We start from the raw sequence: 54,493 nt of genomic DNA, 5'->3' as shown, positions 1-54,493 counted from the left end.
CCATGATGACGGCATCCGCCAGTCGGCGAAGCGCCTGCTGGTGGATCTACTCGAACAGGAACAGGAATGGCAGGCAGCCCTGGATGTCGCCCAGCCAGCGCTGGTCAATCAGTATCAGGATATCCGCCGTGCTGCGGCGCATTGGCTGTGCGAACTCGCTGAACGAGACATGCGGTCGGCGAGCCCCGCTCTGGCACGCAAGCGACTGCGCCAGGCGCTGTCCGTCGATGCCCAGTGCGTACGCGCCAACTGGTTACTGGCGAAGATGGAGCACGACACCGGCCACTACAAGGCCGAGATCCGGCTGCTCAAGCGCATTCCTCAACAGGACCGCGACTTCACCCCGATCATTCTCGAGCCTCTCCGTGACGCCTATCGAATGCTCGCCGATGAGGACGGCCTCGAGAGGTCACTGCACGAATTGATCCAACCGACACCGTTCACCAGTGCGGTGATCATGCTCGCCGAAACCCTGCAACGCCGTGAAGGCAATGCCGCGGCTACCGCCTTCATCAGCGAGCAGCTCGCTATCGAACCGAGTTTGCGCGGGGTCGACTATCTCATGGACCTGTACCGCCACGATGCCGACCTCAAGGAGCGCGAACGCATCGAGCTTCTCAAGCGTCACACCCATACCTTGCTGGAAGCCAGTCCACGACATCGATGCCAACGCTGCGGCTTCGCCGGAGCCCGCCTGCACTGGCGGTGCCCCAGGTGTCGCAGTTGGGGCACGACCAAACCGATCACTGGCATCGAAGGGGAATAACTACCACGGCACCTGCTTACAGCGCAGCCAGTTCCTGCTCGATGGCATTCAGGGCCCTCATCGGGTCCTCTGCCTGCGTCACCGGCCGTCCGATCACCAGATACGTGCTGCCTGCGGCCATCGCCTGGCCGGGCGTGCGAATGCGGCGCTGGTCCCTGGCCTCAGCGAACGCGGGACGAATTCCCGGTGTGACCTTGAGGAAGTCGTCTCCACACAACTGGGTCAGACGTGCCGACTCCTGCGCCGAACACACCACGCCATGCATACCGCACTGCTGCGCGAGAAGCGCCAGACGCTCGACCTGAGCCGCCGTTGACGTCCCTAGCCCCACCTCGGCCAAGTCCTCGTTCGCCATGCTGGTCAACACTGTCACGGCGATCAGGCGGGTGTCGTAACCATGTCGCTCAAGACGCTCACGCGCCGCTTCCATCATCCGGCGGCCGCCACTGGCATGGACATTGACCATCCATACTCCCTGCTCCGCGGCCGCTTGCACGGCCCCGGCCACGGTCTGCGGAATGTCGTGGAACTTGAGATCGAGAAAGACCTCGAAACCGCGCCCATGCAAGGCTTCCAGCACATCGGGGCCGCTGCGGGTGAACAGTTCCTTGCCGACCTTCACCCGACAGCGTGCCGGGTCGAGACGGTCGGCCATGCATAAGGCGGCATCCAGAGAAGGATAGTCGAGAGCAATGATCAACGGTGAGGCGGTCGACATAGTCGCATGCATTCCTGACGGTGAAATAGGTAGCACCCAGTATATCAGCCTGGAGCCGGCTCCGGACTTACACTGAGCGAGCCGATGTCCTCGCCTGAATGTCGGTGATCTCGCACACGAATGTTCCGAGATCTCTCAACAACTAACAACGAATTTAACGTTAGGTTGGAGGTGGGGCCAAGAGAGGCGCCAACCACAATGGAAAAACGATAACTGGAGGGACCCATGAAGACACTTCTCAAGACGCTGGCTCTGAGCCTGCTACTAGGCACCGCCTCGATGGCAGTGGCACAGGACGTCGCCCCCATCAATATCAACACTGCCAATGCCGAACTACTGGCCGAACTGCCCGGCATCGGCAGCACCAAGGCACAGGCGATCGTTGAGGATCGCGATAACAACGGGCCTTTCGCCGATGCCGACGACCTGACCCGGGTCAATGGTATTGGCGAAGGCACCGTAGCAAACCTGAGTGACCAGGTGGAATTCTGATCGGACATTCCCCCATTTACTGCCAAGCCGGGCAGCCCACGAGGGTGCTCGGCTTTCACCCGCGAGGGGCCGACGCTTCTCTCAGATACGCAACCCGCCGTCACACTCGATCACCCGACCGGTGAAATAGTCGTTATCGAGGATGAAGGCCACACTCTCGGCGATATCGTTCGGCTTTCCCAGCGTCCCCAGGGGAATGCCCCGCGTGATCTTCTCGAGTACTTCGGGACGCATGGCAGACGTCATCTCGGTTTCGATAAAGCCCGGCGCCACCGCCCCCACACGCACGCCGTGACGCGCCAGTTCCTTGGCCCAGGTAACGGTCAAGGCCGCAACACCGGCCTTGGCGGCAGCATAGTTGCTCTGCCCCATGTTCCCGGCCCGCGAGATACTGGAGATGTTGACGATTACCCCACCCCGCCCCGCTTCCACCATTTGACTGGCGGCTTCCCGACCGCACAGGAACACGCCGGTCAGGTTGACATCGATGACCTGCTGCCACTGCGACAACGACATGGTCTTCTCGACCGTACCTTCCTGGGCTTTGACCAGCAGGCCATCGCGGGTAATCCCAGCATTGTTGATCAAGCCATTGAGAGGGCCCAGTTCTCGGGCAATGTCGGCGAAGACCTGCGTGACCGAGGACTCATCGGCAACATCGGTAACGAAGGCCATCGCCTCGATTCCTTCACTCCTCAGGGAATCGACGGTGGCCTCCAGTATTTCCTGCTCCCGATCCAGCAACGCTAGACGCGCCCCCTTCTGCCCCAGCAGACGCGCCATGGATAACCCCAGCCCGCGCGCCCCCCCGGTAATGGCGATTACCGCCTTGTCCATCTGCATATTGACTCCTCGGGTATCGTTCCATAGTCAGAGGCATTGTTGCACCGCAACATGACAAATATAGCACGACGCGTGCCCTCTCCCAACACGACCTAGGCAGCACAGGTTGAAATTGTGCCACTCACCACCATCTATCCATGAGTTCTAGTCAGCGGAGTCATCATGCCCTTCCTGTTGCTGTTCACGCTCTTTGCCCTGCTCGACTTCACCGTCCTGTTCATGGTCGGCAGCCAGATCGGCTTGTTGACCACGCTGCTACTAGTCCTGGCCACCGGCTTCATCGGTTTGCATCTGGTTCGCCGCGAGGGTGTAGCTACCCTGCAACGCGCCCAGCAACGCTTCGCACAGGGCGAACTGCCTTCCGGGGAGTTGCTGACCGGGGCCGCCTTGATCTTCGGTGGTGCACTGCTGATGGCTCCGGGCTTCTTGTCCGACGCCCTGGGCTTCATGTGCCTGATCCCCAATGCCCGCCGCCTGCTGGGCAAGTTGCTGATAAGCGCCAACGTCCGCATCCAGGGCTTTCGCTACCGCCATGGTCAGCGCACGCAGGACCCGCGCAACGACCAGCAAGATCCTCGTGATCCTACTTCTCGGGCCCGTCAGGATACACGCCGGGAAGACGACAATGGCCAACCACTCGAAGGGGACTTCATCTCCAAGGACGAGCCTCGCCAGCGATGACGCCAGGTGCAATTTTTTTTATCGGTAGGCCTTGAAAGGACTTGAGCAGCCCCCACTGATGGGGCTAGTGACACACTTCGGCCAACAGGCGCGAGTCTGTGGCCATCGACAAGGAAGGCATCCGCCTTCGATCCGGAGGACACACTTCCGGATCTGGTATGGACCCGTCATGGCAACCAGTCATGACACAGCAAACCATTAGGAGAACGTGAGCAATGAACATCCGTCCCTTGCACGATCGCGTCGTCGTCCGTCGCGTTGAGGAAGAGCAGAAAACATCAGGCGGCATCGTGCTCCCGGGCAATGCCCAGGAAAAGCCGACACGCGGCGAGGTGCTTGCCGTCGGTAACGGCCGGATTCTTGAAAACGGCGAAGTGCGTCCCCTGGACGTCAAGGTTGGCGATACCGTGATCTTCAAGGAAGGCTTCGGCGTCGAAAAGCAGAAGATCGACGGCGAAGAAGTCCTGATCATGAACGAATCCGACATTCTCGCCGTGGTGGAAGGCTGAGCCCGCCTACTTCTGCATTGACTGCTCAAGTTTCACGAACTAACCGAAGGAAGATCGAAAAATGGCAGCAAAACAGGTCAAGTTCTCCGACGACGCCCGCAAGCGCATGGCCCGTGGCGTCGACCTCCTCGCCAACGCCGTGAAAGCCACCCTGGGCCCGAAAGGCCGCAACGTGGTGTTGGAAAAGTCCTTTGGCGCGCCGACCGTGACCAAGGACGGCGTTTCCGTGGCCAAGGAAATCGAACTCAAGGACAAGTTCGAGAACATGGGCGCGCAGATGGTCAAGGAAGTCGCCTCGAAGACCTCCGACGTCGCTGGCGACGGCACCACTACCGCCACCGTTCTGGCCCAGGCCATCATCACCGAGGGCATGAAAGGCGTCACCGCCGGCATGAACCCGATGGACCTCAAGCGCGGCATCGACAAGGCCGTGATCGCCGCCGTCGAGCAGATCCGCGAACTGTCGGTGCCTTGCACCGAGCAAAAGTCCATCGCCCAGGTCGGCACCATCTCCGCCAACGGTGACGAGCGTATCGGCGAGATCATTGCCGATGCCATGCAGAAAGTTGGCAAGGAAGGCGTCATCACCGTCGATGAAGGCCGTGGCCTCGAAGACGAGCTGGAAGTCGTCGAAGGCATGCAGTTCGACCGCGGCTACCTCTCTCCCTACTTCGTGACCAACCAGGACACCATGGCGGTGGAACTGGAAGATCCGTACCTGCTGCTGGTCGACAAGAAGGTTTCCAACATCCGCGAGCTGCTGCCGGTGCTGGAAGCCGTCGCCAAGGCAGGCAAGCCGCTGGCGATCATCGCCGAAGACATCGAAGGCGAAGCGCTGGCCACTCTGGTGGTCAACACCATGCGTGGCATCGTCAAGGTCGCGGCCGCCAAGGCGCCGGGCTTCGGTGACCGTCGCAAGGCCATGCTGCAGGATATCGCCATCCTGACCAACGGTACCGTGATTTCCGAGGAAGTCGGCCTGACTCTCGAGCAGGCGACCCTGGACCACCTGGGTAGCGCCAAGCGCATCACCATGTCCAAGGAAAACACCACCATCATCGATGGTGCCGGTGCCGAGGGCGACATCGAAGCACGCGTCAACCAGATCCGTGCCCAGATCGAGGAAACCTCTTCCGACTACGACCGCGAGAAGCTCCAGGAGCGCGTCGCCAAGCTGGCCGGCGGTGTTGCCGTGATCCGCGTCGGTGCCGCGACCGAAGTGGAGATGAAGGAGAAGAAGGCTCGCGTCGAAGACGCCCTGCACTCCACTCGCGCCGCTGTCGAGGAAGGCGTCGTGCCCGGTGGTGGTACCGCCCTGGTGCGCGTGCTGGCCAAGATCGCCGATCTCAAGGGTGACAACGAAGACCAGACCCACGGCATCGCCATCGCCGTGCGTGCCTTGGAAGCTCCGTTCCGCCAGATCGTGACCAATGCCGGTGAGGAAGCCTCCGTGATCATCAATCGCGTCAAGGATGGCGAAGGTAACTTCGGCTACAATGCCCAGACCGGTGAGTACGGTGACCTGTTCGAGATGGGTGTCATCGACCCGGCCAAGGTGACTCGCAGCGCGCTGCAGTCCGCTGGCTCCGTGGCTGGCCTGATGATCACCACCGAGTGCATGATCGCCGAAGATCCGGAAGAGAAAGAATCCGGCGGCGCCCCCGACATGGGCGGCATGGGTGGCATGGGCGGCATGATGTAAGCCACGCCCCGCTAGCCATCAGGTGATGCCTGAAACGAAACCTCGCCGGTGAAAGCCGGCGGGGTTTTTTTTCGTTCGGCTGCGTGCTCCGGGTCACGAGCCTCGAGCTCGTAGCTCGTAGCTCGTAGCTCGTAGCTCGTAGCTCGTAGCTCGTAGCTCGTAGCTCGTAGCTCACGTACACTACCTTCCCCTCGCCTTCTGCCCAATTGCGCAAGAATTCCGATGCTCTCGAATATCCGTATCGTTCTCGTCCAGACCTTCCACCCCGGCAATATCGGCCAAGCCGCGCGTGCCATGAAGACCATGGGCCTGACGGACCTGGTGCTGGTCAACCCCCGTTGCTTTCCCGACGACGAAGCGACACGCCTTGCCGCCGGCGCCGAGGACCTGGTCCAGCGCGCCCGGGTCGTCGACTCGCTCGCCGCGGCGGTGAACGATTGCGTGCAGGTGGTGGGCGCCAGTGCCCGACTGCGCAGCCTTTCCCTGCCCTTCCATGACGAGCCCGACGCCATGGCGCGCGAGTTGGTGGCCAACGCCGAGACGGACCCGGTCGCGTTGGTCTTCGGCCGCGAGCGCTTCGGCCTGACCAACGACGAGCTTCGTCATTGCAGCCAGCAGGTCAGCATCCCCGCCAACCCCGAGTATGGTGTCCTCAACCTGTCGCAGGCGGTGCAGGTTCTCGCCTACGAAGTCTTCCGTGCCTGGCGCCACCGCCCCGAGAGTGGGTTTGTCCCTCAACGCCCCCCACACGACAGACCCCCGACCCGCGAGCAACTCGACCACTTCCATGCACACCTGCAACGGGTCATGCAGGCAAGCGGCTTTCTCACCCAGCCCCATGCCCGCACCGAAGAGCAACTGCAGGCCTTGTTCGCCCGCGCCCAGCCCAGTCGCAAGGAGCTGTCGCTGCTGCGGGGCCTGCTCAGCGCCCTGGAGCCGAAGGATACGAGAGATGACTGAATCTCGCTCTAGTAACATGGGCCGGCCTGAAGTCGCTTCTCCGGAAAGGTGCCCAGGTTCTGGTAGGAGCGACTTCAGTCGCGATGTTCTTGCACAGCCAATGCCTCGTCTACAGCGTCATCGCCGCCAGCCAGCCAGCCGAACACGATCAATGGAATGTTGTCGTGGAGGAAAAAGGTCATCGCGTTTTCATCCAGGTGTCACCCAACTGTCATCCCTGCCCCCTATAAAGGGCCATAGCCGGACAGCAAGAGAAGCTGGCTGGCCCGTTAGAGACAAGGGACACTGTCGTTAATCGCGCTACGGAAGCGACGGCACAAGGAGTGCCTCAGGGAGTGGCCAGGAAGGCCAAGGCATCGGGAAGGATGCCCAGGGAGGCTTGAGGATACCGCCACGAGGCCAAGTCTCGTGGCGCTTTCTTTTCAAGGCGCTGGGGTCAGCCAGTCGCGATAGGCACCGAGATCGTCGCCCAGCTCTCCGCTCGTCACCCGGCGATACAGTCGCTGCAGCCGGGCGGTCAATGAGTCTTTCGCGATCTCGCGGCTGGGTGCTCCGATGCGACGTCCGTCGAGTTCGCGCAACGGCAGAATCTCGGCGGCGGTACCGGTAAGGAAGGCCTCGTCGGCGGTATACAATTCATCGCGGGTGATGCGGCGTTCCTGCACCTCGATCCCCAATGCATCGCGAGCCAGACGGATCACACTGTCGCGGGTGATGCCCTGCAGGCAGGAGGTGATCTCGGGGGTGTGCATCACTCCGTCACGCACCAGGAAGACATTAGCTGCCGAGGCTTCGGCGACATACCCCTCCGGATCGAGCATCAATGCCTCGTCGAAACCGGCCTTGATCGCGGTATTCAAAGCCAACATCGAATTGACATAGTGACCGTTGGTCTTGGCGCGGCACAGGCTGATGTTGACGTGGTGGCGCGCCCAGGAAGAGGTCAGTGCTCGCAGGCCAATCGATGCGGCCTCGGAGGAGATATAGCCCCCCAGGTCCCAGGCGGCGATCATCACGTTGGTGGTCAGGCCCTGGGCACGCAGTCCCATCCCTTCGGCACCGAAATAGACCGTCGGCTTCAGGTAGGCATTGGTCAGGCCATTGCGGGACAGGCATTCGCGCTGGGCATCGATCAACTGCTCCGCCGTCCAAGCGAGCGGCATATCCAGGGCATGGGCGCTATCACGCAGCCGTCGTGTATGTTCGGCGACGCGGAACAGGTGTGCGCCACACGGGCCATCGTAGGCCCGCACGCCCTCGAAACACCCCATACCATAGTGCAGGGTGTGAGTCAGCAGATGGGTCTTGGCCTCACGCCAGGGTAGCCAGTCACCGTTGTGCCAGATCCAGCCATCGCGTTCGCAGATCGGTGTCATCCAGAGAGGGCTCCTTGCTTGATGTCTTCAACGTCTGAAGCGGCCGGGGCGGAAGGGTTCCAGCGACATGGCCGGTGTTTCACCATCGATCACCTGCGCGATCAGTTGCGCGCTGGCGGCGGACAGCGTCCAGCCGAAGGTGCCGTGACCGGTATTGAAAAACAGGTTGTTGCGCTTGCCTTCGCCGATCACTGGCGGGCCATCCGGGGTCATGGGGCGAAAACCGGTCCACGACTCGGCGGCCTCGAAATCCGCCGCACCAGGAAAACGGGATTCAATGGCGCGCCGAATCGTCGCCAGACGGCTGCCGGGAATGCGTCGGTCCATATCCGCCAACTCGACGAAGCCGGTGGCTCGCAGGCGCGATCCCAGGCGCGTCGCCACCACCTTGTAGCGATCGTCGATGACCGTGGAGCGCGGCGCCCGTTCGGCATCGAGCAGCGGTGCCGTCAACGAATAGCCCTTGACCGGGTAGATCGGCAACCTGGCGCCGAACAGCTCGCCCAGGCGTCGCGACTGCGTTCCGGCACACAGCACGAAGGCATCGGCATCGATGCGCTCCGGCACCTCCAGGTCATCGGAACTGGGCTTGAGTCGCAGTGCGCGGATATGCCCCTTGTCGCGCATGGAATCGACGACTTGGGCACCATACTGAAAATGAATGCCGCGTTCCTCGCAGATCCTGGCCAGGGCCTGGGTAAAGCGATAGCAGTCGCCCGTGCCATCGCCGGGTAACCACAACGATCCAACGAGAGGACCATGCTCGGCAAGCGCCGGTTCACGCTCCAGGGTCGCCTCGGCATCCAGCGCCTCGTACTCGATCCCCAGTTCGTTAAGCAACCCGGCGTTGACCTGCAGCACCTTGGCACTCTTCGCATCGCTGGCCAGTTCCATCAGGCCGTGATGACCACTATCGAAGTCCAGCGACAACTCTTCCTCCAGGGCCTGGAAACACTGGCGACTGTAAGCACCCAACTGCAACATGGCGCGCTTGTTGATATCGAAGAGTCCCGGCGTCTGGGCAAAGCGCCAGGTGGCGACCAGAAAACGCAACGTCTCGGGAGTCGGCGGCAAGCGCATCTTCAGCGGTGCATCCTGCTGCAACAGCCAGGGAAGCGCCTTCTTGATCATCGCCGGAGATGCCCAAGGATAGACATAACCATAGCTACGCTGACCGGCATTGGCTCGGCTGGTTTCCATACCAGCCGCGTCCAGGCGCTCGATGACGGTGACTTCATGACCGCGTTCGCACAAGGCGTAGGCCGTGGTGACGCCCACTACACCCGCACCAATCACTGCGACATGCATGGCATGACTCCTGACCCCCTTACCCACCCATCGATCAACGCCCGCTGATGCGGTTGCAGTTCTTGGTAGCCCCAGGCGGCGATCTCGTCGTTCTGCGGATCGGGCACCTCGATGTCGCTGTCGGCCAGCACTTGAATCACCGCATGACCGCACAAGGGTACGTAGCCTTCGGAATATCCCCCTTCGTGGACCATGACCAGCCGCCCCTGGCAGCAGCGCTCCGCCAGGTCCTTGAGTTGTGCGGTCATCTCAGCGAACGCGGCACTGTTGAGCAACATCTTGCCCAAGGGATCCTTGGCGCCGGCATCGAAACCACAGGCCACCACGATCAGTTCCGGGGCGAAGGCCTCAATGACCGGTAATATTAGTTGAAGCATGGCATATCGGTAGGCCCCAATCCCACTGCCGGGCGGTAACGGCAGGTTGAGGTTGGCCCCCCGACCGGCACCCGCCCCGCGCTCGTTGAAGGTACCGGTATCCAACGGATAGTTGCCCGCCTGGTGGATCGATATCGTCAATACGTCGCGATCGTCGTAGAAAGCGGCCTGCTGACCGTTGCCGTGGTGCACGTCCCAATCGAGGATCGCCACGCGCTGGACCAGCCCCGACGTGCGGGCCTGCATTACCGCCACCGGAATATTGCCCAGCAGGCAGAACCCGCGCCCACGGTCGGCCTCGGCATGATGACCGGGCGGGCGGCATAGGGCATAGGCGTTGGTCAGCTCTCCCCTGGCCACGGCGTCGACGGCGGCGATGGCCAGCCCCGCCGACTGGCGAGCCGCTGTCAGGCTACCCGCCGTGTAGGGGGCACAGTCGCCGCCATCGCCGACGCCTTGGCGGCTGCCGGCTTCGAGGGCATCGAGATAGTCAGACGTGTGAAAGCGCTCCAGCGCCTGACGGCTGGCTGGAGCAGCCTTGCGCACCTCGAGCTCATCGATCAGCCCCGAGACCTCGAGCAGGTTCTTCAAGCGCCGCTTGCTTTCCGGGCTCTCCGACGCCGGCTGCGGCTGCAGGAATTCGTTTGGCGCCGCGAATACACCAATGGCGCCCGGATCATGCCAGAAGCAGCGTTCATGCCAGAAAAACCCGGTGGTTTTTCCCGCCCGTACGCTCATCGCCGGCCCTCGAGCTGCTCCCAGACCTCGATGGCGGCGGCCAGGTCCTCGAGCGACGCCCCTACCGACTTGAACACGGTGATTGCCTGCGGACCGCTGCGTCCCGGCTTGTCGCCGCGCATCAGCTCCGCCAGTTCGGCTTGAATCCTGTCGAACGCAAAGCGCCCCTCGTCGATGGCCTGCAGAATGTCACCCGCCTCGCCCTTGGCTCCCGCATAGGTGTCGACGAACACCTCACCGCGCTCGAAACAGGCGGCATCGCTTTCGCGCATGTTGGGGCGAAACGCGCCGACCAGGTCCAGGTGTGCTCCGGGCTTGAGCCAGGCCCCACGGACCAGCGGCTCGCTGGACAGGGTGGCGCAACTGACGATATCGGCCTCCCGGGTCGCGGCTTCCAAGTCATCGACTGACGCGCAGTCGAAACGGTCGGCATAGATGGTCGCCAGCTCCTGAGCCTTGGCCGGATTGCGCCCCCAGATCCGCACCCGTTTGATCGGGCGCACGGCGCCGTGGGCCTCGATCAACATCGGTGCCAATTTGCCGGTACCGACTATCAACAGTGTGTCGGCATCGTCCCTGGCCAGTTCCCGGGACGCCAGGGCCGAGGCTGCCGCAGTGCGTCGCCGGGTCAGCTCACTGCCTTCCAGGCAGGCCAACGGTCGCCCATGCTCACCCTCGCTGAGCAGGTAGACCCCAGCGATTGCCGGCAGCCCATGCTCGGCGTTCTGCGGGAACACGTTGACCACCTTCACACCGATATAGCCACGCGCTTCCCAGGCCGGCATCAGCAGCATGGTGGCCTCGCCGTCGTGACGCTGCATGGCATGGTGATGACGTGGCGGCGCCTCCACGCCATCGCGGAAAGTTCGCCCCAGGCGGTCTACCAATGCTGCCCACGACAAGGCTGCGGCGACTTGCTCGGCACCGATCATGTGGACGCCCTGCATGCTCATGGCTCTCTCCCGCTCTTGTTCAATGGCCTTCCATTCGATAGGTACGACGAAACCCTTCGAGAAACGCCGCCAGGTTGTGGCCAAGGCTGTTGGTAGGGTAGCCCCCTTCCTGTACCAGCACCACGGGTGTCGATAGTTGCCCCAGACGCTCGCCGACGCGGCTGAAATCCTCGGTCTCGAGTTGCAGGCCGGCCAGCGGATCGTCCTTGTGAGCATCCAGGCCCAGAGCCACCACCACGGCACTGGGATCGAAGTCGGCGAGACGCGTCAGTAGAGTTTCGAGCGCTGCCATGAACTCCGCCCCCCCGCTGCCCAGCGGCAGAGGCAGATTGGCGTTGGCACCTAGCCCCTGGCCGACGCCGCGCTCGTCCGCCCCACCCCAGAAGAAGGGGTAGAACTCCGCGGGGTCGGCGTGCAACGAACCGGTCCACACGTCACCACGGGCATAGAAGATGTCCTGGGTGCCATTGCCGTGATGCAGATCCACATCGACGATGGCGACCCGTTCGTGTTCTTCGCGAAGCACCGTGGCGGCGAGCGCCGAATTGTTCAGGAAGCAGAAGCCACCGGCGCGCTCCGGTCCGGCATGATGCCCCGGTGGGCGACACAGGGCATAGGCCACATTCTCGCCATTCAGCACCGCCTGGGCGGCCGCCTGGGCCGTCGCCGCACTGGCCAGAATGCCGGTGAAGCTGTCGGCACCGATCGGACAGGCCATGTCGTGCAGGTGCCAGCCGGCCTGCCCGACTGGATGTATCGGGTAGTGGTGGCCACCACCACAGGGATGCACATTGGGCGCCACCAGTTCGGCGGCTCCCGGTAGCTCGCGCCAGCGCGCGTGAATGGTTTCGAGGAAGGTCAGGTAGCGCGACGTATGGATCCGCGCCAGGCGCTCACGCAACAAGGGGGTGTCTAGCGTCGCCGGCGCACTCAACTCCAACCCCAGGCCTTGAATGGCGGCGCGTAAACGCTCGGCACGTTCCGGACGCTCCGGAGACGGTACCGGCGTCCCACGCAGCAGGAAGGTAGCCGGGGCATGGGCATCCTGAAATTCGCTATAGAACAACTTCATGGCAAAGAGCTCCTCACATACTAGTGAAGCAGCGACGGAATCCAAGTCGACAGTATCGGCAATGCCGCCAGCAGCACGATTACGGCAATGAACGACAGATAGAACGGCAGCGAAGCAATAATCGCGCGTTCGTAAGGTACCTGGGCGATACGCGCCGCCGTCATCAAGGTCATCCCCACCGGTGGCGTGACATTGGAAATGTTCAACACCACGATCATCAGGATGGCAAAATGCAGGGGATCGAAGCCAAGCTGGATCATCGCCGGCACGATCACCGGCGCCACCACCACCAGCGCCGGCAACACGTCCATCACGGTGCCGATGAGAATCAGCAGCACGCACACCAGCATCAGTTGCACGAACGCCGCGTCGCTGAAGGTGGTGATGATCGAGGCCGCATCACGGGCGATGCCCGAACGGGTGACGAACCAGCCCAGCACCGCCGAGGTCGCGAGCAGAAAGAACACCACGCCCGAGAAGCGCACCGTCACCACCAAGGCATGCCAGATCTTGGCAAGCGTCAAGTTACGGTAGAAGAAGGCCCCGATCAGCAACGCATAGACCGCCGCAAAACCGGACGCCTCGGTGATGGTGGTCAGCCCGGACAGGATACCCCCCAGGATGATCAGCGGCACGATCAGGGCGGGCAACGCCGCCAGGAAGGAAAAGATCGCTACCTTGAAGGGAATCGGCGCCTGCTTGGGATAGCCACGACGCCAGGCGATGACCATGCTGGTGACCAACAGCGCCGCCGCCATCAGAATCCCGGGGATGATGCCGCCGGCAAACAGGTCGATGACTGAAATGTCGCGTAGCAAGGACGCATAGACCACCATCACCACACTGGGCGGAATGATCGGGCCAATGATCGACGAGCAGGCGGTGATGGCGGCGGCATATTCGGCGTCGTAGCCCTGCTTCTTCATTTCGGGAATCATCAGCTTGCCGATGGCGACGGTGTCGGTGATCGCCGCACCGGTCAACCCGGCAAAGAAGACCGAAACCGTGACGTTGACATGCGACAGTGCGCCGCGAATCCGACCGAACAAGGCGTTGTTGAAGGTGATCAGTTTCTGGGTCAGCCCGCCTTGGTTCATCAATTCCGCAGTGAAGATGAAATACGGCACCGCAATCAGCAGAAAGCCCGACACGCCGGAGAACATGCGGTCGGCGATGATGCCCAGCATGCGTTCGCCGCCAAGGACGAAGCCACCCGCCAGCCCCGACATGGCCATCACCACGGCCACTGGCGCGCCGATCAACAGCAGCACCACGAAGACGATGATCGCTGAGGTCATGTGCGCTCCTCCACGTCGACGGTCTCGATCATCTCATCGATGAATTCATCCTCGTCGACAAAATGCTCCAGCAGAGCAAAGCCGTGTGCCAGATGAAACAGGATGATCACACCACTGACCGGAACCACGATCGCGGTGAAGCGATTGGATAGCTGGATGTTGTCCGAGATCATGTACAGCTGGGTGGCATTCAGGAAATAGCCCCAGCCATACCAGACCAGCAGGATCGCAAACAGGGCGATGACCGCCAGGCAAACAGCGGCCGCCGCCTTGACCAACACCCTGGGCAGGCTTCTGACCAACAGCGTCATGGCGACATGTTCGCCGTAACGCAAGGAAATAGTCATCGAAAGAAAACCGATCCACGGTAGAAAGATGCGCGCCAGGGAATAGGTCCAGCTAAGCGCACTACCGGTCATCAGCTTGTAGAGGAAGCCGGTAAAGGAGATGCCCAGCATGGCCAGGATGCAGGCCACGGAGAGCACGATGGCGACCCGATTGATGCCATCACTCAGGCGACGCAGAGGGGCGAGAAGCGGCATGGCGAGAATTCCGGAAAAGGTCCTGTAAATACCTCGGCGATACGTCATCCTTCCTGACGTATCGCCGAGGTGTGCCGTCGGCAAGACAGACTTACCGGCCCCAGTCATTGACCATAGTGCTGGAAGTCTTCCGTGGCGACTTTCTCTCCGACACGCTCGACTTCTGCCAGCAGGTTGTCGACACGCTGCGCGTCCATGCCGAAGTCCTCGACGATCCATTCCTGCCAGGCCGGACGCGCGATTTCCGCCATCCGCTGGCGTTCGCTCGCGGGCATGATGTAACACTCATCGAAGCGCTCGCAGGACTCTTCCCAGCTCGCCGTGGCCAGGGCGCCGGACATCCCGTGACTCATGGCGATGGCTTCCCGCGCCGAGGTGACGATGGCTCGCTGATGCTCCTCCGGCAGTTCCTGATACCAGGACTCGCTGACTACCCAAGGGGCGCTGTTGTAGACGTGCCCGGTCAAGGTGGTGTAGTCGGTGACCGCATCGAAGTTGAAGGTGGTATTGAGCACCGGCGCATTGAACTGGCCGTCGGCCAGTCCGGTTTCCAGCGCCGTGATCAACTCGCCCCAAGGCAAGGGCGTGGCCGACGCCCCCAGCGAGCGCATGATCGCCACATGCGCCGGATTTTCCTCGGTCCGGATATTGAGCCCTTCCAGATCCTCCACGGTGCGGATCAAACGCTCGTTGTTGGTGAAGGCCACGAAGCCGCCACCGTCATCGAAGGTACCCAGGTAACGCATGTTGGCTTCCTCGATGGTCCCGGCCATGAAGTTGGCGAACCATTCCCCGTCGAAGAAGGCCCAGGCCTGTCGCCAGTCGTCGAACAGAAAGGGCGCCGTGACAAGCTGGTAGTCATCGTAGAAGGACGACATCGCCCCGGCCGACATGATGGTCGACTGCAATGTGCGCCCGCCCTGTACTTCGGAGCCGTTCTCGACCTCGGAGCCAAGCTGCCCACCACCGAAGAGGGAGACCTCGACATCGCCGTCGGTGCGGGTTTCCACCAGGTTCTTGAAGTGCACCAGGGCCGGATAGATCGCGTTGTTGCTCATGCTTTCCGGCAACTGCGTGGCGATGACCATCTCAAAGGACTGTGCCTGGACCTGGGTGGTGGCAAGCGCCAACGGCAAGGCCGCCAATGCCAGCGTCCTGGTCAAAACCGATTTCATGCTCATGGACCCTTCCTTTCGTTGTTTTTGGGAGTGCAGACGACAATTTGCGCCTATTGCTTATCAGGCTATGACGCGATTCTCGGGGCTGCTTGCCCATAACTACGAAAGATTTGCCCCAGACTCAGCACTGTGCCGTGTCCAGGGAACTCAACAGGGAGGGCGTCGGTTCAGTTCACAGCACGACGATCCGCCAGGGGGGACATCTTGAAACGTCGGAGGTAGGCACGCGAGAAACTGCCCTGGTCGCGAAAGCCAACCAGCGAAGCGACCTGACCCAGTGCCAGGTCGGTATGTCGGACCAGGGAGAAGGCGTGATCGAGCCGGCGGCCCTGCACATATCCCAACGGCGTCATGCCCGTCACATCACGAAAGCATGCATGGAAATGACCGATGCTCAGTGCACATAGACCGGCCAGGGTCTCGACACGAATCTCGTCAGCCAGATGTGCATCGATATACGCGTCGATCCGCGACAGGTCTAGGCGGCGGCGACATCGACCACTCCCCGATGAACCGAACATGTCGTCGGGCAGACGCTCATCATGGAGTTCCAGATAGATCGCACGCAGGATCAGTGCGGCGATTTCGCTTTGCAGCTCAGGAAAGTGATCGACTTGCTGCATCAACGAATCGGCGAGCCGATGCAACTTTGGCGACACGGTGAAAAAGCGTGGCCGTGTGAAAAGGCGATTGATTTCATCGCTACAGGAGAGGACCGGCAGGCTGGTCAATGGCACATCCAACACCAGGGTGCGGTTGCGGTCATCTCCCTGGTACTCGTGATGATAGGTGGTCGGGATCAGACAGCCCCGCTCACCGGTCACGAACTCGCCACGGCCTTCGATACTGAGTTCCGTGCACCCCGACGTCGCCAGAATCAGCTGGTGAAAGCGGTGCTCATGCGAAATATGGTGCCGTGTCAGGGTGCAGGCACGCAGATGGAAGAATGACATGGCGCAAGGACTTTTCCGGTGTCATTGTTATCTTTTGTATTCTCCCACCATACGCCAGTCAGTAGTCGATGCCAATGAGATTAGGGTGCTAGCAACGCCCCTTCTTCGCCTGACCCGGCGGACAGAACCCACCACGACCGCGCCTTTCGTAATAGTAATGATCATGGTCCCAGTCGTCGTCGTCGTAGTAATAACGGCGACTGTGGTGATAATGACCGTCGTGACCGTCGATTTCGATCAGCGGTTCCGGGGTTATCCGAGCGGGGCTATAGCTGCAGCCAGCCATCAACAATGTACCGCTCAGCACGATAAGGGTGACAAGCTGCGTGGAAAGTTTCATGAATGAGTGCCTCACGAGGATCATGGAATCGGCTCCTGTCCCCCTGCGTTCCTCATCGGTCGCCTTCTTATGCGCTGTGCCAGGACAGCACGCCTTTCGGCACAGGGCAACTCGAACAGCGTTTCCTAACTAGTATATCCATACTCCGGGGTCCCTCCCAGCGGACAATGCGCAACAATTGCGCAACCTCACTTTCTCCCGAAACCATCAAGGGCATGCTGATGGCATGCCCTTGAGGCGGGTCGTGAGAGTATCGGCCTTCAACAATTGCCTTTCTTGGCCTGCCCCGGCGGACAGAAACTACCGTGGTTGTGTCCACCCCGGTCGTCGTCGATCACGATCAGCGGTTCGGACTTGATGCGGGCAGGCTGATAACTGCAGCCAGCAACGAACAGTGCCGCGAACAACACAACGCTCAGGGCCATCAGGGGCTTATGCATGGGTGATCCCTTTCCCTCTGGTTATATGGGTGTTATTGAATTTACCTCCTCATTCTAGCGAATGAGAGCTCACGGCGAAAATGTCTCCAGATAGCGACCCTACTACCGGCAACAGCTTTCGAAGCAACCTCAGAGAACGGGATTTGCCCATATGGCGCCGTTCACTCCTGCCCTCGGATGGCCGTTGCCGTCATCATTCCCCACAACCAATCAATCTTGTAGCGCTCGACCTCCACGTTTGCAAACTCCGCCCCGACAAGCAATTCACGGCATTCATCGCTGCGATAGGTACGGAAGTGTCCGGGGTCGAAGATTTGCAGGAAGACGTTACACAGACGGCAAGTCAGATAGTCGTCGCACCAGTCGACGATGACCACACGCCCTCCAGGCTTCAGAATCCGATGCATTTCCCCCAAGGCACGCCGAGGCTCGCGGATATAGTGAAATACACTGGTCGATACCACCGCATCGAACTCCGAGTCACTGAAGGGTAAGGCTTCGGCGGAGGCCTCTTTGAGCTCGACGTTCGGCCCGACGCGGTGACGGGCAATCTCAAGCATCTCACAGGAGAGATCGATACCGGCCAACCGAACACCCGGCATCTCGCGTGCCAAGGATGCCAGCAACACCCCGGTCCCGCAGCCGACATCCAGCACCCCGTCGCCTGTAGCCAAGGCGAGCCAGCGCCGCGATTCACGGACCGACGCATCGATATATTTTGCCCAACGACTATCGTAACGCGGTGCCAGCTTCGAATATTCGCGGCGCAAGGAGTCGTATCGATAGTGCTTCATGGGGGGCTCGCTCCGCGCACCGCCCTTAGCCTTGCAAGCCAAGAAACGGCAGGATCGACACCCCCAGCACGATGGCGGCTGCCACGATGAAGAGCAAACAACGTAACGGTTGCTGCGACAGCTTTCCCCAGAGCGTCGGCGCCCGTCCCTGAGCCTCGAGCTCGGCATGCGCCTGGCGGGCGCGGGCCGTGAGTTCCGCCTGGTATTCGTCGATCACCGAGCGGGCTGCCGCCGCCTGGGAGTCGTCCTTGAGCCAGATGGCGGCCACCGACAAACGCCAGCGTCCGGCACTGGTTTCGTAGAAATCGAACTGGTGTTCACGTAGCAACTGCCGAACTTCCTCGGCTTCCTGATCCGGCACGTCGCGAAGCTTGAACAGCAAGACTGCCATGAACGACTCCCGGCCCTTGGCACTGCAATATCCCCCGAATGCTACTCCTATCCTACCGCACCGCCGTCACCCGGCAACCGCTCCAGGTTGACCACGTTGCCGTTCGACGCGGCCCTGTCCACGGTCGACAATGAAGACACAACCAGCAACGGTTCGATGGTCTCGAGGAGAATCCCATGCGTTTCGCAATCTATGGCACGGGTGGTGTGGGCGGCTATTTCGGCGGACGCCTCGCCGAGTCGGGTGAGGATGTCACCTTCATCGCCCGAGGGGAGCATCTGTCGACCATTCAGCGCGACGGTCTGCGGGTAAAAAGCATCAATGGCGATTTCGTGATCTCACCGGCCCAGGCCACTGACGATCCGCTATCGGTCGGTGAGGTGGACTGCGTGATCGTGGCGGTGAAGGCCTGGCAGGTGAAGGATGCCGCCGAGGAGATGCGCCCGATGATCGGCCCCGAGACCTTCGTGGTACCACTGGAGAATGGCGTCGAGGCCCCGCAGCATCTCGCCGAGGTGCTGGGCCGGGCGCCGGTGCTCGGTGGTCTGTGCGGCATCCTCGCCTACCGCGTTGCGCCGGGGGTGATCCACCATGCAGGGGTTGACCCCTTTGTGCGTTTCGGCGAACTCGACAACCAGCCCAGCGAGCGCACCCAGCGCCTCAAGGCGACTTTCGACCGGGCCCAGGGCGTCCATGCCGAGATTCCCGATGACATCAATGTCGCGATCTGGAGCAAGTTCCTGTTCATCTGCGCCATGAGCGGCGTCGGCGCCGTGACACGGGCACCGATCGGCATCTGCCGCAGTCTGCCGGAAAGCCGCGAGATGCTCGAACAGGTAATGCAGGAGATCTGCCAGGCGGGCCGGGCCACGGGGGTCGCCCTGCCCGAGAACGCCATCGAGCGTGCCATGACGTTCATCGACTCGCTGCCCGAGACCAGCACGGCCTCCATGCACCGCGACATCATCGAAGGCTTTCCCTCGGAACTCGATTCCCAGAACGGCGCCGTGGTGCGGCTCGGAGAGGCAGCCGGCGTGGCAACGCCGGTCAATGCCACCATTCATGCCGCCCTGCTGCCGCAGGAGCTGCGAGCCAGAAGACAGCTCAACTTCTAGTCATGACAGCGGCGTCCCAAGGCATCGCCATCTCGGGAGATTCGGCCAACCGAGCTAGGCCGAAGGAAGGCTCAATGCGCTGTTACCGGACCTTGCCCCCGTGACGATGGGCGACTTTTCCCTCAAGTCTCACTGCTACTCTCCTCCTGACACCCGCTATCCTTGAGGTTCGGATCACAGCGATATCCGAATACCAACATAGCAGTCACCGCGCAACGTTTCGGAAACTGCCTTGGAGGAAACATGAGCGGACACTTCTATTTCGAGATTCAGGCCGATGACACCCAGCGTGCGGTAAGCTTCTATGGCACGCTCTTCGGCTGGCAGTTCGACAAGGTCGAGGGACTGCCCGTCGAATACTGGCGTATCGATACCGGAGGAACGGGGGGCGGTTTGCTCCAGCGCCCAGCGCAAACGCCACCTGCCGAATGCGGCACGAATGCCTTCGTCTGTTCGTTCGAGGTAGACGACTTCGAGGAGACGGCCCAACACATCGCACGGCTTGGCGGACAAGTCGCCCTGCCCAAGTTTGCCGTGCCCGGCCGCTGCTGGCAGGGCTACTTCCTCGATACCGAGGGCAATACCTTCGGCATCTTCCAGGTCGACGAAGCGGCAGAATGACAATGGCTCACACACGTTCGCCGGCCGAGCCCAGCTTGACCGGCGCTTTCAAATCCCTTTGAACATCCTCTCGTTATAGATCGCTGCGTGCTTTTCAAGCAGTCGAATCTTCGAGACGTCAGGATGCATGGGGTTGACGACCGCGATATTTTCCATACCGCCTGCCACGGCACAGCTCGGCACCAACAGCACCAATTTTTCTCGTTGCCGTAGCCACTGCGTGCCTAGTTGCTGGATAGACGATGGGTAGGAAAAGTCGGCCCAATCAACGGGTAGCTGATCGACAGACCAAGTTTCCACCTCGTCATCAGGCACCTCGAAAACCGCTAGCCGATAGTTGTCGGGAAGATCACGCGGCGAAGGGACGTAGTTTCCGAGCTCCAGCATCGCCACACTGGGTGAAGTGCCAAAATAGAGCACGGCCACACCAGCCGAATTCCACCCGGCACCATCACGATAGCTGCCGCCCATGCCACTCATGTTGCCGATGTGCTGGTCAGGCCCGATTCTGAACAACCGCATCAACTGAATTCCCCGTACTCGACCTTGCGAAGCACTTCACGAACGAGTTGACGTCCTTCGAAGGTGTCGAACAGATCGAGTGGCTTCTCACCGGATAGTGCGGGGATCGACGTATTCAGCCAACGCAACGCCTTGTCTCTGTCACCGAATACCTTGATGGTCTGGTAGTAGACCCGCAGCACGTCCAGCACTTCTTCGCTGTCGGTACGGCTCAACGCCTTGCGCTTGTAGAACCGGTGCAGGTTGCCGGGGGTTGTCTCCAACAATCTGACGAACAACTCCCGGTTGTCGCCCAAGGCATGGATGGCCTGTCTGACGACGCTACCCGAAATCCCCTCTCGCACTGTCTGGATGAAGGCAACCTTGTCGCAATATACCGCGGGAGGCACCTTCACTCCCTGGATGCCCTCTTCGCGGTCGCCGCCTTTCTCTATTACATCCATGACAAGCCCCTCGCATCAGCCTCCTGACACTTTACATCATTTTGAAGCAATGGACTCGTCAAAATGCAAACCAGGCGATTCACGTCTCAGCGGATGTCCGGTCGATTACCGTTAGTAGGCTGTGACTGCCCAGGAACGGAAAGCTGTCAGGTTCTCGACTTGCGCTTGCCGGCCTGGGCGCGCAACGCAGCATCGAACGAGCGGCGCGCCCAGGCGGCGGCCAGTTCGCGATCCTCGAACAGGTCTTCCGGGGCTTGATAGTAGGCGATCTGTATCACCTTACCGCCCTTGTCGTACTCGAAGGGTCCAAGCCCTTCCCGCTCGAAGTCACCGACGTTCTCCGCATCTGCCTTCAGGTAAAGCGTCTCGTCGGAGACCAGCGCAAACATCAGGCCGTCGTGATAGATGCCATGGCCACCGAACATACGGTGTGCCGTGATCGGCCCGAACCGTTCGAAGACATCGTGCAGATAATCGGTGTACTCACTCATCGACTCCCTACCCCACTCGCCGAGATACGCCTCTAGCCTGACCGATCCTCCATGCCCACATTCGCATCGGCCAGGAGAACCGTCAGATGCTTGTACAATGTAATCGTACACGCACTTTCCCGACAGCAAGCGATGCAAGACCACGAATGGCTCGACAGGAGCGAGTTTCCCTTTGCCCCGCACTACCTTCAGCTAGCGGCAGGTCGCATGCACTACGTTGACGAAGGCAGCGGGGAACCGGTGGTCTTGCTTCACGGGAACCCGACCTGGTCCTTCCTGTATCGCCACCTGATCAAGCAGTTGCGTAGCACACACCGCTGCATTGCCCCGGATTATCTGGGGTTCGGACTGTCGGACAAGCCTGCGGACTGGTCCTACAAGCCAAAGGATCACGCTGCCAACCTGACGCGTCTCATCGAGACGCTTGGTCTCGATGGCATCACGCTGGTCATGCAGGACTGGGGTGGACCGATAGGGCTTTCCTATGCCCTCAGCCATCCTCGGAACGTTTCGCGGCTCATCCTCATCAATACATGGGCTTGGCCCGTCAACCATAACGTTCATTACATCGCCTTCAGTGCTTTCATGGGCGGGCCAATCGGCAGACTCCTCATTCGTCGAGGCAACGTCTTTGCTCGAGTACTGCTGCGCCAAGCCTTTGGCGACAAGACCCGACTGAGCAGGCAAGCACACGCGCATTATCTCCATCCCCTCGACAGCCCCAAGGACAGAAAGGGGTGTCTCGTCTTTCCCAAGGAAATCCTCGGCTCATCCGCATGGCTCGCAGAGTTGTGGCAAGAGATTTCCGTCCTGCGTGACAAGCCGGTGCTTCTGGTGTGGGGGATGAAGGACATCGCCTTTCGCGAGAAGGAACTGCAACGCTGGCAGCAGACATTTCCACACCATCGGGTGGTTCGTTTGCCCTCCGTCGGACACTTCGTGCCAGAAGAAGCGCCGGAGCGCCTCTCTGAAGCCGTAACGAGGTTCTTGCATGAAGGTGTTGACGAATAGATTGACGGGCATGGTCAAGCGCTAGGTACTTGCCAACCGCTCCACCGCTTTGCGGTGTGAAACTGCGTGGACTATTCTTGTTCCGCTCCAGGTGGAATACGCCATGTTATGTATGGCCGTTAGGGAAGCGCTGATTTATGTCGCGAGCGATGAGAGGTTGGCTGCCGCCGGAGCGCAAGAACCGGAGTTTACGCGGTGTTAAATGAGGATTCTGAGCACCGCCGGCAGTCAAGATATCGAGCGCAGCAATAAATCAGTGTTTCCTTAGCGCATGAAGGGACCGGCTCAGATGAGGGCAATGCCATGTCCGGCATGATTCTACTGGGTACTCGCAAGGGCACTGTCATATTCGATCGTATCAATGCCGGGTGGCGTCCTCGTCCAATCCTGCATGCGGGCATTCCTGTTTGTTACGTGGCACGCGATCCGCGAAACGACACGCTGTGGGCATCGCTGGACCACGGCCACTGGGGACCGAAGCTGTCCCGTTCTCGCGATGGAGGCGGGACGTGGGAGGAAGTGGCATCGGTCAAGTACCCTAAAGGCGCCCGCTACATCCTCAAATACCTGCCTACCCCCGATTTCGATCCGGAGGCTCCGACCGGCCAGCCGGAGTATGCCGACGCGTCCGTATACAAGATCTGGAATATCGGGTTTGGCAGCGACAGTCAGCCAGGTCGATTGTACGCTGGCACGATCCCGGGCGGTTTGTTCGCCAGCGATGACGACGGTGACACCTGGGAACTCAACCGCCCGCTGTGGAACCATGACACCCGGGGTGGCGACTTGTTCGCGGGCGATGCGACGAGTGAGAACCAATGGGGCGGCACGCCGGCGAGTATCGATTACGGTGTGTTCGAACCAGGTATCCATTCGATCATTGTCGATCCTCGCGATCCGGACCATCTGTATGTGGCGGTCTCCTCGGCCGGGGTACTGGAGACGACCGATGGCGGCCGGACCTGGACAGGACGCAATCGCGGTATGTTGATGGACTACCTACCGGACCCCGCCGCGGAGTGGGGGCATGATCCACACTTCGTGACCCATTGCCCCCGGCAGCCGGACCATCTCTGGCAACAGAACCACTGTGGTGTCTTTTACAGTGATGACGGTGCACGAAACTGGCGGAAAGTCAGTAGGCCGGACATGGGCGTGCACTTCGGTTTCCCCATCGCGGCGGATGCGAATGACGGGCGTACCGCCTGGGTCGTACCGGCCCAGGCGGACTCGGAACGCATGGCGATTGAAGGTGGCCTGTTCGTTGCCCGGACAACCGATGGTGGCCAGTCCTGGCAATCGTTCCGCCAGGGCCTGCCGCAGGAAAATGCCTACGACGTTGTCTTGAGGCATGGTCTGGACATATCGGGCGACAGCCTGTGTTTTGGCAGTACGACCGGTAATGTTTACTTATCGGAAGACCGCGGCGAAACCTGGCAATGCCTCGGAAATAACCTGCCGCCGGTCTATTCAGTACGGTTTGGCTGAGCATCATGACGACTGTTGAAATGACATCGCACCTGTACCGGTACTTTCCGCAGTTGGAAAACCGAACAATCCAGGTACCGGCCGGCTCGGTCTCTGAGGTCCTGAAGGCGGTCGACGAGATCGCCCCGGGGTTTACCGATTACGTGCTCGATGATCAGGGCGGACTGCGTCGGCATGTGTTTCTCTCCATTAACAATGCGCTGGTGGTGGATAGAAAGACACTCTCCGATCGGGTCCAGGATGGGGGAACCGTGTATATATTTCAGGCGTTGAGCGGGGGCTGAGGGCTGAGCTTTCACGCCAAGCACCCACCATGAGCGGTACGGGGCGTCCGGCCGTCAGTCGGCCTCTCCCAGGCGCTCGATCAACCCCGGCAGCACCGCCTCGAGGTCGAAGCCAGGTAGCACCTCACCCAGGGCCACATGGCTCTCGGGTTGGAAGCGCTCGGAGGCGCCAATAGCCTTCTGGAAGGCATTGACCACGTCGACCAGCGATTCGGGCGTGTCGCCCACCTGCATGGCACCGTGGGCCAGCATCGCCATGTCGCGACTGCCGCGTACCCGACGCCAGCGTTGGGCGGTGCCGACCAGCTTGCGCCCGGCGATGCGGACATTGAAACGCCCATCGCAGTAGGCGCCGGAAACCGAACCGAGATCGGCGTCGGCGACACCCAGTTCGGCGAGCCATTCGCACCAGGGCTCGCCGAGGCGTCTGTAGCCCCATTCCAGGTGGGCCGCCGAGCTGCCCACCTGGCAACGCAGCGCCAATGCCACATTGATCACCGCCGGCGACTGGGGCACCGGCGTACCACCGGTGGCTCGAAACAGGATCGGCCAGCCCATGTCGTGGAGGATGCGACGCGCTTCGGGAAAGCCCGTCACACGCTCATGACGGCGTGGCATCACCAGTGCTCGATCAGTGGACGACCAAGCCACCAGCCCAAACCGGCTTTCGCCCTGACAGATCGACTCCAGCAACGCTTCATCGAGCGCCAGGCCGGCTTCGACCGTAGGTCGCTGCAGCATCCAGCCGGCTTCATCGACAGTCGGTGATATCGTCATGCATCCTCTATCGAGCCAATTCATCGTCGAAGACATCCGGCGCCAAGCCCTCGATCCGTTCGCACAGTGCGTCCAGGAAGGCGGCCGCCGGCGCACCATTGACGGCACGGTGGTCGAAGGTCAATGACAGACCGATGAAGTCGGCGGCGCGCCAGCCATCCGATAGTGGCACGGCCCGGGTTTCGACACCACCGATGCCCAGGATCGCCACCTGGGGCACATTGAGAACGGGCGTGAAATGATGCACCCGTGAGCGTCCCAGGTTGGAGACCGTAAAAGTGGCACCGGTCATCTCGCGTACCGTCAGTTTGCCGGCCTGCGCGCGCTCGACCAAGCTCTGGCGTGCCGCCGGCAGCTCGCCCAGGGTCAGCCGCTGGGCATCGAACAGTGCCGGCGCCACCAGTAGATCCCCGGCCAACGGAATCGCTAGCCCCAGGTGCACGGCATCGAACTCGGTGATGCGATTGTCCTTCAGAGTGGCATTCAGCGCCGGAAACTCCGTCAGCGTCTGTATGATCAGGCGCAGCAGGACATCCTGCACCGAGGGCGGCTTGCCGGCCACCTTGTGCCGGTAACGCAGTGCCTGTACGGCGGTGAGATCGGCACTGGCATGATGGGTCAGTTGCGCCGTGGACTGCAGGCTGTGGAGCATTTTCGAAGCGATCATGCCGCGCATGCCACGCAATGGCATCACTCTCGAAGACGGCGCCCCTGATGCGTCTGGGTCCGCCCCCTCGGGGACGGATGGGGCAATGTCATGGGTTTCCAGTTTCATGTAAGCCTCCTGTCACCCGTTTAGGGTGGCGATGGTGTCGCCCTTCTCCACCACCTCGTCTTCCTGCTTAGTGATGGCCAACACGCCGGCGGCAGGCGCTTCGATCTCGTACTGGGCCTTCTCGACCATCACCTCGGCCACCAGGTCGCCTTGCGCGACCTCAGCGCCATCGTTGACCAGCCAGGCGGTGATCACACCTTCGCTGTCGCCTTCCCACAGGGCGTCGGGTACGGTAATTGCGGTACTCATCGGTGATATATCTCCTGATTCAACTCAACATCATCTGGTGGAAGGCGTCGACGATCTTGTCGGCATTGGGCAGCGCCCACTGCTCCATGGTCGGCGCAAAGGGAATCGGAATGTCCGGGTAGGCGACACGCCGTGGCGCGGCCTTGAGACAGGCATGGTCGTGCTCAACTACACTGGCAATGATCTCGCCGCTAACGCCATAGCTGTGATAGTCCTCATCGACCACGATCAGGCGTCCGGTCTTGGCCACCGAGGCGCGAATCGTCTCGCGATCCAGCGGCACCAGGCTGCGCAGGTCGACCACCTCAGCGGAGAAGCCTTCGTCCTCCAAGGCGTGGGCGGCACGTAGGCAGTGATGCACGCCGGCAGCGAGGCTGACCAGTGTCACGTCGTGGCCCTCGCGCACCACGGCGGCCTTGCCGATCTCGAGCGTGTAGCTCTCCTCGGGGACTGGTACGGTGGCGCCCTTCTCGGTACCCAGCCAGCCCATGCCTTGCAGCGACTTGTGGTACATGAACACCACCGGGTTGTCGTCGCGGATCGCCGCGGTCATCAGGCCCTTGGCGTCATAGGCGTTGCTGGGTACCACCACCTTCATGCCCGGCAGGTGGGCGAAGGTGCCATACAGGCACTGGGAGTGCTGGCCGGCGTCGGAGTAGCCGCCGCCGGTGGAGGTCATCAGCACCATCGGCACCTTGACCTTACCCCCGGAGAAGTAGGTGTTCTTGGCCATCAGGTTGTAGATGGCGTCCATGCATACGCCGAAGAAGTCGACGAACATCAACTCGACGATGGGCCGCATGCCATCCGAAGCGGCCCCCACGGCGGCACCAATGAAAGCGGTTTCGGAGATCGGCGTATCGCGCACGCGCTCGGCGCCGAATTCGTCGTAAAGGCCGCGGGTATTGCCGAATACCCCGCCCAAGGGACCGACATCCTCGCCCATCACGAAGACCCGCGGGTCGTTACGCATTTCCTGGGCAGTCGCCTCGGCCATGGCCCGGGCGATGGTCAGCTTGCGGGTACCGGCACTGGTGGTTGTCATGCTCATGGTGATTCTCCTGGCGTTAGACGAAGACCATCTCGAGGGCCGCTTCGGGAGGCAGGAACTCACTGTCCTGGGCAAAACGGATGGCAGCCTCAATACGGGCATGTGCTTGCTCGACCAAGTCGGTATCCGAGATGTCGTCGAGCAGGTCGGCATCGAACAGTTGCTGGCGATAACGGGGAATCGGGTCGCGCTGCTTGAGGCCTTCCTTCTCACCCTTGGGCCGGTAGTCCTCGCCGTCGCCCATGAAGTGACCGGCAAGCCGTGCGGTTTCGATCTCGATCAGTGTCGGGCCTCGGCCTTCGCGGGCGCGGGCGATGGCTTCGCCGGCGGCTGTGAAGATCGCTTCCACATCGTTGTCGGCCACGTGCACACCGGGCATGCCATAGGCGCTGGCTCGTTGGTCGTTGCGAGGCACGGCGGTGGAGGCCTGCTTGGCCACCGAGATGCCCCAGGCGTTGTCCTCGATGACAAACACCACCGGCAACTGCCACACCGCCGCCAGGTTGAGTGCCTCGTGGAAAGCGCCCTGATTGGCGGCACCCTCGCCCATGAAGGCCACCGCCACGCCGGGCTTGCCCTGCAGCTTTCTCGACAGTGCCGCACCCACCGCCGGGCCCAGGCCTTCGCCGATGATGCCCGAGCAGGAGAAGTTCACCTTGGCGTCGAACAGGTGCATGTGACCGCCCCGCCCGCCGGAAAGCCCAGTCGCCTTGCCGAAGATCTCGGCGACCATGGCGTCGAGGTCGACGCCCTTGGCTATGGCGATGTGGTGCGGGCGATGGGTGGCGGTGACGGTGTCTTCCGGGTTGAGGTGCGCGCAGACCCCCACCGCGCAGGGCTCCTGGCCGTTGGAAAGGTGCATCTCGCCGGGGATCGGCCCCTTGGCCATGTTGAACACCGGCGTCTTGCCTTCCATGTAAAGGCTTTCAATACGCTCCTCGAGGTAACGGCTGAGCACCATGTGGCGATACATCCACAGCCGCTGTTCGGTGGTCGGTTGCATGTCAGAGTCTCCCTTCAGAGTTCGCGGCGCTGCATGCGCTCGGCGATGTATTCGGCCTGGCGCAGGGCCAGGGCGACGATGGTCAGGGTCGGGTTCTCGGCACCGCTGGTGGTGAACTGGCTGCCGTCGGAGACGAACAGGTTGTCGATGTCGTGGGTCTGCCCCCACTTGTTGACGACCCCATCCGCCGGACGCGCACTCATGCGATTGGTGCCGACGTTGTGGCTGGTGGGAAAATCCGGGACCAGGAAAGTGCGCTCGGCTCCCACTGCCTCGTAGCACTTGGTGGCCTGGGCCTGGCCATGGCGACGCAGCACCTCGTCATTGGGATGATCGCCCTTGTAGACGATCGGTACTGGCAAGCCGTACTGGTCCTTGCGGGTGTCGTGAAGGGTGATGCCGTTGTCCTCCATCGGCAGGTCCTCGCCACAGATCCACACCCCGGAGAGATGATCGTACTTGTCCAGCGCGCTGGTGATGTCGCGGCCCCAACCACCATTGCTCGGGTCCATGAACTTGGCGAAGAACGGCACGCCCAGCGACATCACCTCCAGGGTGTAGCCACCGACGAAGCCCCGCGAACGGTCGAGACGCGCCTCGTCGGAGATGATCCCGGCGAAGGTGGTACCACGGTGCATGTTCACCGGCTTGGGCATCACCCCGAACACGCAGGCGGTGGCATGGGTCATGTAATTGCGCCCCACCTGCCCGGAAGAGTTGGCCAGGCCATCGGGGAACAGCGAGGAGTTTGAATTGAGCAGAAGCCGTGGCGACTCGATGGAGTTACCGGCCACGCACACCACGCGGGCCTTCTGGCGCTGCAGGTTGCCTTCACCATCGGCATAGACCACACCCGCGATCCGGCCATTGGCGTCATGCTCGATCTGCAATGCCATGGCGTTGGGGCGCACCTCGCAATGACCAGTAGCCTCGGCACGCGGGATGTCGGTGTACATCGTCGACCACTTGGCACCGAAGCGGCAGCCCTGCATGCAGAAGCCGGCCTGCATGCACTGCGGGCGATCGTCGTAGGCCTGGGTGTTGATCGCCATCGGACCGGCACGCAGCTTCTGGTAGCCGACCCTCTTGGCACCCTCGGCCAGCACCTTGAAGTTGTTGTTCCACGGGTGGTACGGCATGCCGGTGGACTCGCCGGTCACGCCCATATGGCGCTCGGCCTGCGCGTAATAGGGCTCTAGCTCTTCATAACTGATCGGCCAGTCGAGCAAGTTGGCGCCGGCGATATCGCCGACCTCGCTATGCAGGCGGAATTCGTGGGGTTGGAAACGCAGTGCGACACCGGCCCAGTGAATGGTGCTGCCACCCACGCCCTTGACGATCCAGGCCGGCAGGTTGGGAAAGGTCTCGGTCAACTGACGCGGTCCGGCGGTGATGCGCTCATCGAGCCAGGAGATCTTCTTGAACATCTCCCACTCGTCGTTCTCGATGTCCTCCATGCGATAGCGCTTGCCGGCTTCCAATACCACACTGTTGATGCCCTGCTTGGCCAAGGCATGGGCCAGAGTGCCGCCCCCGGCTCCCGAACCGATGATCACCACCACGCTGTCGTCATCGTGCGAAAACTTGCCGCTCATGGCGTTTGCTCCTCATTTGTTGTTCTGTTTACAGCCAGTCGATCACCAGATCGTTGAAGCCACGGTTCAGGTAGCCGCCCTTCTGCCAGGACGAGCCCTGGTAACCGAAATGCGGCTCCCATAGCTCGGGGTTGTCGTAGAGCCCCTCCACCAGGGGGTTGCGCACGCTCTGGAAGAACTCGCCATCCTCGATCTCGCGCAACAGGGCGACCCGCTCGGATTCCTCTCCAATGGCGACATAGCCGCGGCCGTGGGCGGCCTGGGCACGGTGGTCGAGATCGGCCAACCCCTCCTCGATCAACTCGCGCTGCTCCTCCAGCAGCGGTTGAAGCGGCTCCAGGTAATAGCGATCGGCGATCGCCTCGTGGGGGTAGATATCGCGGCCCATGCGCAGCAGGCGGCTGGCCAGGTCGGGGTCGGCCAAGGCCCAGCGCGGCAGCCAGGCGCCGGCACTCAGCGCCAGGCCACCGGCCAGCAGCGCCCCTTGACCGGAAAGCGTGAGGAAACGGCGGCGACTGATAGCCGCACGGGGATCAGGCTTCATGGTGTGCTCCTTGTTATTGTCTGGTTGACGTTTCGGCATTGATGCGGCGTGTTCAGTAGCCGCTACCGGTGCTCGCTATCGTCATGGCAGCTTTCGTGCCAGAAACCGTCATCAAGGAGCTAACACATTGTTTTAACGAGGGGATAAAGGAGGAATATCTGTCGTCTGAAGAGCCCGTTCAGGCTTAGCGCGTGACAGTTGTTGCAGGTGGGAGTGACAAAACCGTCACACTGGGCATTACAGCGCCCTTTACACTTGTAACGGGGGGACGACGAAGGTCGTATCTCAAGAGGAGTGGGCGGGACGTACCTTGATAGACAACAACAAGGGAAGCGCTTCCCGAATAATCCCGGGCCGGTATCGTGATACCGGTGGAGGAATACCTGATGAGCACTGCCCAGGCACAGCGCCAGCATATCGATACCATTCTCAGTTCACTGGATTCGCTTCCCGGCGCCAGCGACGACGCGGTGATCGAGCGTTCCTGGCGTCGGTGCATCGACCGCTACGGCCTGGATCCTGCCCGCCCCACTCCGCCGCGCTACGTGCCGGACCGGACGCTGCGCGAGCATCAGGACCAGGCCGATGCCCTGATCCAGGTGGGCCGTGCCGGGGTCGAGCAGCTCTATCGTCAGGTGATGCCGCTGGGGTATGTGGTACTGCTCACCGATGCCCGCGGCATCGCCGTGCAGTTTCTCGGTGCCACCAGCGACCAGCGTGAACATCAGCGCACCGGGCTCTACCTGGGCTCGGACTGGAGCGAAGAGCATGCCGGCACCTGCGCGGTGGGCACCTGCATCCATGAGCGAATCCCCCTGACCTGTCACCACACCGATCACTTCAGCGCTCACCATATCCGCCTGACCTGCACCGCGGCGCCGATCTTCGACCCGCATGGCCAACTGCTGGCGATACTCGATATCTCCGCCTACCACTCGCCGGAATCGAAAACCTCGCAGACCTTCGCCCTGCAGCTGGTCAAGCACTACGCGCGGATGATCGAGAACGCCTATTTCCTGCAGCGTTACAACGACCATCATGTGGTGTGCCTGGACCGCTCGCGGGAGTTCGTGCAGATCAACCGCCGCTACCTCATCGCCATTGAGGAGGACGGCAGCGTGGTGGCCGCCAATACCGCCGGTCGCAAGCTGCTACGTCACCACGACCTGCCGTTGCCCGGTCCCGGCGAAGCGCGACTCTTCAAGGCCTGGAACATCCAGGACCTGCTCGACGCCGAGATCGAGGACGTGCTGACCATCCAGCGCTACTGCGACGACCGCGTGCGCGCCTTCCGCACCCATCGTCATCGCGAGATCCATTTCGCCACACTGATCGAACCGCAGCGTCGAATTCCGCACTCGGTGGGCGAAAGCCGGGCTCGCGACACTAGCCTGGCGCCGTTGGAAGCCCTGGCCGATGACGACCCGGCAATGCGCGATACCCTGACCCGCGCCGCCCGCTTGCGTAACGAGCCGATCAACATTCTGGTGATCGGCGAAACCGGCACCGGCAAGGAGCGCATGGCGCGCGCCCTGCACGAATCGAGCCGGCGCCGCGACAAGCCCTTCGTGGCCATCAACTGTGCGGCGATGCCCGAATCACTGATCGAGAGCGAACTGTTCGGCTACGAACCCGGCAGCTTCACCGGCGCACGCAGCAAGGGCATGAAGGGCCTGATCGCCCAGGCCGATGGCGGCACGTTGTTTCTCGACGAGATCGGCGATATGCCACTGCAGTTACAGACCCGGTTGCTGCGGGTACTGGCCGAGCAGGAGGTGCTGCCGATCGGCGCCAGCCGCCCGCTCAAGGTCGACCTGCGAGTGGTCGCCGCCACCCACCGCGACCTGCGTGGCCTGATCACCGAAGGCCGCTTCCGCGAGGATCTGTTCTATCGCCTCAACGGGGCCAGCCTGCGTCTGCCGCCGCTGCGTGAGCGTGCTGACAAGAGCTACCTGATTCGGCGCATCTTCAAGGAACTACAACAGGAACGCGACGAACGGATGCGGCTGCGTGGCGATGCCATGAGTGCCCTGCTGGCCTACCCTTGGCCGGGCAATATCCGCGAACTGCACAACGCCCTGCGCTATGCACTGGCCACTTGCGATGGCAACGAGGTGATCGTTGGCGACCTGCCCGAGGAATGCATCAGCGGTCACCTGGCGCATCCCGGCGCCCATCGCGGCGAGAGCGATCCAGCGCTGGATGCCCCCAACCGGGTCGTCGACCTGCCGGGCAACCGCGACCCGTTGCATCAGGCCCTGCGCCGGCACCACTGGAACATCAGCGCCGTGGCCCGCGAGTTGGGACTGTCGCGGCCCACCATCTACCGGCGCATGAAGCGGCTGGGGATCGTGCCGCCCCAGCAGAGGGATACCTTATAGCCGACGCATCCGCGATCAGGCGTTATAGGTGACGGTACCCAGCTCGCCAACGTCGTAACCGCCCAGCGCCGCGGCGCGCTCGGCGAAGCGGGTATCTCGGGCGAAGGCCAGCAGACGCTGCACTGGCGGTTCGAAATAGCTGCGCCGGCGCATGGCCAGGTCGAAGCACTCCTCGTGCACCGGCACGAACTCCAGGCCCTGGCGACGCGCAGCGGCCTCCACCCCCAGGCCGACATCCGCCTCGCCATGGCGTACCGCCAAGGCCAAGTCGTCTTCGCTAAGCGCGGGGTGCTCGGTCAGGTTCAATTTTTCGTGATCCAACCCACTCTTGGTCAGCAGATAACGCAGCAATCGCTCGGCGCCGGCACCTGACTGGCGATGGGCCACTACCAGCTCGTCACGCGCAAGATCGCGTAGCGATTCGATCCCTTTGGGGTTGCCAGGTGTCACCATCAACCCTTGGCGGCGCACCACCCAGCGCACCATCACCAGATCGCGCATGCCGGAAAGTCCCAGCAACTGGGAATCATTGTAGCGGCCGGTATTGGGGTCGATGACATGCACCCCGGCCAGCATGGCGTCACCGGTGAGCAAACGCTGCACTCCGTCACCACTGCCTTGGCATAGCATGGCCAGGCCCGCATCGCTTTCGCGCAATGCCCACTCCAGCAACGGGTCCTGGCTGCCGGCCAACACCCAAGGTACTGGCCGGCGACTTTGCTGATCACCCTCCAGGTGATTCATCAGCCACAAGTCGATGCTCTGGCGGGGAAACAGCAGCTTGCCGGTCACTTTCGTGCACGGAATCTGGCCCTGCTTGACCAGATCGTAGACCTTGCGCTCCTTGAGGCGCAGGTAGTCGGCCACTTCCGCTGTCGTCAGATAAGGAGAGTGAGGGATCATCGATGTCGTTTCTATGTTCTTGGCTGCATATTTTTCAGTATAGAGTGCGATACCGTTAAAGACCGCGCATCATGCAACAAGAATTAACAGGAGAGCCTCATGCCCGACAACGCCTTGCAAACGGCCCTCGCCCTGGTACTGGGCATGGACCCAGCACTGATGGGCATCGTGGCGTTGTCATTGCAGGTTTCGCTTTCGGCGGTGTTGATCGCCAGTCTACTGGCCCTGCCGCTTGGCGCCGCTCTGGCGCTATGGGCGTTTCCCGGACGCGGCATGGTCGTGGTGTTTCTCAACGCCTTGATGGGCCTGCCACCGGTAGTTGCCGGGCTGATGGTCTACCTGCTGCTGTCGCGAGCCGGGCCGCTGGGCCAGTGGGGGCTGTTGTTCACCCCCGGGGCCATGGTCGTCGCCCAGGTGGTGCTGGTGTTACCGATCATCGCCGCACTGACCCGCCAGCAGATCGAAGAATTATGGGGCGAATACCGCGAGCAGCTTTCGTCATTCGGCATCGCGCGCTGGCGCGCCATTCCCACCCTGCTGTGGGATGCCCGTTTCGGCTTGATCACGGTAATCCTGGCCGGCTTCGGGCGTGCCAGTGCCGAAGTGGGCGCGGTACTGATCGTCGGCGGCAATATCGATGGTGTCACCCGGGTGATGACCACCGCCATCGCCCTGGAAACCAGCAAGGGCAACCTGCCATTGGCACTGGGGCTGGGGATCGTGCTGCTGCTTCTGGTGGCGGTGGTCAATGGCGCCGCTTACGTGGTCGGTGAAACCGCCAGGAGGCGACTGGGATGAACGATATGCGCCTCCCCCATTCCATCCTGCCGTTGGAACTCAATGAAGTAAGCTTCGTGCATCGCGGCCAGATTCTACTCGACCACATCTCGCTGCGCCTGGAAGGTCATGGCAAGACCCTGATCATGGGCCCCAACGGGGCCGGCAAGAGCCTATTGATGCGTCTGTGCCATGGTCTGCTCAAGCCTACCGAAGGCCGGATTCGCTGGTCAGGTCATGACAACGGCAAGCCCCCCCGCCAGGCCATGGTCTTCCAGCGCCCGGTGCTGCTGCGCCGCTCGGCGCTGGCCAACCTTACCTACGCCCTGGCGGCGGGCAGTACCCGGCACACACGCCGCAAACCTCTGGCATGGGAAGCGCTGGAACATTTCGGCCTAACGGCCATCGCCCATCGCCCGGCGCGTGTTCTCTCCGGCGGCGAACAACAACGCCTGGCGCTGGCCCGCGCCTGGCTGTTGAAACCCGAAGTGCTGTTTCTCGACGAGCCCACCTCGGCGCTCGATCCCGCCGCGATCAGAGCGGTAGAAGATGCCGTCGCCGATTTCCATCGCCAGGGAACACGCATCGTGATGAGCAGCCATGACCTCAACCAGGCCCGGCGGTTGGCCGATGAGGTGGTCTTTCTCTACGGCGGCCGCCTGATCGAGCACAGCCCCGCCGAGGTGTTCTTCTCACAACCGCAAACGGCCCGAGCCAGGGCATTCATCAACGGAGATCTGGTGTGGTAGGCAACCGCCGACACACCGTAAACAACGTCATGACAACAGGGAGCCATTGCATGCCGCTCAACAAAACCAAAACCGCCATCACGATCCTGGGACTAGGTCTGGGCATGGTGCTGTCACTGGGCAGCCAGGCCCAGGACGACGAGCGCTATATCACGCTGGCCTCGACCACTTCCACCGAACAGTCGGGGCTGTTCGACGCCATCATTCCCCAGTTCCGTGACACCACGGGCATCGATGTGCATGTCGTCGCGGTCGGCACGGGCCAGGCCTTCGAGATCGCCCGGCGAGGCGACGCCGACAGCCTGCTGGTCCACGATACCGCGGGTGAGGAACAGTTCGTCGCCGACGGCTACGCCACCGAACGCCGCGACGTGATGGTCAACGACTTCGTGATCATCGGCCCCAGTGACGATCCGGCCGGCATTGGTGAAGCCGACACGGTCGACGAGGCGTTCTCGATGATCGCCGAAGCCGAAGCGCCCTTTGCCTCGCGTGGCGACGACAGCGGCACCAACCGCGCCGAACTGCGCCTGTGGGAGTCAGCGGGTGTCGAACCGAACGGGGAATGGTATCGCGAACTGGGTAGCGGCATGGGCCCGACCCTGAACACCGCCGCCGGCATGGATGCCTACGTCATGTCCGATCGCGCCACTTGGGTGGCTTTCGATAACCGCCAGAACCTCGCGATTCTTTTCGAGGGCGACGAAGCGCTGTTCAACCAATACGGCAGCCTGCTGCTAAGCGAAGAACGCCACCCCCACCTCAAGCACGACCTCGCTCAACAGTGGCATGAATGGCTACTCTCCGAGGCAGGCCAGCAAGCCATGGCCGACTTCGAGGTCAAGGGGCAGCAGTTGTTTTTTCCCAACGCTAAGTGAAGCGGTAGCGACTCATTGAGCTAGGCAGAGAAACCCCGGTAGCCAAGGCTACCGGGATCTCATCGAGACGGAAACGAAAGCGAATCAGGATTTGTTCAGACTGGCCACGTACCAGTCAGGGTTAGCACGCTTGAGTCCGATTTCATACAGCACATAGGCGACCAGGAAGGTGGCCGGTGCCGAGAATCCAGAAATGCCCGGCAGATGCATGATGACCATGCCCACGGCGGTTGCCAGGCACCAGGCGATCAAGCCACAGGGGTTGTAGGCCGGAATGTAGGCATTATCCAGTTCGACATGGCCGTTGAAGCGCTGCTGGTAGGTGCGCGAGAGGATATGTGCCAGGGCCACACCGACCCAGGCCACCACGAACACGCCCTGGTAGGCCAGCGCCTGGAGAATGTAGCTGAACACGTCGGCCATCATCAGCAGATAGGACATCAGGCCGATCAGGCACCCTGCCACCACCTTGGAAAGCTTGATGCCGGTGACCTTGCGCACCAACGCCTCGAAGTTGACCGTGGCCAGGTAATAGTTGGCGGTATTGATCCGGCTCTGTGTCACCCAAACCAACAGCAGGCCACCCACTCCCATCAATTCAAGCAGGCCCAGCACCACGGAGGCTTCCGACAGACCATCGATGGGAATCATCGAATCGAGCAGGATGCCGACAATGCCACTGAACAGGAAGGTCATGGCATAGAAAGGAATACCGAAGGTCACCTTGGCATGGAAACTGGCGTCTTCCTGCTTGCCGAAACGGGCATAGTCGAAGGTGAACATCATCAGCACCCACACGCCCATGTAGTAGGCGAAGGTCTGCAGCCAACCCCAGGGCGAGGCACCCCCTTCGGGGACCCGCGACAGCCAGTCGCTCGGGTAGCCGAACTCGGCAATGGCCATGCCCACGGCGATCAGCATGCCGATGACATAGACCGGCAGCAGCACCCCGTTGAACTTGTCCAGCCAGTGCTGGACGCTACCGAAAATCAGCGAAACCCCCAGTATCGCCACGATGGCCGTGCTCATGGCCATGGTCAGGCTGCCACTCCACTCAGTCAGCACCAGCGCCATCACGTAACCTTCGAACACTGCGTAGTAGAGCGCCGTGGCGAAGAAAATCAGCGTGGCGACCATCGCCCCCACGTGGCCGAACAATACCTTGGAGAACAGGGCGACAGTCAATCCGGTTTTCATCGAGTAGCGACTGATCACGCTGTTGATCACCCCATAGGCGATCACCGTTAGCACGATGCCGATCAGTGCGTTGGTCGTGCCATAGCTGCGCGCCATGGCCGCGGCCACCACCATGTAGAAGATGGCGCTGCACACCGCCCACCATGCCATCATCAGGTTGGTTCTCGGCATTCGCCCCTCGGCGGGCACCGGTTGTTCTGCATAGTCGAGGTCAGTGGCCTCGGTCGTCGATGTTCGATTGGTCATCTCGAATACCTTTGTTGTGCTTGTCTTCAGGACAGACGACCCCCTGCACCGCCGAAATCGGCGACACTCAGGTTGGTCAATGAGAGAACCGGGATGGCTTAGGTCACACCTGCACCGGCAGCCACCTGGCTCACGGAGAGCATGGCGATCATGGCATCTGACGCAGGGCCTCCATCCCCTTCCGGTATTCCGCACGGGCGGTCAGAGCCTCCTCCAGGCTGACCGCCACAAAGCGAACCTTCTGGTGGGGCTGGATCTGTCCGACCCAGTCCATGTCGGCACTGATCACGGTACCGATCATCGCGTAGCCACCACCGGACACGGCATCGCGATGCAGGATGATCGGCTCGCTGCCGCTGGGCACTTGGATGGAACCGATCGGGTAGCAGGCATCGACGATATTCGAGGGGTCGTCGCCGGCACCGAACGGCGGCTCGCGCTCGATAAACGACAATGAACTGCCCCCCTTCATGCGATAGCCGATACGGTCGGCTTCGGAGGCCACCGTCCATTCCTCTTCGTAGAAGCGCTCACGGCTCTCGTCGGTCAGCCGGTGATCGTAGATGCCTGGCACCACGCGCAGCATGTTGTGCTTGGAGAACTGCGGAATCAGCGCCTCCGGCAACTGGCGCCCTTCACGGGCAGCGGCGGAAGATGGCAACAGGCTCAACCGGTCGCCAGCTTGCAGCGGTCGACCATTCAGACCACCCAGGCTACCCAGCGCATAGGTGCTGCGGCTACCGAGCTTCTCGGGCACATCGATGCCACCCTCGATGGCCAGATAGAGCCTGGCCCCGGCCTTGACGAAGTCGAAGCTCAAGGTCGCCCCCGCCGGCACGCGGAACACCTCATTGAGGGGCTGCGCCTCACCGTTGACCCGCGGTGTCATCTCGGCCCCACAGGCAGCGACACAGCAGCTTTCGTTGAACCTTAGTTCCGGCCCCATCAAGGCACATTCCAGCACCGCGGCCCCTTCGGGGTTTCCGAGCAGCAGATTGGCCGCGCGCAGGGAGCGCTGGTCCATGCCCCCGGATGGCGGAATCCCGAGGTGGTAGTTGCCCTGGCGGCCGGTGTCCTGAATGGAGGTGGCAAGCCCGGGCTTGATCACGTCAATGGTCATGAAGCACCTCCTTTACACGACTGGCATAGCCATCGGGGTCACGGTTGAAGTCGTCCAGGTCGAAAGTGAACGGCACCACCCGGGGTTCGAAACGCCCGGCCTCGGCATCGGCCAGCAGGTGATCGTACTCGTCGCGGTCGATGGACCGATGCTTCACGATGTCGCCGGGACGGAAGAAGATCATCGAATCGTCGATGTGCGGTTGTTGGTCGGCCGGGTCGTAGATCGGCATCGGGGTGACCCCGAACATCTGGTAGCCACCGGCGCCACGCACGGAGTAGATGCAACTGAAGCAGCCGCCATAGCCCACGGTCTGCTTGGGCGTGTCGGTACGAGGGCGCAGGTACTTGGGCACCTGGATCTGTCGCTCACGCGGCACCATCTGGTACATGAATGGCAAGCCCGCCACGAACCCCACCATCGAGACGAACCAGGGGCTGCCGCTGTGCGCCTCGATGAAGGCCTCGACGCTGTCATAGCCGTTGATCCGCGCGGCATAGTCGAGATCGGTACCACTGGGATCCTGGTGGCGATCGCGAAAACGCATCAGGGTTTCGTGGGTCCAGGGATCGTTATAGAGCACCGGCACCTCGATCACCCGCGTCTCGATGGTACGCACCTGTTGCGCCGAGACCTCGCGATCCAGCGACTCCAGGACTTCCTGCAGCGAGGCGGCGGAGAGTTGGTCGGGATCGTAGCGCACTTGGTAGGAAGCATTGGCCGGACAGATCTCGATGATGCCCGGTACGGACGTGGCCTTGAGCCGCTGGGTGATGGAGATCGAGCGAAAGAACGCCTCGAGCGTCATCTCCTCGCTCAATTCCACGAACATGAATTCGTCGGCGGCCAGGCTATAACGTGCCGGCGTCATCTTGTCAGCACTCATGACACCACCTCCTTATCGCTTGGCGTGGGTGTGGGCTCCGCTTCCAGCCAACGCTCGAGAAAGCCGGTATCCACCGCGCCCCGGCGCACCTCCGCATCATCGACCAGGCGCCGATGCAGTGCCGCCGTGGTGGCGAACCCCTCGAGGGTGAACTCGTCCAAAGCGCGGCCGGCACGGATCAGTGCGCTTTCGCGGCATTCGTCCCAGACGATCAGCTTGGCCACCAGGGAATCGTAGAAAGGCGGCATGCGGTAGCCTTCGTAAAGGCCACTGTCGATGCGGATACCGGGCCCTGAAGGCCAGACCAACCGTTGCACCTGTCCGGATGACGGAAAGAAGCCTCGCTCGGGATCTTCGGCATTGATGCGCATCTCTACCGCCCAGCCGCGACGCTGGATATCCTGCTGGGCGAAGCGTAGGTGCTCACGACGTGCCAGACGCAGCATCTCGCGCACTAGGTCGACCCCAGTGACTGCCTCGGTGATCGGGTGCTCGACCTGGATCCGGGTGTTCATCTCGATGAAGAAGAACTCGCCAGTGGTGTCGTCGTAGAGATATTCGAGGGTACCGGCACCGAAGTAACCGACATGCTCCGCCAGGGCCACCGCCGAGCGGCACAGCGATTCTCGGGTCGTGTCATCGAGAGCCGGCGAGGGACACTCCTCGAACACCTTCTGCCGGCGCCGCTGTAGCGAGCATTCACGCTCGAAGAAATGGATGGCCCGCTCTCCATCGCCGAGGATCTGGACCTCGATGTGGCGGGCGCGTTCGATGAATCGCTCGAGGTAGACGCGGTCATCACCGAAGGCGGTGCGCGCCTCGGTCTGCGCCATGGGCAGCTGTTCACGAAGCTCCGCGGCGTTTTCCGCCACCCGGATGCCGCGTCCACCACCACCGGCGGCTGCCTTGATGAGCAGCGGGAAGCCCACACTCTCGGCCACGGCCAACGCCTCGTCCAGATCGCTCACCGCGTATGGCGAGCCCGGCACCACCGGCACCCCGGCATCGATCGCCGTCTGGCGTGCCATGGCCTTGTCACCCATGCGTTCGATGATCGATGCCTCCGGGCCGACGAATACCATCCCCGCCGCCTTCACTGCCCGGGCAAATTCGGCGCTCTCGGAGAGAAAGCCATAGCCAGGATGCACGGCATCGGCCCCCACGCTTTCCGCGGCCTGGAGTATCGCCTCGATGTTCAAATAGCTCTTGGAGGCCTGTGGCGGGCCAATGCAAACCGCTTCATCGGCTCGCTGCACAGCCAGACTATCGGTATCGGCCTCGCTATGGGCAACGATGCTGCACATACCGAGTTCACGAGCGGCACGCACCACTCGCAGCGCGATCTCGCCACGATTGACGATCAGCAGTCGACGAATCATCACTTCACCTCCAGCACCGCGATGGACTGGCCAGCCTCGACGACGGTTTCCTCCTCGACCTGGAAGGCGGTGATGGTGCCTGCCTCATCGGTCTTGAGTTCGAAGAATTGCTTCATGACTTCGAGAAGCCCGATCACCGAGTCCGTCTCTACCTGCTGCCCTTCTTCCACGAAAGGTGGCTTGTCAGGCGACGGGCGGCGGTAGAACACACCGGGGAAAGGAGCCTGGATATCCTGCTGCGACATGGTGTTGTCTCCTTCTGAATTGTGATTATGAGAGTGATGTGGCCCGACTCAGGGTGCCTTGACCTGGATCCCAGCCTGATCCAATGCGCTGCGCACGGACTGGACGAGCGACAGGGCACCAGGCGTATCGCTGTGAATGCAGATCGATTGGAAACTGACGGGTACCTGCTTGCCACTGACAGCCTCGACCACCCCCTCGTGGCAAGCTCTAAGCACCTTCCGTGCCACCGCCTGCGGGTCGAGTGGCTTGACCTTGCGCACGAAGACGATGCTGCCCTCGTCGTTGTAGTCGCGATCGGCGTAGAACTCGTGAACACACCTCAAGCCCGCCTCGCAGGCCGCCCGGTCAATGGCGGTACCCGCCAGACAGTAGATCGGCAGGGAGGGGGCAACTTGCTCGAGTGCCCTGCACAACGCCTGGGCGAATTCGTCATCGTGGGCGGCATGCATGAACAGCGCACCGTGCAGTTTGAAGTGGTGAAGTGACAGCCCCTCGCGGGCGGCGAGTTCACGCAGTGCGCCCAGTTGGTAGAGCGCGTCGTTGACCAGTTCCTCGACGGACGCATCGATGTGACGCCGCCCGAAGCCGACCAGATCGCGAAAACCGGGATGCACCCCCACGGCTACGCCATGCTCCGCCGCCTGGCGAAGGTTGCCGGCCATGGTGGTCGGGTCGCCGGCGTGGAAGCCCGCCGCCACGTTGGCGGAGCTGATCAATGGCATGATCTGCGCGTCGACCCCATCACCGATCTGCCAAGCGCCGAAGCCCTCCCCCATATCCGCGTTCAAGTCGATCGTTGTTGTCATGGCGTGTCTCCTCAAATGGCGTCATTCATTTATTACAGCCTTAGGAGACATATGGAATTATTAATTCTTGTTCTGTATCTTCAAAAAATCCGAACACAGGACAAGACTCCCATGTCACGCGATCTCTCACTGCGCAAGATGCGTTACTTCCTGGCGGTGGCCGAAAGCGGCAAGGTCACCCAAGCGGCGGTGGACCTCAACGTCTCCCAGTCATCCATCACCACCGGCGTACGCGAAATCGAGGAACAATTGGGCGTGGCACTCTTCCAGCGCACGTCGCAGGGCATGGCGCTCACTCGACAAGGCAACCGCTTCCTGCACCAGGTACGCCATGTGTTCCAGGCCGTCGATGAAGCCTTCGATAGCCTCCAGGACAACACTGCCGCAGTGACCGGGACCTTGAATCTGGCCATGAGCTACACGGTTGCGGGTTACTTCATCCCACCGCTGCTGGCACGCTTCCAGCGTCGCTACCCCGGCGTTCAGGTCAGACCCCACGAGGTACCTCGCCCCGCCATCCAGCAGGGGCTGACATCCGGCGAGTTCGACCTGGCCATCGTATTGACCTCGAACATCGACCAGACCTCGGGACTGGAGCGTGAACCACTGATCCATTCGCCACGCCGCCTGTGGGTGAGCAGCCACCATCCACTACTGATGCGTGACAGGGTCGGCCTACATGACCTGATAGACGAGCCGTACATCATGCTGACGGTGGATGAAGCGGATCAGACCGCCATGAGGTACTGGAAGCCCACTGGCCTCACTCCCAACATCCTGTTCAAGACGTCGTCGGTGGAAGCGGTGCGTAGCATGGTGGCGAATGGCACCGGCATTAGCATCCTCTCCGACATGGTCTACCGGCCCTGGTCACTGGAGGGTAGGCGCATCGAGCACATCGACTTGGATGATCCGATTCCCACCATGGAAGTCGGTCTCGCCTGGGCCCAACATAAGCCTCTTTCGGGGCCCGCCAGAGCCTTTCAGGAACTGGCTACCAGCTTTAGCCACTGACCCCACGACGCAGGACATTTCCCTCTACCACCAGCGGATCGGCTGGCTAAGCCTCTCACCAGAACGGCGAGCCTCTCGACTCGCCGTTCTCCTTCCTCTCCACTTCGACATTCGTCGAAAGCCTCAAAACTTACACTTTACGTAAACGTCAACTCCACCTAGTCTTGGACTATCTTTTCAACAAGACACAATGCTTGAAGGTCCTGGACATAAAGCGGCAACCCTACCCAGCCTACGCTCTCCAGGACTCGAGACAGGAGCCACGCCATGCAAACGCCCTTCACGCCTCTCGACTTCGGCCTCGATGAGACACTGGTCATGCTGCGCGACCAGGTCAATGCCTTCGCCCGCGACGAGATCGCTCCGCGCGCGGCCGAGATCGACGAGAAGAACGAATTCCCCAACGAGCTATGGCAGAAATTCGGCGACATGGGCCTGCTCGGTATCACCGTGCCCGAAGAGGACGGCGGCGCCGGCATGGGCTATCTCGCTCACTGCATCGCCATGGAAGAGATCTCACGCGCCAGCGCCTCGGTGGGGCTTTCGTACGGCGCTCACTCCAACCTATGCGTCAACCAGATCAAGCTCAACGGCACCACCGAGCAGAAAGCCAAGTACCTGCCCAAGCTGATCAGCGGCGAACACGTGGGGGCACTGGCCATGTCCGAGCCGGGCGCCGGCTCCGACGTGGTCTCCATGAAGCTACGCGCCGAGAAGCGCGGCGAGCGCTACATTCTCAACGGCAACAAGATGTGGATCACCAACGGCCCCGACGCCGAGGTGCTGGTGGTCTATGCCAAGACCGATCCCGATGCCGGCTCCAAGGGCATCACCGCCTTCCTCATCGAGAAGAGCTTCCCCGGCTTCTCCACCGCCCAGAAGCTCGACAAGCTGGGCATGCGCGGCTCCAACACCTGCGAGCTGGTGTTCCAGGACTGCCGCGTGCCGGCGGAGAATATCCTGGGCCAGGAAGGCAAGGGGGTGAATGTGCTGATGAGCGGGCTCGACTACGAGCGCACCGTGCTCGCCGCCGGCCCCATCGGCATCATGCAGGCCGCCATGGACGTCGTAGTGCCCTACGTGCACGAACGTAAGCAGTTCGGCCAAAGCATCGGCGAATTCCAGCTCGTGCAGGGCAAGATCGCCGATATGTACACCACCCTCAACGCCTGCCGAGCCTATCTGTATACCGTGGCGGCAGCCTGCGACCGCGGCCGCACATCCAGGAAAGACGCCGCCGGGGTGATCCTCTACTGTGCCGAAAAAGCCACCCAGGTCGCGCTCGACGCCATCCAGCTACTCGGCGGCAACGGCTACATCAACGAATACCCCACCGGCCGCCTGCTGCGCGATGCCAAACTCTACGAAATCGGTGCCGGGACCAGCGAGATTCGAAGGATGTTGATTGGGCGCGAGATATTTAATGAGTCGGCATAACTTCAGCCTCGAGCCGCGAGCTTCGGGCGACGAGCAGCCCGTAGCCCGTAGCCCGTAGCCCGTAGCCCGTAGCCCGTAGCCCGTAGCCCGTAGCCCGTAGCCGTCAAAGGATATTCCGATGAGCATCCTACAAACCCAAATCAACTCACGCAGCGAAGGCTTCCAGGCCAACGATGCGGCGATGCGCGCCGAAGTCGGCAAGCTGCGCGAGCTGACCGCGGCCATCGCCCAGGGCGGTGGCGAGAAGGCCCGGTTGCGCCACGAGTCGCGTGGCAAGCTGTTCGTGCGCGACCGTATCGATCACCTGCTCGACGAGGGTTCGCCTTTCCTCGAGTTTTCGGCATTGGCCGCGCATGAGGTCTACGACAGCCCGGTGCCCGCGGCCGGTATCGTCACCGGTATCGGCCGCGTGGGTGGCGTGGAGTGCGTGGTCGTCGCCAACGACGCCACCGTCAAGGGAGGTACCTATCATCCGCTGACGGTCAAGAAACACCTGCGTGCCCAGGAGATCGCCCGCAAGCACCGCTTGCCGTGCATCTATCTGGTCGATTCCGGCGGTGCCCACCTGCCGAGCCAGGACGAGGTGTTTCCCGACCGTGACCATTTCGGACGCATCTTCTACAACCAGGCCACCCTCTCCGCCGAGGGCATCCCGCAGATCGCCGTGGTGATGGGCTCCTGCACCGCCGGTGGCGCCTACGTACCGGCCATGGCCGACGAGTCGATCATCGTCAAGCAGCAGGGCACCATCTTTCTCGGCGGCCCGCCACTGGTGAAGGCCGCCACCGGCGAGAGCATCAGTGCCGAAGACCTGGGCGGTGCCGATGTCCATGCCCGCATCAGCGGCGTGGCCGACCACTACGCCGACAACGATGCCCATGCGCTGCAACTGGCACGGCGTGCCGTGTCGCGGCTCAACTGGCACAAGCGCGGCCAGCTCAAGATGCGCGAGCCCCGCCCTCCGCGCCTCGACCCCAACGAGCTCTACGGCATCGTCGGCACCGACCTCAAGAAACCCTACGACGTGCGCGAAGTGATCGGCCGCCTGGTCGACGACTCCGACTTCGACGAATTCAAGCGCTACTACGGCGACACCCTGGTCACCGGCTTCGCCCATCTGCACGGCTACCCGGTGGGCATCGTCGCCAACAACGGCGTGCTGTTCTCGGAGTCCGCCCTGAAAGGCGCTCACTTCATCGAGCTGTGTGCCCAGCGCGGGATTCCGCTACTTTTCCTGCAGAACATCACTGGTTTCATGGTCGGCTCCAAATACGAACACGAGGGAATCGCCAAGCACGGCGCCAAGCTGGTCACCGCCGTGGCCTGCGCCAAGGTACCCAAGTTCACGGTGCTGATCGGCGGTAGTTTCGGCGCCGGCAACTACGGCATGTGCGGCCGGGCCTACGACCCCAACCTGCTGTTCATGTGGCCCAACGCGCGTATTTCGGTGATGGGCGGCGAGCAGGCGGCCAACGTACTGGCGCAGGTCAAGCGCGAACAGTACGAACGCGAAGGCCGCGAGTGGAGTGCGGAAGAAGAGGAAGCGTTCAAGCGGCCAACGCGGGACGCCTACGAGCACCAGGGCCACCCCTACTACGCCAGCGCGCGGCTGTGGGACGACGGCGTGATCGACCCGCTGCAGACCCGCGACGTGCTCGGCCTGGCACTCGCCGCCGCCATGAATGCGGAGATCGAAGAGACGCGATTTGGAGTGTTTAGGATGTGACCCCTTGCTGCGCAAGGGAGCTGGAAGCTTGAAGCTGTAAGCTGGAAGTCTCCTCCGCACGCTACGGTGACCACTCTGGGTTTCTTACAGCTTAAAGCTTACGGCTTACAGCTCTATCGAAGAGGTTGCTGCCCATGACAGACACGACAAATTACTCCCAGCTTAAGATCGACGACCGTGGCATTGCCTGGCTGACGCTCAACAAGCCCGAGGTGCACAACGCCTTCGACGACCACTTGATCGCCGAGCTCAACGCTCATCTCGATCGACTGGCTGCCGCAGCCGAGCGCAGCGAGGTGCGCGTGGTGGTGCTGGAGTCCGTCGGCAAGCATTTCTCCGCCGGGGCCGATCTCGGCTGGATGAAGCGTATGGTCGAATACGACATCGACGATAACCTGGCCGATTCCCGCGAACTGTCCCGCCTGATGCATGATCTGGATACCCTGCCCTGCCCCACGCTGTGTCGCGTTCAGGGGGCGGCGTTCGGTGGCGCGGTGGGCCTGGCCGCGTGCTGCGATATCGTGATCGCCTCGGAACAGGCTCGGTTTTGCCTGTCGGAAGTCAAGCTGGGCCTGTCACCGGCGGTGATCAGTCCCTATGTGCAGCGTGCCATAGGACCACGCCAGATGCGCCGCTACGCGCTGACCGCTGAGGTCATCGAGGCTGCCCATGCCCTCGAACTGGGGCTGGTGCACCGCGTGGTAGATCACGATTCCATGGACACAGCCATCGAAAACATGATCGATACCTTGCTTGCCGCCTCGCCTCAGGCCAGCCGTGCCACCAAGGCCCTGCTCGCCCATGTGGCCCGCGAACCCGACAGTAACGCCACTCGTGAGCACTGTTGCCGAGTGATCAGCCAATTACGCATCAGCGATGAAGGCCAGGAAGGACTCGGCGCCTTCTTCGAAAAGCGTGCCCCGCGCTGGCAAGCCCCCGAAAGGAAGAACGGAAAATGAGTCAGACCCGTTTCGACAAGGTACTGATCGCCAACCGTGGCGAGATCGCCTCCCGCGTGATGCGCACCGCACGGCGCCTTGGCATCACCAGCGTGGCAGTCTACTCCGATGCCGACGCCCACGCCCTACATGTGCGTGAGGCCGACGAGGCCGTACGCATCGGCCCCGCCGCGGCACGCGATAGTTATCTCGATATGGAAGCGGTACTCGAGGCCGCCCAACGCACCGGCGCCAAGGCCATCCATCCCGGCTACGGTTTCCTCTCCGAGAACGCCACTTTCGTCGAGGCCTGCGACCGTGCCGGCGTGACCTTCATCGGCCCACCGGCGTCGGCCATTTCCGCCATGGGCGACAAGTCCGCCGCCAAGGCACGCATGCAGCATGCCGGCGTGCCGCTGGTGCCCGGCTATCACGGCGACGACCAGAGCGACGACGTGCTCAAGGCCGAGGCCGACAAGATCGGCTATCCCGTGCTGCTCAAGGCCAGCGCCGGCGGTGGCGGCAAGGGCATGCGCGTGGTGGAATCCGCCGCCGGTTTCCAGGCCGCGCTAGACGGCTGCCGGCGCGAATCCCAGGCCGCCTTCGGCGATCAGCGCATGCTGATCGAGAAGTATCTGACCCGGCCGCGCCATGTGGAAGTCCAGGTGTTCTGCGACACTCACGGCAATGGCGTCTACCTGTTCGAACGCGACTGCAGCGTGCAGCGCCGTCACCAGAAGGTGCTGGAGGAAGCGCCGGCACCGGGCATGACGGCGGAACTGCGCCACGATATGGGTGAGGCCGCGGTACGCGCGGCGAAGGAGATCGGCTACGTCGGCGCCGGCACCGTCGAGTTCCTATTGGATGCGGATGGCAGCTTCTACTTTATGGAGATGAACACCCGCCTCCAGGTGGAGCACCCGGTCACCGAGATGATCACCGGCCAGGATCTGGTGGAATGGCAACTGCGCGTGGCCATGGGCGAGCCGCTGCCCTGTGCTCAGGACAAGTTGACCATCAGCGGCCACAGCTTCGAGGCTCGCCTGTATGCCGAGGATCCCGAGCAGGACTTCCTGCCGGCCACCGGCACCCTGGAACGCTTCGCCCTCGACCTGCAAGGCGCCGGCCTCGACCCCGAGCGAGTACGCCTGGACAGCGGCGTGGAAAGCGGCGACGTGGTCTCGATGCACTACGACCCTATGCTGGCCAAGCTGATCGTCCATGGCGACGACCGTGCCCAGGCACTCGCCACCCTGAACCGGGCGCTGGCGGCACTCGACGTACGTGGCGTGGTCACCAACCGCAACTTCCTGCAACGCCTGGCAAGCCACCCGGCCTTCCAAGCGGCAGAGCTGGATACCCGTTTCATCGAGCATCATCAGGAAGTGCTGTTCGCTTCCCGCGAATACCGTACCGAGGACTATGCAGCTGCAGCGCTGGTCGCACTCGACCAACTCGGCCGCGAGCGTGAAAGCGCCTCGCCCTGGGATCGTCACGACGGCTTCCGCCTCAACGCCGCGCATCGCATCCGCGTGGCGCTCTGCGATCCCGCCCATGCCCAGGACGAAGACGACTCGCCAGCCATCGTCACCGTCGACGGCCACCGCGAGAACGAACAGGAGCCGTGGGAGCTACGGATTCAAGACAAGCCCCTCAGCGCCGAACTGCAACGCCTGAGTGGCGACGCCGTGGCAATCACCCTCGACGGCCATCGCCGCCGCATCCAGGCACGACTGGTCCGCCACCGCGAGAGCAACATCATCGTCCTCGCCGACGCCCACGGCGAATCCAGGCTGTTCTGGCGCCGCCTCGACGCCGTCGACCACGGCCACCACGAAGCCGAATCGACACTCACCGCCCCGATGCACGGCACCGTGGTCGCGCTACTGGTGAAACCCGGCAACCCGGTGGAGAAAGGCATGCCGCTGATGGTCATGGAAGCCATGAAGATGGAGCATACCCTCACCGCCCCCGCCGATGGCCACGTGGCGAGCTTCCACTTCCAGGCCGGCGACACCGTGGGGCAAGGGGATGTACTACTGGAATTCGCTGTTGAGGAATGAACCATCAAGGTAGAAGCGGCTTTAGCCCGGGCGGCGTTCCGACGATGATGGCGCCACCATACCTGGATCAGGCACCAGGCTATTGTAGGAGCGGCTGCAGCCCGGGCGGCGTTCCGACGATCCGGCCGTCAGGCCGGCTGACTAAGCCAGCAGCACAACCCGAGAATTCCATAAACTTATGGTAATTACACTACAAGCGTAATTACATTTGGTATCAAAAGCGCCACATGCTCCTGAAGGAGACGCACCATGCCCTTTCCCAAATCCGTCCGCCTGGTCGAGGTCGCCCCCCGCGACGGGCTGCAGAACGAACCCGAGCCGATCGACACCGTGACCAAGCTGGAACTGATCGACCGCCTGGGCGCCGCCGGTATCCGCTATATCGAGGCGGCAAGCTTCGTCTCGCCCAAGTGGGTGCCGCAGATGGCCGACCATCGTGACGTGATGACCGGCCTGACACGCCGCGAAGGCGTGACCTACGCCGCCCTCACCCCCAACCTCAAGGGCCTGGAAGCCGCCCTGGCATGCGGCGTGGAGGAAGTCGCGGTATTCGGCGCCGCCAGCGAGACCTTCTCGCACAAGAACATCAACTGCTCGATCGCCGAATCCCTGGAGCGCTTCGCCCCGGTACTGGAACGCGCCCAGAGCGCCGGCGTGCGCGTGCGCGGCTACGTCTCCTGCGTGCTCGGTTGCCCCTACGAAGGCGAGATCGCCCCCACCAAAGTTGCCGAGGTCTCCAAGGCACTGTACGAGATGGGCTGCTACGAAGTCTCCCTCGGTGACACCATCGGCGTAGGCACTCCGTTCGCCGCCAAGCGCATGCTCGAAGCCGTGAGCCGCAACATCCCCATGGACAAGCTCGCCGCCCACTTCCACGACACCTACGGCCAGGCGCTCGCCAACCTCTACGCCGTGCTGGAAGAAGGTATCGCGGTCATCGACAGCTCCGTCGCCGGCCTCGGCGGCTGCCCCTACGCCAAGGGCGCCTCCGGCAACGTAGCGAGTGAAGACATCGTCTACCTGCTCAACGGCCTCGGTATCGAAACAGGCATCGACTTGAACAGGCTCGCCGACACCGGCACCTGGATCACCCAGGCCATCGGGCGGCCGAATCGGTCGAAGGTGGGCGTGGCGCTGGCGGCGAAGTAGTTGCGTGGGCGAAACGAAAACCCCCGAGTCAGATGAGTGGCTCGGGGGCTATGTAAATGTTACGGCAAACTGTCTTACATGATGGGTTAACGCGGAGCTTGAGCCACGGCCTGCCCTGAAGCGCAGCAGAAGGGTAGGCCGTCGGACTCGAAGCGTTTGTTAGCCATGGCCATCGAAACGCCTCCCGACCTGAGGGTCGTAGAGCGGGCAGCCAAACTCCTCTCCCAGGTCGATAAAGCGGTTCATGTCTTCTCCTTCCATGCCGTAGCAGTCGATGCGAAATAGTTGGCTGTTGGCAAAGATCTGGAAGGCGCCGCGCGTCTGCGACTCCCAGTCGTACTTACTTTGCCGATGCCACCCATCGGCAAATAGCTGCTCCAGACGCGCGAGCATCTTCTCTATCGGAAGCTCTTCAAGCCCGTCAACAAGCAGCCCCTCGCACAAGCTTTCGTAAACCAACTGATGGTCAAGGTAAACACCTTTCTTATACTTCCAAAAGTTCAGATCGTAGCTCATGCGCTTTCCTCGACGGCTAACGTCACGCAGCACGCGTGGCTTTGTAGTGGAGGCGAAGCCGCAACGAAAAAGCCATCGCCGTGACTGCGCTTGTTAGGCGACATGACCCATCTCCGAGTCAGCGCGCGCGCCGGTAGTGCATGGCGACCGCGCCGCTGCGGAGCGGCTTCGCCGAGATCAACTCGAGCCGTCGCGTGCTGGGCAGCCCGCTCTCGTACAGGGTCGGGCCGTGGCCTGCGATCCTGGGGTGGACGAGTAACTTGTACTCGTCGATCAGATCCAGCCGGTCCAGCTCGGTCGCGAGCTTGCCGCTACCGAGGAGCACGCCGTCCGGGGTCGCGTCCTTGAGCTTCTGTACGCCCGTGCGCAGGTCGCCGGCGATGTGGTGGCTGTTGGCCCACGGGAAGTCCTTTCGCGTCGAGGACACCACGTACTTCGGCTTGGCCTCCAGCTTGACCGCCCACTCGCGCATCGCCGGCGGTGCCTCCGCGTCGCCGCGGGCGACCGCTGGCCAGTAGCTCTCCATCATCTCGTAGGTGACGCGGCCCCACAGCATCGCCCCGCCCTCGTCCATGAGGCGGGTGAAGAAGGCGTGTGTCTCGTCGTCGGCGATTCCTTCCTGGTGGTCGACGCAGCCGTCCAGGGTGACGTTGATACTGAAGGTCAAGAGTCCCATGGTGTCCTCCGTTCGAGATACGCGACGAGCCGCTCGCCGTCTGGCGCCAAGGGCACGAGCCCAATTCGCGAGGTGCTCACCCTGTGTCGCCTAACGCCGCAATCACGCGCTCGTCGCGTGCATTGCCTTGTTATAATATCCCACTTTCAATCTCGCTCTGGAGCTTTTCAAGCTCGTCAAGAATACAGATAAATTTGGTGCCGAATTCGGTTACTTTATATTCAACACGGGGTGGCGACTCGTTGTAGGTAACGCGTTCTAAAATACCAAATTTTGCATTCTTCCTTAGGCATTCATTGAGCACCTTGGTGGTTAAGCCCTCAACACTACGAACCATTGCCCCAGGCCGGTTGATGCCGTTTGCCAAAAGTTGATAAACAGTGAGTGACCACTTACAACCGTAAATGGTTTCAACCATACGCGCACTTTTCTCAGGCGCTGATTTCCTCAAAAATATTTTTTCCTTTGCTTTCATCAACATGTACCAATAAGTACCTACCGCACCAAATTGTGCCTGATTTTCAACAGTCTACGAATCTCATAGCCTATGTCCACACCTTAATATATACCTGTGGAGGTAATTAGATGGAAAGTATAACCAGTTCTTTGGCATTGATCGTGGGTGGCTCCAGCGGAATGGGTTTAGCGACCGCAAGGCAGTTGCTCAAACAGGGCATTCATACGGTAATTATTGGCAGCTCATCCTCGAAATTGGAAGCTGCCAAGCATGATCTTTCTGGAATGGGGCACATTGAAACACTCCAGGCAAACCTATACGAAGCCAACGACGTCCAGCGCATACTTGATTTTGTCGCAAATCACGACCGCCATATAAAATATTTTTTAAATGCAGCAGGCAAGTTCAAACCAACACCATTTCTTGAGCATGAAGGCAAGGACTACGATGCCTACCTGGAGCTAAACCGTGCTGCATTTTTCATCTCTCAAGCTGTGGCCAAGAATATGTTAGAAAATGGTAGTGGTTCCATTGTGCATGTTGGCTCAATGTGGGCAAAGCAAGCCATCAAAGCCACGCCCTCATCGGCGTATTCAATGGCTAAAGCCGGCTTACATGCGCTAACGCAGCATATGGCGATGGAATTGGCTGATAAGAATATCCGTGTAAACGCCGTTTCTCCTGCTGTGGTGAAGACCCCCATTTACGAATCCTTCATTGAACCGAGTGAAATCGATAAAACGCTTGCCGCGTTTGATGGCTTTCATCCAATTGGGCGGATCGGTAGCCCAGAAGATGTTGCCAATGCGATTAGCTTCCTGCTCAGCAGTGATGCAAGTTGGGTGACAGGTGCCGTTTGGGACGTGGATGGTGGCGTAATCGCTGGCCGAAACTAAAACCCTTCCGGGGCGGAACGAACTGAAATGATTTGTTAAACATTTTCCTGACTCCACTGAATGTCCTGAATTTCTGCTAACTCTGAAAATACCGCAGAGAAAACTTCGAGCAGTGGAGTCGCCACCTCAACGAAAAATGTGAAGGTAGAATAATAATTCAAATTCATTCAAAAGTGATTGTAAGTTTTTTCTCTGACCCTAAATATCTAACCAAGGAGCCTACTATGACCCAGCCAAGCCGTGTTTTTCTCTATGCCGAATTTCAAGTGTCCATACCTTTCACCGAGGGCGTGTGGCGGGAAGCCAATCCTGCTATGCATACCGTACCAGGACTGCGAAGCAAAACCTGTCTGAGCGGCATCAACAACCATTCCGTCGGCGGTTTCTACGAGTTCGACTCTGTTCAAAGCGCACGTGCCTACGCCGAAGGCATGTTGGTCGACTTTGCCAAGGCAGCTGACGCCAGCCTCAGCGTCAAGCTGTTTGATGGCGATGTAGTAGACGAGGCGAGCAAAGACATGGACTCTCCCTACTTCGCCATCTGACAGATATGTCGGCCTAACTGGCGTAAGGTGCTCCCGGTTGCGTGGACTCAATGAGGCCACGCATTTCGTCGAGGGATATTAGGTAATCTATCGCGCCGAAACACCGGGTCTTCTGGTGCGTTTCATCTGGATCACCTCTCTATAGGTTTTCTAACTATAAAGGGTGTCTACTGTTCGTGGGTTACCCAGGCTTATAACAGGTATTAGACGGCGCATTTTATGATTTGATCAATGTGCCGGCACGTTGGTCAAATAAATATAGCCTACCACTTACCGCCTAATTCAATGATTTTAAAGCAAGCTAATTATACTGCGGCTACCTATGCCGGGTTCGCGCGCTTGCACGTTTTGCCGGCACCAATAATACTGTATGCATATCCATAACAACAAGAGGGCAGCCGTATGGATGTGCACCGCAAGCCTCCAAAGCTAATGGACCGGGTGAAGGCCACCATGAGGGTGAAACGCTACAGCCCACGTACCGAGAAGACCTATTGCTACTGGATACGCTACTTCATCCGTTTCCACGGGATCCAACACCCTGCCGGCATGGGAGCTTCCGAGGTGCATGCCTTCCTGGAACACTTGGCAGTGGAGCGGTATGTCGCCGCGGCCACGCAGAATCAGGGGTTGGCGATAGCGCAGCCAATCCCCGCCTTCATCATCGAAGACGAAGCGCTCCGTCAACTGCACCGCCACCCCTCTCTCGACCCAGACGCCGTTCCGCTCCTCCGCTATTGCGGGAACCGTATCATTCGGCCAGTGGCCGGCTTGAAGGTAAACGCTACCGGCCGCCCTCTGCTCCACCAGCGTGGCGGCGCACAACAAACCACGCTGAGCATCGCTACGGTAGCCCGGGGCAGCCCGAACAGAGCCGTACCCCCTTCCGCCAGGCTGCCGCCGAAATGCTGGACCCAGTTCGCCAGCGCTGACTGGTTGGCCGCCACAGCATGCAGCAGGATCAGCACACGGGCGCTCTCCATCTCCTCCACATCGGCGGCCGATGTCGACACCGGAGCTATAAGTCCGTAAATCATCAAAACAGATTGTCCCCCCGACCCGCATGACCTTTCCTTGCTGGTGACCAAACCTGTAAGGATCGCGCCAT

The 54,493-nt window shown here is 61.5% G+C and carries 59 protein-coding genes and 1 pseudogene (1 of these 60 cut by a window edge); 24 read left to right on the top strand and 36 right to left on the bottom strand.

All coding sequences use genetic code 11. The features are described 5' to 3' along the window. Positions 1-766: the 3' portion of a lipopolysaccharide assembly protein LapB gene (lapB, locus tag ACFOEV_RS02975; RefSeq protein ID WP_386771454.1), read on the top strand. It extends 416 nt beyond the left edge of the window; 766 of the gene's 1,182 nt are visible here — the last part of the coding sequence; its start codon lies beyond the left edge, outside the window; its stop codon occupies positions 764-766. A 16-nt stretch (positions 767-782) separates the two neighbouring features. Here the strand turns inward: lapB and pyrF are convergent, their stop codons facing one another. Then, positions 783-1,484 carry an orotidine-5'-phosphate decarboxylase gene (gene pyrF, locus ACFOEV_RS02970; RefSeq protein WP_386771452.1) on the bottom strand — a complete coding sequence of 234 codons (702 nt, stop codon included), beginning with the start codon at positions 1,482-1,484 and terminating at the stop codon, positions 783-785. Between the two features lie 225 nt (positions 1,485-1,709). Here pyrF and ACFOEV_RS02965 point away from each other — a divergent pair, with 225 nt between their 5' ends. Next, entirely contained in the window at positions 1,710-1,976 is a 267-nt protein-coding gene (locus ACFOEV_RS02965) for a ComEA family DNA-binding protein (RefSeq protein WP_386771450.1), read from the top strand. Between the two features lie 81 nt (positions 1,977-2,057). Here the strand turns inward: ACFOEV_RS02965 and ACFOEV_RS02960 are convergent, their stop codons facing one another. Next, entirely contained in the window at positions 2,058-2,819 is a 762-nt protein-coding gene (locus ACFOEV_RS02960; RefSeq protein ID WP_386771448.1) for an SDR family oxidoreductase, read from the bottom strand. Positions 2,820-2,981: 162 nt separating this feature from the next. Between ACFOEV_RS02960 and ACFOEV_RS02955 the strand changes: the two genes are divergently transcribed. From ACFOEV_RS02955 to ACFOEV_RS02940, 4 genes are all read left to right on the top strand, one after another. Then, positions 2,982-3,500 carry an FxsA family protein gene (locus ACFOEV_RS02955; RefSeq protein ID WP_386771446.1) on the top strand — a complete coding sequence of 173 codons (519 nt, stop codon included), beginning with the start codon at positions 2,982-2,984 and terminating at the stop codon, positions 3,498-3,500. A gap of 215 nt (positions 3,501-3,715) precedes the next feature. Further along, complete coding sequence (locus ACFOEV_RS02950; protein WP_386771444.1) at positions 3,716-4,009, top strand: co-chaperone GroES; 294 nt, start codon at positions 3,716-3,718, stop codon at positions 4,007-4,009. A 61-nt stretch (positions 4,010-4,070) separates the two neighbouring features. Further along, entirely contained in the window at positions 4,071-5,711 is a 1,641-nt protein-coding gene (groL, locus tag ACFOEV_RS02945; RefSeq protein ID WP_386771442.1) for a chaperonin GroEL, read from the top strand. Between the two features lie 222 nt (positions 5,712-5,933). Continuing rightward, entirely contained in the window at positions 5,934-6,671 is a 738-nt protein-coding gene (locus ACFOEV_RS02940; RefSeq protein ID WP_386771440.1) for an RNA methyltransferase, read from the top strand. Positions 6,672-7,093: 422 nt separating this feature from the next. Here the strand turns inward: ACFOEV_RS02940 and ACFOEV_RS02935 are convergent, their stop codons facing one another. The 13 genes from ACFOEV_RS02935 to ACFOEV_RS02875 form a co-directional block, all read right to left on the bottom strand. Continuing rightward, a complete protein-coding gene (locus ACFOEV_RS02935) occupies positions 7,094-8,047 on the bottom strand; it encodes a branched-chain amino acid transaminase (protein ID WP_386771438.1) in 954 nt (317 codons plus the stop codon). 27 nt (positions 8,048-8,074) lie between these two features. Next, positions 8,075-9,355 carry a D-amino acid dehydrogenase gene (locus ACFOEV_RS02930; protein WP_386771436.1) on the bottom strand — a complete coding sequence of 427 codons (1,281 nt, stop codon included), beginning with the start codon at positions 9,353-9,355 and terminating at the stop codon, positions 8,075-8,077. Next, the gene (locus ACFOEV_RS02925; RefSeq protein WP_386771435.1) at positions 9,340-10,470 is read right to left on the bottom strand and encodes a class II histone deacetylase; all 1,131 of its coding nucleotides are present in this window, start codon (positions 10,468-10,470) and stop codon (positions 9,340-9,342) included. Before ACFOEV_RS02925 ends, ACFOEV_RS02930 begins: the two co-directional genes overlap by 16 nt. Next, a complete protein-coding gene (locus ACFOEV_RS02920) occupies positions 10,467-11,417 on the bottom strand; it encodes an ornithine cyclodeaminase family protein (protein ID WP_386771535.1) in 951 nt (316 codons plus the stop codon). The genes ACFOEV_RS02925 and ACFOEV_RS02920 overlap by 4 nt, the downstream gene beginning before the upstream one ends. 25 nt (positions 11,418-11,442) lie before the next feature. Beyond that, entirely contained in the window at positions 11,443-12,495 is a 1,053-nt protein-coding gene (locus tag ACFOEV_RS02915) for a histone deacetylase family protein (protein ID WP_386771433.1), read from the bottom strand. A gap of 20 nt (positions 12,496-12,515) precedes the next feature. Then, entirely contained in the window at positions 12,516-13,793 is a 1,278-nt protein-coding gene (locus ACFOEV_RS02910; protein WP_386771431.1) for a TRAP transporter large permease, read from the bottom strand. Continuing rightward, on the bottom strand, positions 13,790-14,335 hold the full coding sequence (locus ACFOEV_RS02905; RefSeq protein WP_386771429.1) for a TRAP transporter small permease: 546 nt from the start codon (positions 14,333-14,335) through the stop codon (positions 13,790-13,792). Before ACFOEV_RS02905 ends, ACFOEV_RS02910 begins: the two co-directional genes overlap by 4 nt. 104 nt (positions 14,336-14,439) lie before the next feature. Further along, on the bottom strand, positions 14,440-15,516 hold the full coding sequence (dctP, locus tag ACFOEV_RS02900) for a TRAP transporter substrate-binding protein DctP (RefSeq protein WP_386771427.1): 1,077 nt from the start codon (positions 15,514-15,516) through the stop codon (positions 14,440-14,442). Positions 15,517-15,680: 164 nt separating this feature from the next. Continuing rightward, positions 15,681-16,466 carry an AraC family transcriptional regulator gene (locus ACFOEV_RS02895; RefSeq protein ID WP_386771425.1) on the bottom strand — a complete coding sequence of 262 codons (786 nt, stop codon included), beginning with the start codon at positions 16,464-16,466 and terminating at the stop codon, positions 15,681-15,683. Between the two features lie 88 nt (positions 16,467-16,554). Continuing rightward, positions 16,555-16,806 carry a hypothetical protein gene (locus tag ACFOEV_RS02890; RefSeq protein WP_386771423.1) on the bottom strand — a complete coding sequence of 84 codons (252 nt, stop codon included), beginning with the start codon at positions 16,804-16,806 and terminating at the stop codon, positions 16,555-16,557. A gap of 260 nt (positions 16,807-17,066) precedes the next feature. Beyond that, on the bottom strand, positions 17,067-17,246 hold the full coding sequence (locus ACFOEV_RS02885) for a hypothetical protein (RefSeq protein ID WP_386771421.1): 180 nt from the start codon (positions 17,244-17,246) through the stop codon (positions 17,067-17,069). Between the two features lie 161 nt (positions 17,247-17,407). Next, positions 17,408-18,040, bottom strand: a complete 633-nt coding sequence (locus ACFOEV_RS02880) for a class I SAM-dependent methyltransferase (RefSeq protein ID WP_386771419.1) — start codon at positions 18,038-18,040, stop codon at positions 17,408-17,410. Positions 18,041-18,065: 25 nt separating this feature from the next. Beyond that, positions 18,066-18,431, bottom strand: coding sequence for a DUF6164 family protein (locus ACFOEV_RS02875; RefSeq protein WP_386771417.1), 366 nt, complete (start codon positions 18,429-18,431; stop codon positions 18,066-18,068). A gap of 176 nt (positions 18,432-18,607) precedes the next feature. On the opposite strand from ACFOEV_RS02875, the gene ACFOEV_RS02870 reads away from it, so the two are divergent. Then, positions 18,608-19,546: a 2-dehydropantoate 2-reductase gene (locus ACFOEV_RS02870; RefSeq protein ID WP_386771415.1), complete on the top strand. Its 939-nt coding sequence runs from the start codon at positions 18,608-18,610 to the stop codon at positions 19,544-19,546. Between the two features lie 243 nt (positions 19,547-19,789). Next, positions 19,790-20,167 (top strand): VOC family protein, encoded by a 378-nt coding sequence (locus tag ACFOEV_RS02865; protein ID WP_386771413.1) that lies wholly within the window; start codon positions 19,790-19,792, stop codon positions 20,165-20,167. Positions 20,168-20,215: 48 nt separating this feature from the next. Here ACFOEV_RS02865 and ACFOEV_RS02860 read toward each other — a convergent pair whose 3' ends face one another. From ACFOEV_RS02860 to ACFOEV_RS02850, 3 genes are all read right to left on the bottom strand, one after another. Further along, the gene (locus ACFOEV_RS02860) at positions 20,216-20,689 is read right to left on the bottom strand and encodes an RES family NAD+ phosphorylase (protein ID WP_386771411.1); all 474 of its coding nucleotides are present in this window, start codon (positions 20,687-20,689) and stop codon (positions 20,216-20,218) included. Then, a complete protein-coding gene (locus ACFOEV_RS02855) occupies positions 20,689-21,132 on the bottom strand; it encodes an antitoxin Xre/MbcA/ParS toxin-binding domain-containing protein (protein ID WP_386771409.1) in 444 nt (147 codons plus the stop codon). The genes ACFOEV_RS02860 and ACFOEV_RS02855 overlap by 1 nt, the downstream gene beginning before the upstream one ends. A 146-nt stretch (positions 21,133-21,278) precedes the next feature. Then, positions 21,279-21,623, bottom strand: coding sequence for a TfoX/Sxy family protein (locus ACFOEV_RS02850; protein ID WP_386771407.1), 345 nt, complete (start codon positions 21,621-21,623; stop codon positions 21,279-21,281). 132 nt (positions 21,624-21,755) lie between these two features. Between ACFOEV_RS02850 and ACFOEV_RS02845 the strand changes: the two genes are divergently transcribed. The 3 genes from ACFOEV_RS02845 (at position 21,756) to ACFOEV_RS02835 (ending at position 24,406) form a co-directional block, all read left to right on the top strand. Next, on the top strand, positions 21,756-22,634 hold the full coding sequence (locus ACFOEV_RS02845) for an alpha/beta fold hydrolase (protein WP_386771405.1): 879 nt from the start codon (positions 21,756-21,758) through the stop codon (positions 22,632-22,634). 303 nt (positions 22,635-22,937) lie between these two features. Then, entirely contained in the window at positions 22,938-24,122 is a 1,185-nt protein-coding gene (locus tag ACFOEV_RS02840) for a WD40/YVTN/BNR-like repeat-containing protein (RefSeq protein ID WP_386771403.1), read from the top strand. A gap of 5 nt (positions 24,123-24,127) precedes the next feature. Beyond that, a complete protein-coding gene (locus ACFOEV_RS02835; RefSeq protein WP_386771401.1) occupies positions 24,128-24,406 on the top strand; it encodes a MoaD/ThiS family protein in 279 nt (92 codons plus the stop codon). Between the two features lie 54 nt (positions 24,407-24,460). Here the strand turns inward: ACFOEV_RS02835 and ACFOEV_RS02830 are convergent, their stop codons facing one another. The 7 genes from ACFOEV_RS02830 to ACFOEV_RS02800 are packed head-to-tail and all read right to left on the bottom strand — an operon-like array spanning position 24,461 to position 30,400. Next, positions 24,461-25,183: a lipoate--protein ligase family protein gene (locus ACFOEV_RS02830; RefSeq protein WP_386771399.1), complete on the bottom strand. Its 723-nt coding sequence runs from the start codon at positions 25,181-25,183 to the stop codon at positions 24,461-24,463. A gap of 7 nt (positions 25,184-25,190) precedes the next feature. Continuing rightward, on the bottom strand, positions 25,191-25,958 hold the full coding sequence (locus tag ACFOEV_RS02825) for a 2-oxo acid dehydrogenase subunit E2 (RefSeq protein WP_386771397.1): 768 nt from the start codon (positions 25,956-25,958) through the stop codon (positions 25,191-25,193). Between the two features lie 12 nt (positions 25,959-25,970). Next, on the bottom strand, positions 25,971-26,207 hold the full coding sequence (locus tag ACFOEV_RS02820) for a biotin/lipoyl-containing protein (RefSeq protein WP_386771395.1): 237 nt from the start codon (positions 26,205-26,207) through the stop codon (positions 25,971-25,973). A 19-nt stretch (positions 26,208-26,226) separates the two neighbouring features. Further along, the gene (locus ACFOEV_RS02815; RefSeq protein WP_386771393.1) at positions 26,227-27,258 is read right to left on the bottom strand and encodes an alpha-ketoacid dehydrogenase subunit beta; all 1,032 of its coding nucleotides are present in this window, start codon (positions 27,256-27,258) and stop codon (positions 26,227-26,229) included. A gap of 16 nt (positions 27,259-27,274) precedes the next feature. Continuing rightward, a complete protein-coding gene (locus ACFOEV_RS02810) occupies positions 27,275-28,261 on the bottom strand; it encodes a thiamine pyrophosphate-dependent dehydrogenase E1 component subunit alpha (protein ID WP_386771391.1) in 987 nt (328 codons plus the stop codon). Positions 28,262-28,275: 14 nt separating this feature from the next. Continuing rightward, positions 28,276-29,856, bottom strand: a complete 1,581-nt coding sequence (locus ACFOEV_RS02805; RefSeq protein WP_386771389.1) for a GMC family oxidoreductase — start codon at positions 29,854-29,856, stop codon at positions 28,276-28,278. Between the two features lie 28 nt (positions 29,857-29,884). Next, on the bottom strand, positions 29,885-30,400 hold the full coding sequence (locus ACFOEV_RS02800; RefSeq protein ID WP_386771387.1) for a gluconate 2-dehydrogenase subunit 3 family protein: 516 nt from the start codon (positions 30,398-30,400) through the stop codon (positions 29,885-29,887). 386 nt (positions 30,401-30,786) lie between these two features. On the opposite strand from ACFOEV_RS02800, the gene ACFOEV_RS02795 reads away from it, so the two are divergent. Further along, positions 30,787-32,781 carry a sigma-54-dependent Fis family transcriptional regulator gene (locus ACFOEV_RS02795; protein ID WP_386771385.1) on the top strand — a complete coding sequence of 665 codons (1,995 nt, stop codon included), beginning with the start codon at positions 30,787-30,789 and terminating at the stop codon, positions 32,779-32,781. Between the two features lie 15 nt (positions 32,782-32,796). On the opposite strand, the gene ACFOEV_RS02790 is transcribed toward ACFOEV_RS02795, so the two are convergent. Beyond that, entirely contained in the window at positions 32,797-33,684 is an 888-nt protein-coding gene (locus ACFOEV_RS02790) for a substrate-binding domain-containing protein (protein WP_386771383.1), read from the bottom strand. Positions 33,685-33,783: 99 nt separating this feature from the next. On the opposite strand from ACFOEV_RS02790, the gene ACFOEV_RS02785 reads away from it, so the two are divergent. The 3 genes from ACFOEV_RS02785 to ACFOEV_RS02775 are packed head-to-tail and all read left to right on the top strand — an operon-like array spanning position 33,784 to position 36,088. Next, on the top strand, positions 33,784-34,482 hold the full coding sequence (locus tag ACFOEV_RS02785) for an ABC transporter permease (protein WP_386771381.1): 699 nt from the start codon (positions 33,784-33,786) through the stop codon (positions 34,480-34,482). Further along, positions 34,479-35,210: an ATP-binding cassette domain-containing protein gene (locus ACFOEV_RS02780; RefSeq protein ID WP_386771379.1), complete on the top strand. Its 732-nt coding sequence runs from the start codon at positions 34,479-34,481 to the stop codon at positions 35,208-35,210. The genes ACFOEV_RS02785 and ACFOEV_RS02780 overlap by 4 nt, the downstream gene beginning before the upstream one ends. Before the next feature lie 50 nt (positions 35,211-35,260). Then, complete coding sequence (locus tag ACFOEV_RS02775) at positions 35,261-36,088, top strand: substrate-binding domain-containing protein (protein ID WP_386771377.1); 828 nt, start codon at positions 35,261-35,263, stop codon at positions 36,086-36,088. Positions 36,089-36,172: 84 nt separating this feature from the next. Here ACFOEV_RS02775 and ACFOEV_RS02770 read toward each other — a convergent pair whose 3' ends face one another. The 6 genes from ACFOEV_RS02770 to ACFOEV_RS02745 all read right to left on the bottom strand — a co-directional run bounded on the left by ACFOEV_RS02770 (position 36,173) and on the right by ACFOEV_RS02745 (position 41,968). Further along, positions 36,173-37,531, bottom strand: coding sequence for a purine-cytosine permease family protein (locus tag ACFOEV_RS02770; protein WP_386771376.1), 1,359 nt, complete (start codon positions 37,529-37,531; stop codon positions 36,173-36,175). A 148-nt stretch (positions 37,532-37,679) separates the two neighbouring features. Beyond that, complete coding sequence (locus tag ACFOEV_RS02765) at positions 37,680-38,651, bottom strand: 5-oxoprolinase subunit C family protein (RefSeq protein ID WP_386771374.1); 972 nt, start codon at positions 38,649-38,651, stop codon at positions 37,680-37,682. Beyond that, on the bottom strand, positions 38,641-39,537 hold the full coding sequence (locus ACFOEV_RS02760) for a 5-oxoprolinase subunit B family protein (protein ID WP_386771372.1): 897 nt from the start codon (positions 39,535-39,537) through the stop codon (positions 38,641-38,643). The genes ACFOEV_RS02765 and ACFOEV_RS02760 overlap by 11 nt, the downstream gene beginning before the upstream one ends. Beyond that, a complete protein-coding gene (locus ACFOEV_RS02755; protein ID WP_386771371.1) occupies positions 39,534-40,916 on the bottom strand; it encodes an acetyl-CoA carboxylase biotin carboxylase subunit in 1,383 nt (460 codons plus the stop codon). The genes ACFOEV_RS02760 and ACFOEV_RS02755 overlap by 4 nt, the downstream gene beginning before the upstream one ends. After that, positions 40,916-41,161, bottom strand: coding sequence for an acetyl-CoA carboxylase (locus tag ACFOEV_RS02750; RefSeq protein ID WP_016414757.1), 246 nt, complete (start codon positions 41,159-41,161; stop codon positions 40,916-40,918). The genes ACFOEV_RS02755 and ACFOEV_RS02750 overlap by 1 nt, the downstream gene beginning before the upstream one ends. Before the next feature lie 48 nt (positions 41,162-41,209). After that, positions 41,210-41,968: a 5-oxoprolinase subunit PxpA gene (locus tag ACFOEV_RS02745; protein ID WP_386771368.1), complete on the bottom strand. Its 759-nt coding sequence runs from the start codon at positions 41,966-41,968 to the stop codon at positions 41,210-41,212. A 111-nt stretch (positions 41,969-42,079) separates the two neighbouring features. Between ACFOEV_RS02745 and ACFOEV_RS02740 the strand changes: the two genes are divergently transcribed. From ACFOEV_RS02740 to ACFOEV_RS02715, 6 genes are all read left to right on the top strand, one after another. Then, positions 42,080-42,982 (top strand): LysR family transcriptional regulator, encoded by a 903-nt coding sequence (locus ACFOEV_RS02740; protein WP_386771366.1) that lies wholly within the window; start codon positions 42,080-42,082, stop codon positions 42,980-42,982. 267 nt (positions 42,983-43,249) lie between these two features. Further along, entirely contained in the window at positions 43,250-44,419 is a 1,170-nt protein-coding gene (locus ACFOEV_RS02735; protein ID WP_386771364.1) for an isovaleryl-CoA dehydrogenase, read from the top strand. Positions 44,420-44,537: 118 nt separating this feature from the next. Next, on the top strand, positions 44,538-46,145 hold the full coding sequence (locus ACFOEV_RS02730; RefSeq protein ID WP_386771362.1) for a carboxyl transferase domain-containing protein: 1,608 nt from the start codon (positions 44,538-44,540) through the stop codon (positions 46,143-46,145). Positions 46,146-46,279: 134 nt separating this feature from the next. Further along, the gene (locus ACFOEV_RS02725; RefSeq protein ID WP_386771360.1) at positions 46,280-47,104 is read left to right on the top strand and encodes an enoyl-CoA hydratase-related protein; all 825 of its coding nucleotides are present in this window, start codon (positions 46,280-46,282) and stop codon (positions 47,102-47,104) included. Next, positions 47,101-49,146, top strand: coding sequence for an acetyl/propionyl/methylcrotonyl-CoA carboxylase subunit alpha (locus ACFOEV_RS02720; protein ID WP_386771358.1), 2,046 nt, complete (start codon positions 47,101-47,103; stop codon positions 49,144-49,146). The genes ACFOEV_RS02725 and ACFOEV_RS02720 overlap by 4 nt, the downstream gene beginning before the upstream one ends. A 249-nt stretch (positions 49,147-49,395) precedes the next feature. Next, positions 49,396-50,295, top strand: coding sequence for a hydroxymethylglutaryl-CoA lyase (locus ACFOEV_RS02715; RefSeq protein WP_386771356.1), 900 nt, complete (start codon positions 49,396-49,398; stop codon positions 50,293-50,295). 159 nt (positions 50,296-50,454) lie between these two features. Here ACFOEV_RS02715 and ACFOEV_RS02710 read toward each other — a convergent pair whose 3' ends face one another. The 3 genes from ACFOEV_RS02710 to ACFOEV_RS02700 form a co-directional block, all read right to left on the bottom strand. Continuing rightward, positions 50,455-50,811, bottom strand: a complete 357-nt coding sequence (locus ACFOEV_RS02710; protein ID WP_386771354.1) for a hypothetical protein — start codon at positions 50,809-50,811, stop codon at positions 50,455-50,457. 118 nt (positions 50,812-50,929) lie between these two features. Further along, entirely contained in the window at positions 50,930-51,487 is a 558-nt protein-coding gene (locus tag ACFOEV_RS02705) for a dihydrofolate reductase family protein (protein WP_386771352.1), read from the bottom strand. 130 nt (positions 51,488-51,617) lie between these two features. Further along, positions 51,618-51,968, bottom strand: coding sequence for a winged helix-turn-helix transcriptional regulator (locus ACFOEV_RS02700; protein WP_386771350.1), 351 nt, complete (start codon positions 51,966-51,968; stop codon positions 51,618-51,620). Positions 51,969-52,072: 104 nt separating this feature from the next. Here ACFOEV_RS02700 and ACFOEV_RS02695 point away from each other — a divergent pair, with 104 nt between their 5' ends. From ACFOEV_RS02695 to ACFOEV_RS02685, 3 genes and pseudogenes are all read left to right on the top strand, one after another. After that, positions 52,073-52,840 (top strand): SDR family NAD(P)-dependent oxidoreductase, encoded by a 768-nt coding sequence (locus ACFOEV_RS02695; protein WP_386771348.1) that lies wholly within the window; start codon positions 52,073-52,075, stop codon positions 52,838-52,840. Between the two features lie 224 nt (positions 52,841-53,064). After that, positions 53,065-53,385, top strand: a complete 321-nt coding sequence (locus tag ACFOEV_RS02690) for a hypothetical protein (RefSeq protein WP_386771346.1) — start codon at positions 53,065-53,067, stop codon at positions 53,383-53,385. A gap of 402 nt (positions 53,386-53,787) precedes the next feature. Further along, positions 53,788-54,012: pseudogene (locus tag ACFOEV_RS02685) on the top strand (site-specific integrase); the annotation flags it as partial. Between the two features lie 107 nt (positions 54,013-54,119). Here the strand turns inward: ACFOEV_RS02685 and ACFOEV_RS02680 are convergent. After that, positions 54,120-54,493: hypothetical protein (locus ACFOEV_RS02680; RefSeq protein ID WP_386771539.1), on the bottom strand; the 374-nt coding region annotated here is incomplete at its 5' end.

Origin of the sequence: Litchfieldella rifensis, from assembly GCF_042646605.1 — a bacterium.
GTDB classification, from domain to species: domain Bacteria; phylum Pseudomonadota; class Gammaproteobacteria; order Pseudomonadales; family Halomonadaceae; genus Litchfieldella; species Litchfieldella rifensis.
Note: the sequence above shows the minus strand (reverse complement) of the source record. Positions and strands in the feature narration are given on the sequence as shown.

What these genes read in the sequence shown, in the direction of transcription:
- pyrF (WP_386771452.1), bottom strand. Translation starts at nt 1,484, where the DNA reads ATGTCGACCGCCTCACCGTTGATCATTGCTCTCGACTATCCTTCTCTG.
- ACFOEV_RS02965 (WP_386771450.1), top strand. Translation starts at nt 1,710, where the DNA reads ATGAAGACACTTCTCAAGACGCTGGCTCTGAGCCTGCTACTAGGCACC.
- ACFOEV_RS02960 (WP_386771448.1), bottom strand. Translation starts at nt 2,819, where the DNA reads ATGCAGATGGACAAGGCGGTAATCGCCATTACCGGGGGGGCGCGCGGG.
- ACFOEV_RS02955 (WP_386771446.1), top strand. Translation starts at nt 2,982, where the DNA reads ATGCCCTTCCTGTTGCTGTTCACGCTCTTTGCCCTGCTCGACTTCACC.
- ACFOEV_RS02950 (WP_386771444.1), top strand. Translation starts at nt 3,716, where the DNA reads ATGAACATCCGTCCCTTGCACGATCGCGTCGTCGTCCGTCGCGTTGAG.
- groL (WP_386771442.1), top strand. Translation starts at nt 4,071, where the DNA reads ATGGCAGCAAAACAGGTCAAGTTCTCCGACGACGCCCGCAAGCGCATG.
- ACFOEV_RS02940 (WP_386771440.1), top strand. Translation starts at nt 5,934, where the DNA reads ATGCTCTCGAATATCCGTATCGTTCTCGTCCAGACCTTCCACCCCGGC.
- ACFOEV_RS02935 (WP_386771438.1), bottom strand. Translation starts at nt 8,047, where the DNA reads ATGACACCGATCTGCGAACGCGATGGCTGGATCTGGCACAACGGTGAC.
- ACFOEV_RS02930 (WP_386771436.1), bottom strand. Translation starts at nt 9,355, where the DNA reads ATGCATGTCGCAGTGATTGGTGCGGGTGTAGTGGGCGTCACCACGGCC.
- ACFOEV_RS02925 (WP_386771435.1), bottom strand. Translation starts at nt 10,470, where the DNA reads ATGAGCGTACGGGCGGGAAAAACCACCGGGTTTTTCTGGCATGAACGC.
- ACFOEV_RS02920 (WP_386771535.1), bottom strand. Translation starts at nt 11,417, where the DNA reads ATGCAGGGCGTCCACATGATCGGTGCCGAGCAAGTCGCCGCAGCCTTG.
- ACFOEV_RS02915 (WP_386771433.1), bottom strand. Translation starts at nt 12,495, where the DNA reads ATGAAGTTGTTCTATAGCGAATTTCAGGATGCCCATGCCCCGGCTACC.
- ACFOEV_RS02910 (WP_386771431.1), bottom strand. Translation starts at nt 13,793, where the DNA reads ATGACCTCAGCGATCATCGTCTTCGTGGTGCTGCTGTTGATCGGCGCG.
- ACFOEV_RS02905 (WP_386771429.1), bottom strand. Translation starts at nt 14,335, where the DNA reads ATGCCGCTTCTCGCCCCTCTGCGTCGCCTGAGTGATGGCATCAATCGG.
- dctP (WP_386771427.1), bottom strand. Translation starts at nt 15,516, where the DNA reads ATGAGCATGAAATCGGTTTTGACCAGGACGCTGGCATTGGCGGCCTTG.
- ACFOEV_RS02895 (WP_386771425.1), bottom strand. Translation starts at nt 16,466, where the DNA reads ATGTCATTCTTCCATCTGCGTGCCTGCACCCTGACACGGCACCATATT.
- ACFOEV_RS02890 (WP_386771423.1), bottom strand. Translation starts at nt 16,806, where the DNA reads ATGAAACTTTCCACGCAGCTTGTCACCCTTATCGTGCTGAGCGGTACA.
- ACFOEV_RS02885 (WP_386771421.1), bottom strand. Translation starts at nt 17,246, where the DNA reads ATGCATAAGCCCCTGATGGCCCTGAGCGTTGTGTTGTTCGCGGCACTG.
- ACFOEV_RS02880 (WP_386771419.1), bottom strand. Translation starts at nt 18,040, where the DNA reads ATGAAGCACTATCGATACGACTCCTTGCGCCGCGAATATTCGAAGCTG.
- ACFOEV_RS02875 (WP_386771417.1), bottom strand. Translation starts at nt 18,431, where the DNA reads ATGGCAGTCTTGCTGTTCAAGCTTCGCGACGTGCCGGATCAGGAAGCC.
- ACFOEV_RS02870 (WP_386771415.1), top strand. Translation starts at nt 18,608, where the DNA reads ATGCGTTTCGCAATCTATGGCACGGGTGGTGTGGGCGGCTATTTCGGC.
- ACFOEV_RS02865 (WP_386771413.1), top strand. Translation starts at nt 19,790, where the DNA reads ATGAGCGGACACTTCTATTTCGAGATTCAGGCCGATGACACCCAGCGT.
- ACFOEV_RS02860 (WP_386771411.1), bottom strand. Translation starts at nt 20,689, where the DNA reads ATGCGGTTGTTCAGAATCGGGCCTGACCAGCACATCGGCAACATGAGT.
- ACFOEV_RS02855 (WP_386771409.1), bottom strand. Translation starts at nt 21,132, where the DNA reads ATGGATGTAATAGAGAAAGGCGGCGACCGCGAAGAGGGCATCCAGGGA.
- ACFOEV_RS02850 (WP_386771407.1), bottom strand. Translation starts at nt 21,623, where the DNA reads ATGAGTGAGTACACCGATTATCTGCACGATGTCTTCGAACGGTTCGGG.
- ACFOEV_RS02845 (WP_386771405.1), top strand. Translation starts at nt 21,756, where the DNA reads ATGCAAGACCACGAATGGCTCGACAGGAGCGAGTTTCCCTTTGCCCCG.
- ACFOEV_RS02840 (WP_386771403.1), top strand. Translation starts at nt 22,938, where the DNA reads ATGTCCGGCATGATTCTACTGGGTACTCGCAAGGGCACTGTCATATTC.
- ACFOEV_RS02835 (WP_386771401.1), top strand. Translation starts at nt 24,128, where the DNA reads ATGACGACTGTTGAAATGACATCGCACCTGTACCGGTACTTTCCGCAG.
- ACFOEV_RS02830 (WP_386771399.1), bottom strand. Translation starts at nt 25,183, where the DNA reads ATGACGATATCACCGACTGTCGATGAAGCCGGCTGGATGCTGCAGCGA.
- ACFOEV_RS02825 (WP_386771397.1), bottom strand. Translation starts at nt 25,958, where the DNA reads ATGAAACTGGAAACCCATGACATTGCCCCATCCGTCCCCGAGGGGGCG.
- ACFOEV_RS02820 (WP_386771395.1), bottom strand. Translation starts at nt 26,207, where the DNA reads ATGAGTACCGCAATTACCGTACCCGACGCCCTGTGGGAAGGCGACAGC.
- ACFOEV_RS02815 (WP_386771393.1), bottom strand. Translation starts at nt 27,258, where the DNA reads ATGAGCATGACAACCACCAGTGCCGGTACCCGCAAGCTGACCATCGCC.
- ACFOEV_RS02810 (WP_386771391.1), bottom strand. Translation starts at nt 28,261, where the DNA reads ATGCAACCGACCACCGAACAGCGGCTGTGGATGTATCGCCACATGGTG.
- ACFOEV_RS02805 (WP_386771389.1), bottom strand. Translation starts at nt 29,856, where the DNA reads ATGAGCGGCAAGTTTTCGCACGATGACGACAGCGTGGTGGTGATCATC.
- ACFOEV_RS02800 (WP_386771387.1), bottom strand. Translation starts at nt 30,400, where the DNA reads ATGAAGCCTGATCCCCGTGCGGCTATCAGTCGCCGCCGTTTCCTCACG.
- ACFOEV_RS02795 (WP_386771385.1), top strand. Translation starts at nt 30,787, where the DNA reads ATGAGCACTGCCCAGGCACAGCGCCAGCATATCGATACCATTCTCAGT.
- ACFOEV_RS02790 (WP_386771383.1), bottom strand. Translation starts at nt 33,684, where the DNA reads ATGATCCCTCACTCTCCTTATCTGACGACAGCGGAAGTGGCCGACTAC.
- ACFOEV_RS02785 (WP_386771381.1), top strand. Translation starts at nt 33,784, where the DNA reads ATGCCCGACAACGCCTTGCAAACGGCCCTCGCCCTGGTACTGGGCATG.
- ACFOEV_RS02780 (WP_386771379.1), top strand. Translation starts at nt 34,479, where the DNA reads ATGAACGATATGCGCCTCCCCCATTCCATCCTGCCGTTGGAACTCAAT.
- ACFOEV_RS02775 (WP_386771377.1), top strand. Translation starts at nt 35,261, where the DNA reads ATGCCGCTCAACAAAACCAAAACCGCCATCACGATCCTGGGACTAGGT.
- ACFOEV_RS02770 (WP_386771376.1), bottom strand. Translation starts at nt 37,531, where the DNA reads ATGACCAATCGAACATCGACGACCGAGGCCACTGACCTCGACTATGCA.
- ACFOEV_RS02765 (WP_386771374.1), bottom strand. Translation starts at nt 38,651, where the DNA reads ATGACCATTGACGTGATCAAGCCCGGGCTTGCCACCTCCATTCAGGAC.
- ACFOEV_RS02760 (WP_386771372.1), bottom strand. Translation starts at nt 39,537, where the DNA reads ATGAGTGCTGACAAGATGACGCCGGCACGTTATAGCCTGGCCGCCGAC.
- ACFOEV_RS02755 (WP_386771371.1), bottom strand. Translation starts at nt 40,916, where the DNA reads ATGATTCGTCGACTGCTGATCGTCAATCGTGGCGAGATCGCGCTGCGA.
- ACFOEV_RS02750 (WP_016414757.1), bottom strand. Translation starts at nt 41,161, where the DNA reads ATGTCGCAGCAGGATATCCAGGCTCCTTTCCCCGGTGTGTTCTACCGC.
- ACFOEV_RS02745 (WP_386771368.1), bottom strand. Translation starts at nt 41,968, where the DNA reads ATGACAACAACGATCGACTTGAACGCGGATATGGGGGAGGGCTTCGGC.
- ACFOEV_RS02740 (WP_386771366.1), top strand. Translation starts at nt 42,080, where the DNA reads ATGTCACGCGATCTCTCACTGCGCAAGATGCGTTACTTCCTGGCGGTG.
- ACFOEV_RS02735 (WP_386771364.1), top strand. Translation starts at nt 43,250, where the DNA reads ATGCAAACGCCCTTCACGCCTCTCGACTTCGGCCTCGATGAGACACTG.
- ACFOEV_RS02730 (WP_386771362.1), top strand. Translation starts at nt 44,538, where the DNA reads ATGAGCATCCTACAAACCCAAATCAACTCACGCAGCGAAGGCTTCCAG.
- ACFOEV_RS02725 (WP_386771360.1), top strand. Translation starts at nt 46,280, where the DNA reads ATGACAGACACGACAAATTACTCCCAGCTTAAGATCGACGACCGTGGC.
- ACFOEV_RS02720 (WP_386771358.1), top strand. Translation starts at nt 47,101, where the DNA reads ATGAGTCAGACCCGTTTCGACAAGGTACTGATCGCCAACCGTGGCGAG.
- ACFOEV_RS02715 (WP_386771356.1), top strand. Translation starts at nt 49,396, where the DNA reads ATGCCCTTTCCCAAATCCGTCCGCCTGGTCGAGGTCGCCCCCCGCGAC.
- ACFOEV_RS02710 (WP_386771354.1), bottom strand. Translation starts at nt 50,811, where the DNA reads ATGAGCTACGATCTGAACTTTTGGAAGTATAAGAAAGGTGTTTACCTT.
- ACFOEV_RS02705 (WP_386771352.1), bottom strand. Translation starts at nt 51,487, where the DNA reads ATGGGACTCTTGACCTTCAGTATCAACGTCACCCTGGACGGCTGCGTC.
- ACFOEV_RS02700 (WP_386771350.1), bottom strand. Translation starts at nt 51,968, where the DNA reads ATGTTGATGAAAGCAAAGGAAAAAATATTTTTGAGGAAATCAGCGCCT.
- ACFOEV_RS02695 (WP_386771348.1), top strand. Translation starts at nt 52,073, where the DNA reads ATGGAAAGTATAACCAGTTCTTTGGCATTGATCGTGGGTGGCTCCAGC.
- ACFOEV_RS02690 (WP_386771346.1), top strand. Translation starts at nt 53,065, where the DNA reads ATGACCCAGCCAAGCCGTGTTTTTCTCTATGCCGAATTTCAAGTGTCC.